Source organism: Streptomyces sp. DI166 (assembly GCF_900091315.1).
Lineage (GTDB): Bacteria > Actinomycetota > Actinomycetes > Streptomycetales > Streptomycetaceae > Streptomyces > Streptomyces fuscus.
The window spans coordinates 1-57,671 of record NZ_FLSP01000023.1 but is presented as its reverse complement, the minus strand read 5'-3'; the positions used below and the strand labels follow the sequence as shown (position 1 = coordinate 57,671).

Genomic DNA, 57,671 nt, shown 5'->3' with positions numbered 1-57,671 from the left:
GGCCAGAACGTCAACGCCTACGGCTCCGACATCGGCGACCGCGAGGCGTTCAGCAAGCTGCTGCGCGCCTGCGGGAAGATCGAGGGCCTGGAGCGCGTCCGCTTCACCTCCCCGCACCCGCGTGACTTCACCGACGACGTGATCGCGGCCATGGCCGAGACGCCGAACGTGATGCCGCAGCTGCACATGCCGCTCCAGTCCGGCTCGGACACGGTCCTGAAGGCGATGCGCCGCTCCTACCGCCAGGAGCGCTACCTGGGGATCATCGAGAAGGTCCGCGCCGCCATCCCGCACGCTGCCATCACGACCGACATCATCGTCGGCTTCCCCGGCGAGACCGAGGAGGACTTCGAGCAGACCCTGCACGTGGTCCGCGAGGCCCGGTTCGCGCAGGCGTTCACCTTCCAGTACTCCAAGCGCCCCGGCACCCCGGCCGCGACCATGGAGAACCAGATCCCCAAGGAGGTCGTGCAGGCGCGCTACGAGCGTCTCGTCGCCCTCCAGGAGGAGATCTCCTGGGAGGAGAACAAGAAGCAGGTCGGCCGCACCCTGGAGCTGATGGTCGCCGAGGGCGAGGGCCGCAAGGACGGCGCCACGCACCGCCTCTCCGGCCGCGCCCCCGACAACCGTCTGGTCCACTTCACCAAGCCCGACCAGGAGGTCCGCCCCGGCGACGTGGTCACCGTCGAGATCACCTACGCCGCGCCGCACCACCTGCTGGCCGAGGGTGAGGTCCTCTCGATCCGCCGCACGCGCGCGGGCGACGCCTGGGAGAAGCGCAACGCCGCCGAGGCGGCCAAGCCCGCCGGCGTCATGCTCGGCCTGCCGAGGATCGGCGCCCCGGAGCCGCTTCCGGTGGCCTCGGGCAGCGGCTGCGGCTGCGACTGACGCCCCCGTGACCCCGCGCTGATCCCGCGCGGGGTTACGCTGCCGATCATGCTTGTCGCCGCCGCCGTGTGCCCCTGTCCGCCGCTGCTCGTGCCCGAGGTCGCCGCAGGGGCCGCGCCCGAGCTGGATACCGCGCGCGCCGCGTGCGCCGACGCGCTCGGCGTGCTCGCCGCCGCGCGCCCCGACCGCCTCGTGGTCGTCGGCCCCGCCGCCCCGGAGGGACACGGGGCCTACCCGGAGGGCGCGCGCGGCTCCTTCCGGGGCTTCGGCGTCGAGGGCGACGTACGGCTCGGCACCGGGCAGGCCCCGGAGAACGCGCGTGAGCTGCCGGCCTCGCTCGCCGTCGCGGCCTGGCTGCTGGAGCGGACCGATTGGGCCGATGCCCCGATCGAGGGACTCGGCGTGGGGGAACCTCTGGACGCCGAGCGGTGTATCGAAACCGGAAGGGAGATCGCCGCGGGCCCCGACCGCGTGGCGATGCTGGTGATGGGCGACGCCAGCGCCTGCCGCACGCTCAAGGCACCCGGCTACCTCGACGAGCGTGCGGAGCCCTTCGACGCGGCTGTCGCGCGGGCCCTCGGCGAGGCGGACGTGACCGCGCTCAAGGAGCTGGACACCGAGCTGGCGCGCCAGCTCAAGGCGTCCGGCCGGGCACCCTGGCAGGTGCTCGCGGGCGCCGCGCAGGACGCCGGGCTGTCCGGCGCACTGCTGCACGAGAGCGCGCCGTACGGCGTGGGGTACCTGGTCGCGACCTGGTCGTAGTGGCCGCAGCGGCGGTTCCGGCGCATGCAGGGGCTGCCGTTCGGGCGAAACGGCGGACGGCCGGGAGCGGGATGCTCCGCGGCCGTCCGCCGATGTTTCCGTGCCCAGGTGCTGCGTGCCGCCGTGATCAGGAAGCGGGAGGCGGGGGGCTGTTCGGCGGGGTGGTGTCACCGCCCGTGCCGCGGCTCGGCCCCTCGTCCTTGTGCGCGAGCCGGTCCATGGCGCCCTTGGCCTTGCCCGTGCCCGACTGGATCTTCTCGCTGTACTTGCCCTTGGTCTTCTCGTCGACGACCTTGGCGGCCTTGTCCAGACCGTGCTGGACCTTGGGCCCGTGCTGATGGGCGAGGTCGGAGACCTTGCCCTTGGCCGGGCCGAGCTTGGCCTTCAAATTGTCCAGGAGACCCATCGTTCGCCTTCCCACGCGGGATCGTCAGGTGCGGGCGCCCTCGCCGGCCTCTCGGTCGGCCGCCTCCTCGGCGGACTGCTGCCTGGGGATCACGCCTTCGGCGGCTGCCGCCGTCTCCGTGCCCTCGGCCCCGGCCGAGTCCTTCGCCTCGGTGGCCTCTTCCGCCGAATCCGTCTTCTCCGTCCCGGACTCGGTGGCCGCGGTGCCGGCCTCGGTCACGGCGGTCGACGCCTCCTCCGCCGTCCTAGACCTCCGGAACAGTCGTGCCAAAACGCCCATATCAACTCCATACGGTACTCGTGCGGGCGAATTCCCGCGTCGTCCGGTGCGTCCCTTTGCGTCGCCCGGGTCGCCGCCCCTCGGGACCGGCTCGCATCTGGCAACGACGTCGGTCCGGGGCCGTCACGTAACTCGTTCGAGGTCACCCTCCGAGGTTTGCGAGACTGTTTCCGTGAGCAGCGCACCCCCGCCCCCCGCGTCATCGCCGTCGTCGGTCCCACCGCGGCCGGAAAGTCCGATCTGGGCGTCTTCCTGGCCCGAGAGCTCGGCGGCGAGGTCGTCAACGCCGACTCCATGCAGCTCTACCGAGGGATGGACATCGGCACCGCCAAGCTGACGCCCGAGGAGCGGCACGGCGTCCCGCACCACCTGCTGGACGTCTGGGACGTCACCGTCACCGCCTCCGTCGCCGAGTACCAGCGCCTCGCGCGGGAGCGGATCGACGCACTGCTCGCCGAGGGGCGCTGGCCGATCCTGGTCGGCGGCTCCGGCCTGTACGTCCGCGGCGCCGTCGACAACCTGGAGTTCCCCGGCACCGACCCCGAGGTCCGCGCCCGCCTGGAGGAGGAGCTCACCTTGCGCGGCTCCGGCGCCCTGCACGCCCGCCTCGCCGCCGCCGACCCGGAGGCCGCGCAGGCGATCCTGCCCAGCAACGGCCGCCGTATCGTCCGCGCCCTCGAAGTGATCGAGATCACCGGGCAGCCCTTCACGGCCAACCTGCCGGGCCACGACTCGGTCTACGACACCGTGCAGATCGGTGTCGACGTCGCCCGCCCCGAACTCGACGAGCGCATCGCCCGGCGCGTCGACCGGATGTGGGACGCCGGACTCGTCGAGGAAGTGCGCGCACTGGAGGCGCGAGGGTTGCGCGAGGGGCGTACGGCCTCGCGCGCGCTCGGCTACCAGCAGGTGCTCGCGGCGCTCTCCGGGGAGTGCACCATGGCCGAGGCCCGGACCGAGACCGTCCGCGCCACCAAGCGCTTCGCGCGCCGTCAGGATTCATGGTTCAGACGCGATCCGCGGGTGCATTGGCTCAGTGGGGCCGCGGAGGACCTGACCAAACTTCCGCAGCTCGCGCTGGCGTTGGTCGAACGACCGGTTACAGCCTGATCACGTCATGGCATCGGGACGCTCCGGCCGTCATCGTGGCCTCCGGCGCCATGCCATCATCGAGCTTCGATCGACCAAGTGGAGTCCGAGTTGGGAGGGCGCGTGGCGATGGAGGCCGGCCCTCGCGACACCGCACAAGGTACCGAAGCCGTCACCGGTGACCGGGGCGAACCGGAGCGGAACGACGACCGTCTCAGCCCGGACGGTCCCGACGACGACATCCAGGGCGGCGTGACCGCCGACGGCCCGGAACCGGAGGAGATGTTCCCCGACGGCCCCGAGGTCGAGGTCGAGCTCCGCCCGCAGCGCAGACTGCGTATCTGGCAGCTGGCCCCCATCGTGGCCCTGGCCGCGGTCGGCTCCCTGATGTTCGCCTTCCCGCTGGCCTTCGACTTCGGCGACAGCGGCGCCGTGATCGCCATGCTGGGCCTGCTGATCTGCTCCTGCGCGGCCGGCTGGGGAATGATGGCGGCGCGCCGCGTGGGTTACACGTGGCCCGGCCTGCCCCAGCGCGGCTCCGGCAGACGTGCGGACTGGCGCATGGTGCTGCTGTACGTCGTGGTCGTGGCCGCCGTGGTGATGCTCGCCGTGCTGCGCGTGGCCCGGCTGCGCTGAGCCGCCGGTTGCAGTTTCCGTGCCTGTCGGTGCGGCACCGTACGATCGAGGCATGAGCACGCGGATCGCCTTCCTCAAGGGGCACGGGACCGAGAACGACTTCGTGATCGTCCCGGACCCGGAGAACGCCATCGACCTGCCCCCGTCCGCCGTCGCCGCGCTGTGCGACCGGCGCGCGGGCATCGGCGGTGACGGGCTGCTGCACGTAGTGCGGTCCGCCGCGCACCCCGAGGCCAAGGAAATGGCGGCCGAGGCGGAGTGGTTCATGGACTACCGCAACGGCGACGGCTCGATCGCCGAGATGTGCGGCAACGGCGTCCGCGTCTTCGCCCGCTACCTCCAGCGCGCCGAACACGTCGGCGAAGGTGACCTCGCGGTCGCCACGCGCGGGGGCGTCAAGCGCGTGCACCTCGCCAAGGACGGCGACGTCACCGTCGGCATGGGCAAGGCCCGCCTGCCCGAGGGCGAGGTCACGGTGAGCGTCGGCGAGCGCAGCTGGCCCGCGCGGAACGTGAACATGGGCAACCCGCACGCGGTCGCGTTCGTCGAGGACCTCGCCCACGCGGGGGACCTGCTCGCGCCGCCGCCGTTCAGCCCGGCCTCGGCCTATCCGGACGGGGTGAACGTCGAGTTCGTCGTCGACCGCGGCCCCCGGCACGTCGCCCTGCGCGTGCACGAGCGCGGCGCCGGGGAGACCCGCTCCTGCGGCACGGGCGCGTGCGCCGTCGCCGTCGCCACGGCCCGCCGGGACGGCGCCGACCCCGCGGTCACCGGCACGCCCGCGACGTACACCGTCGACGTGCCCGGCGGCACTCTGGTGATCACCGAACTGCCCGACGGCGAGATCGAGATGACCGGTCCCGCGGTGATCGTCGCCGAGGGCGAGATCGACGCCGACTGGCTGGCCTCGCTCGCCGGTTGAGTCCGTTTCAGCGCCTCAACGGCCCGCTGAAACCCGTCGTACCGCAACGACTTGATATCGGTTCTGCCGGGTGCTCGGCCCGCGGAGGGGCGTCCTCCGCGGGTACCCGGTCGACGATCGAAACCCCGGTCGGCCGCAGGTCGCGGGGTTCGAAACCGTAAACCTGCGAACCTTCGCTCGAATGGGTGATCCGTTTCACGCTCGGCGAGAGGCGGTCAGCCGCGCGTGATGGGCTCGGTAGCATCAAGCACCGGCCCGGACGGGGGACCGTTGCCAGTCCCCGGAGCCGTGTCCGCCATGGGGCACCCCGTCCGCCGGTCCACGCAGCCGGAGGTGCCCATGAGTGCGGAGGCCACGAACCCCGCGACGCCCGGTCCGGTGACCGGGCCCGCAGCACGCTGGCGGGCCCGTATCGACCTGCGGCGCCTCGGGCGTGCCGCACTGCTCGGCCCGACCGCCCGCGACCGCCTGCCCGACGCCATCAGCCATGTCGTCGAGGCCCACCGCGCCCACCACCCCGACGCCGACCTCGAACCGCTGCGCCGCGCCTATGTGCTGGCCGAGTCCTCGCACCGCGGCCAGATGCGCAAGAGCGGCGAGCCGTACATCACGCACCCCCTCGCCGTGACCCTCATCCTCGCCGAACTCGGCGCCGAGACCACGACATTGACCGCCTCCCTGCTCCACGACACCGTCGAGGACACCGAGGTGACGCTCGATCAGGTCGGCGAGCAGTTCGGCGCGGAGGTGCGCTATCTCGTCGACGGCGTCACCAAGCTGGAGAAGGTCGACTACGGCGCCGCCGCCGAGCCGGAGACCTTCCGCAAGATGCTCGTGGCCACCGGCAACGACGTCCGGGTGATGTCGATCAAACTCGCCGACCGCCTGCACAACATGCGCACCCTCGGCGTGATGCGCCCCGAGAAGCAGGAACGCATCGCCAAGGTGACCCGGGACGTCCTCATCCCGCTCGCCGAACGGCTCGGCGTCCAGGCACTGAAGACGGAGCTGGAGGACCTGGTCTTCGCGATCCTGCACCCCGAGGAGTACGAGCACACGCGGGAGTTGATCGTCGAGAACGCCTCCCGCGCGGACGACCCGCTCGCCGAGGTCGCGGACGAGATGCGCACGGTGCTCAGGGACGCGGACATCCAGGCCGAAGTCCTCATCCGGCCACGGCACTTCGTCTCCGTGCACCGGGTGGCCCGCAAACGCGGCCGACTGCGCGGCGCCGACTTCGGACGGCTGCTGGTCCTGGTCGCCGAGGACGCGGACTGCTACGGCGTCCTCGGCGAACTGCACACCTGTATGACCCCGGTGGTCTCGGAGTTCAAGGACTTCATCGCCGTACCGAAGTTCAACCTGTACCAGTCCCTGCACACCGCGGTCGCCCGCCCGGACGGACAGGTCGTCGAGGTCCTCATCCGCACCCACCAGATGCACAAGGTCGCCGAGGCCGGCGTGGTCGCCCTCGGCAACCCCTACGCCCCCTCCTCCGACGAACCCGCCGACGGCGAGCGCGCCGACCCCACCCGCCCCGGCTGGCTCTCCCGCCTCCTCGACTGGCAGCAGGCCGCCCCGGACCCCGACACCTTCTGGTCCACCCTGCGCGAGGACCTCGCCCAGAACCGCGAGATCACCGTCTTCCGCGCCGACGGCGGCACCCTCGGTCTGCCCGAGGGCGCGAGCTGCGTGGACGCCGCCTACGCGCAGTACGGCGAGGACGCCCACGCCTGCATCGGCGCCCGTGTGAACGGCCGCCTGGCGACCCTCAGCACCGTCCTGAAGGACGGCGACACCGTCGAGCTCCTCATGGGCCAGGACCCCGCCTCCGAGCCCTCCAGGGAGTGGCTGGAGCACGCCCACACCCCCGCCGCCCGCATCGCCATCCAGCGCTGGCTGGCCGCGCACCCGGCCACCGGGGAGGAGGGCGAGCGCCCCGCCGAGAGCGCCCCAGCGCCCCGCCCCACCACCGAGGCGCTGTCCACGGAGGGCTCCTCGACCGCCCGTCCGGCCGCCAATGTCGTGGTCGACCAGCCGGACGCGACGGTACGGCTGGCGGGCTGCTGCACCCCGGTACCGCCCGACGAGATCACCGGCTTCGCGGTACGCGGGGGAGCGGTGACCGTGCACCGCGTGCTGTGCACGGCGGTCGCGCGTATGAAGAGCACAGGCCGTCCGGAGATCGCCGTGCACTGGCGCGGCACGAGCGAATGCCGGGTGACGCTGGTCGCCGAATCGTTCGTCCGCCCGCATCTGCTGGCCGACCTCACCGAGGCGATGGCCACGGAGGGCGCGGAGATCGTGTCGGCGACGGTGGAACCGCCCACCCAGCAGCGGGTCCGGCACACCTACACCGTCCAGCTCCCGGACGCCGCCGACCTGCCCGCCCTCATGCGGGCCATGCGGAACGTGGCGGGCGTGTACGACGTCAGCCGGACGCAGACCCAGCCGGGCATGTCGTAGGGGCCGAGCCGACCCCGTTCGGGTGGGCCGGGCGCGCGTCGCCGCCGCCTTGGCCGTTCCCGCTGGTAGCGGTGGTCCATGCCGCACACGTCCCGCAAGGCCAGCGCCCTCCTCGCCTCGGCCGTGACCGTCTGCCTGGTCGCCGCCGCCGCCCCCGCCGAACCCCTGGGCGTCGGCGACCGTCTCTTCCCGCACCTCGGCAACCCGGGCTACGACGTCGCCTCGTACGACCTGTCCTTCACCTACGCGGGCAGCAACAGCGAGCCCCTCCAGGCCGTCACCACCATCGACGCCTGGACCACGACGACCCTCGACCGCGTCAACCTCGACTTCGCCCACGGCAAGGTCCACTCCGTGGAGCTGGACGGCGAGCCCGCCGCCTTCACCACCGCGGGCGACGACCTGGTCGTCACCCCGGAGGACCCCCTCACGCGGGGCAGCTGGATGCGTATCACCGTCCGGCACACCAGCGACCCGAGGCCCGCCGAGGACCGCGAGGGCGGCTGGGTGCGCACCGCGGACGGCCTGGCCATGGCCAACCAGGCCGACGCCGCCCACCTGGTCTTCCCCGGCAACGACCACCCCTCGGACAAGGCGATGTTCACCATCAGGGTGTCCGCCCCGAACGGATACACCGCCGTCGCCAACGGCGTCCCCACCGACGTGGACCGCACCCGCGCGGCGACGACCTGGACCTACCGCACCCAGCACCCCATGGCCACCGAACTCGCCCAGGTCTCCATCGGCCGCTCCACCATCCTGCGCCGCACCGGCCCGCACGCCCTCCCCGTCCGTGACGTCGTCCCCACCGCACACCGGGAGAAGCTGGAGCCCTGGCTGAAGAAGACCCCCGACCAGATCTCCTGGATGGAGAGCAAGGTCGGCCGCTACCCCTTCGAGACGTACGGCGTGCTCATGGCGGACGTGGACACCGGATTCGAACTGGAGACCCAGACCCTCTCCCTCTTCGAGAAGGGCCTGTTCACCGACCGTTCCTACCCCGCCTGGTACGTGGAAGCGATCATGGTGCACGAGCTGGCCCACCAGTGGTTCGGCAACAGCGTCAGCCCCCGTACCTGGTCCGATCTGTGGCTCAACGAGGGGCACGCCACCTGGTACGAGGCCCTGTACGCGGAGGAGAAGGCCGACCGCCCCCTTCAGGCCCGTATGAAGGCCGCCTACAGCGTCTCCGACCGCTGGCGCGCCGCGGGCGGGCCCCCCGCCGCGCCCAAGGCCCCCGACCCCGGTCGCAAGATCAGCATCTTCCGGCCCAACGTCTACGACGGCGCCGCGCTCGTGCTCTACGCCCTGCGCCAGGAGATCGGCCGCCCCGCCTTCGAGCGACTGGAACGCACCTGGGTGGTCCGCCACCGGGACGGCAACGCCTCCACCGCCGACTTCGTCGCCCTCGCCTCGACCATCGCCGGACGCGACCTGACCGGCTTCCTCCACCCCTGGCTGTACGGCGAGAAGACCCCGCCCATGCCCGGCCACCCGGACTGGAAGCCGGTCGCACAGGCGCGGCCCGCAGTCGCGCCCGCCGCGACGGCGGCGCCCCCGGAATAAGGCGGTGACGAGACGCCTCGTGCCGTGCGACCATCTTCGGGTCGGCGCGGCACGGGGCCCGAGGGCCCGCACGGGCCCGCAGAGGTTCCGAGGGAATCTCCCGGGGCACTCGTACGTTGTGCACAATGACGCCGAGCACGCATCCTCTACGACGTAAGGATCCAATGACCTCCTCTTCTTCCCCTTCCCAGGACTCGCAGCGCCTCGCGCACAACTACGCCGAAGGTCTTCGGGCCGATGCCCTGATGGAAGAGGACGTCGCCTGGAGCCACGAGATCGACGGAGAGCGGGACGGCGACCAGTTCGACCGCTCCGAGCGCGCGGCCCTGCGCCGCGTGGCGGGCCTCTCCACCGAGCTTGAGGACGTCACCGAGGTCGAGTACCGCCAGCTCCGTCTGGAGAGGGTCGTGCTCGTCGGCGTCTGGACCACCGGCACCGTGCAGGACGCGGAGAACTCCCTCGCGGAGCTCGCCGCCCTCGCCGAGACCGCGGGCGCACTCGTCCTCGACGGCGTCATCCAGCGCCGCGACAAGCCCGACGCCGCCACCTACATCGGTTCCGGCAAGGCCACCGAGCTGCGGGACATCGTTCTCGACACGGGCGCCGACACCGTCATCTGCGACGGTGAGCTCAGCCCCGGCCAGCTCATCCATCTCGAAGACGTCGTCAAGGTCAAGGTCATCGACCGTACGGCCCTGATCCTCGACATCTTCGCCCAGCACGCCAAGTCCCGAGAGGGCAAGGCGCAGGTCGCGCTCGCGCAGATGCAGTACATGCTGCCCAGGCTGCGCGGCTGGGGTCAGTCGCTGTCCCGGCAGATGGGCGGCGGCAAGGGCGGCGGCCTCGCCACCCGTGGTCCCGGTGAGACCAAGATCGAGACGGACCGGCGACGGATCCGCGAGAAGATGGCGAAGATGCGCCGGGAGATCGCGGAGATGAAGACCGGCCGCGAGATCAAGCGCCAGGAGCGCAAGCGCAACAAGGTGCCCTCGGTCGCCATCGCGGGCTACACCAACGCGGGCAAGTCCTCCCTGCTCAACCGGCTCACCGGCGCGGGCGTTTTGGTCGAGAACGCCCTGTTCGCGACCCTGGACCCGACCGTGCGCCGGGCCGAGACCCCGAGCGGCCGGCTCTACACGCTGGCCGACACCGTCGGCTTCGTCCGGCACCTGCCGCACCACCTGGTCGAGGCGTTCCGCTCCACGATGGAGGAGGTCGGCGAGTCCGACCTGATCCTGCACGTGGTCGACGGTTCGCACCCGAACCCGGAGGAGCAGCTGGCCGCCGTGCGCGAGGTGATCAGGGACGTCGGCGCCACCGACGTACCCGAGATCGTCGTGATCAACAAGGCCGACGCGGCCGACCCGCTGACGCTCCAGCGGCTGATGCGGATCGAGAAGCGCTCCATCGCCGTCTCGGCCCGCACCGGCCAGGGCATCACGGAGCTGCTCGCCCTGATCGACAACGAGCTGCCCCGGCCCTCGGTCGAGATCGAGGCGCTGGTGCCGTACACCCTCGGCAAGCTGGTCGCCCGTGCGCACGACGAGGGCGAGGTGATCTCCGAGGAGCACACCCCGGAGGGCACCCTGCTCAAGGTGCGGGTGCACGAGGAGCTGGCGGCGGAACTCATGCCGTACGTCCCGGCTCCGGCTGTGTAGACGGCACACACGGCTACGACAGAAGGCCCGCCTCCCTTTCCCGGGAGGCGGGCCTTCTCACGTCGGGGTCACTGACCGCCGTAGGTCTTGCTCATGTTCTGGTACAGCGCTTCTGCGTTCTTGCCGAGCTGCGGGCCCGCGAGCCAGGTGTTGTCCTGGGGGCCGATCGAGGTGTTCGACACCAGCTTGGTCTCGCCGTCCACCACCCGGAACCAGCCGCCGCCGGACGAGCCACCCGTCATCGTGCAGCCGATCCGGTACATCGTCGGCAACGTCGGGCTCAGCGACAGACGGCCGGGCTGATCCAGGCACTTGAACATCTTCAGACCGTTGTACGGCGGCGCCGCCGGGTAGCCCCAGGCGCCCATGGTGCCGGACTCGGTCGCGGACGGCGCCGAGAAGTCCACGTCCAGCGCGGCGCCGACCGTCTCCTCCAGCGACTTCGCGCCCTGCTCCGGCTTCACATGCAGCACGGCGTAGTCGTACGCCGCACCCGCGCCGCCCGAGGACGAGCCGCCCTGGATCCACTCGTTGGAGGTGGAGGCCCAGTCCGCCCACCAGTTGCCGTAGGGCGCGATCTGCGTGGAGCCGGCGTTGGCCAGATCCGTCTCGGACTTGCCGAGGTCGTTGTAGGCGGGGACGAAGACGATGTTGCGGTACCAGCCGCCGTCACCGCCGGCGTGCACACAGTGCCCCGCCGTCCACACCAGGTTGGACTTGCCCGGGTGGTTGACGTCCTTGACCACCGTGCCGGAACAGACCGCCGGTCCGTCCGGGGAATCGAAGAAGACCTTCCCGACGGGCGCGGCGTTCTCGTGGTACGGCGTCTTCTCGGCCGTCGCCTCCACGGGCGCCGGCTCCGGGTCGCTGACGCCCTGGTCGGCGGAGGCGTCCTTGACCGAGATCGTCTTGTCGGCCGCCTTGGCGGACTGCATCCGGTCGGGCTTCCACAGCCCCTCGATCACCGGGTTGACGAAGTCCTTGGCCTCACTGAGCCACTTGTCCTTGTCCCAGTCCTGCCAGCCGCCGTCGGCCCAGGCGTCGACATCGATGCCGTGTTCCTTCAGCTTGTCGGCGATGCCCTGAGGCACGTCGACCTTGTCCTGACCGGCCTCCTGGGAGGCGCCGGGCCCGCCGCTCGCCTTGTCGCTCGCCTTGTCGTCGGAACCGCCGCACGCGGTCGCGGTCAGTGCCACGGCCGCGAGGAGCGCGGTGGCGGCGAGGCGGGTACGTGTGGAACGCATTGGTGCGATGACCCCCGTAGAACTGCTCTGACTGATGCACGCGTGCCGGGCACGCGACTCCCCACTATGCCCGGGGAGTTGAGGGCGAACGGCGGTGGGACCGTGAAGGTTCCGGTCCCACCGCCGTCCTTGCTCACTGGCCGGCGAACTTCCCGCTGACCTCGTCGAACACGCCCTTGGCCTCCTTGCCGAGCCGCGGCCCGGCAAGCCAGCCCGACTCCACCGGGCCGATGGAGGTGTTGGACACCAGCGCGGGCTTGCCGTCCGACCCCGTCGCGACCCAGCCACCGCCCGACGAACCACCGGTCATCGTGCAGCCGATCCGGTACATCGTCGGGTCCGTCTTGTTCAGCGACAGCCGGCCCGGCTTGTCCTGGCACTGGTACAGCTTCTGCCCGTCGTACGGCGGCGCCGCCGGGTACCCGGTCGCGGTGATGCTGTCCACCTCGGGCACGGCCGGGGCGTTGAAGTCCACCGGGAGGGCCGAACCGACCATCTCCTCCAGCGACTTGCCGCCGCTGCCCTCCTCCGGCGTCACATGGATCACGGCGAAGTCGTACGAGGCACCGTCACCGCCGGTCGCACCGCCCTGCTCGATCCACTGGTCCGAGGTCTGGACCCAGTCGCCCCACCAGACCCCGTACGGCGCGATCTCCTCGCGCGTGGCGCTCTCCAGCTCCGCCGTCTCCATGGAGTCGTTGTTGTACGACGGCACGAAGGCGATGTTCCGGTACCAGCCGCCGCTCTTGCCCGCGTGGACGCAGTGGCCCGCCGTCCACACCAGGTTGGACTTACCGGGGTTGGCCGGGTCGGCCACGACAGTCGCCGAGCAGACCATCGTCCCCTCGGGCGAGTCGAAGAACACCTTGCCCGCGGTCGGCTCGCTCTCGTGGTACGCGGCCGGAACGGCCTTCGCGTCCACCGGAGCCGGCTCCGGGTCGGTCACGCCCTGGTCACCGGAGAGGTCGCTGTCGTCGACACCCTGGTCCGGCTCCTCGGCCTCGCGCATCCGGTCCGGGTCCCACAGGTCCTCGATGATCGGGTTGACGAAGTCCTCGGCCTCGCGCAGCCAGTCGTCCTTGTCCCAGTTCTTCCAGGCGCCGTCCTTCCACTTGTCGAGGTCGATCCCGTGCTCCTGGAGCCGGTCCTTGATGTCGTCCAACGAGATCTTGCCGTCACCCGCGTCGGCGGTGGCCGAGGCGGCGATGTCGGCGGCCTCGTCGTCCGAGTCACAGGCGGTGGCGGTGAGCGCGAGGGCCGCGACGAGGGCGACAGCGGCAGGCAGGGGGGTTCTGCGCCGCGCGCCCCTCCCTCGGCGAGCAATGAAGGACGGGCGTATCGATCGCATGAGTCTGACTCCCCCTGAGGTGAACGAACCGGGCGGCGCTGCCGCTGTCCCGCGCCACGGACGGCGACGGGAACGGCAACACACACTATGCGCTCGCTGTGGGGGACTTCCGACGGAACGGCAACGGTTCCGTCACGGCAAGGATCTTGAAGCAACCCGTAACCCCGTGCGTGCTCCGGGGTTGGTAGCGGTGGGGGTTCTGCTGTCCGGAGGCGACCCCCTGCACCCATTTCCCCGCACCTTCGAGTGAAGGCTCGCGGGGGTGCGTATGTCGGGACGGGCGAGGACACAAGGGACTTGCTCGCCCCAGAACGGCGGGAGGTCGGGGAGCGTTGGGCGTGGACGGGGTACGGGGAGGGGCCGGAGCCGGGGTGACCGGGGCGGGGGTACGCACAGCCGGGGGGCCTGTGGCGGGAGTTGGTGAGGAGGACCCGGAAGAGGGTCACACCGAGGGCCGCGCGGGCGCGTCCGGGGCGCGTGCGCCGGGCGGGCGGAAGCGCGGGGGGAGTGAGGGCAGTACCGGCGCGCGCCTGCCCTGGCACGAAGGGATCCTGCGGCGGCAGGCGGCGCGCGAATCGTCGGCACGCACCTACGCGCGGGCCCTGCCGATCGTGCCGGTACGGGCGCGCGGGATGACGATCGAGGGGGCGGACGGACGCCGGTACCTGGACTGTCTGTCCGGTGCCGGAACACTCGCCCTCGGCCACAACCACCCCGTCGTGCTGGAGGCGATCCGCAAGGTCCTGGACTCCGGCGCCCCGCTGCACGTCCTCGACCTCGCCACCCCGGTGAAGGACGCCTTCATCACGGAACTGTTCCGCACGCTGCCTGCCGGACTCGCCGACCACGCACGCGTGCAGTTCTGCGGACCCGCCGGGACCGACGCCGTGGAGGCGGCGTTCAAGCTCGTCCGCACCGCCACCGGCCGCGACGGACTGCTCGCCTTCACCGGCGCCTACCACGGCATGACCAGCGGCGCCCTCGAAGCCTCCGGCAACGCCCCCGACGTACGTGTCGCCCGACTGCCCTACCCCCAGGACTACCGCTGCCCGTTCGGCGTCGGCGGCGACCGCGGTGCCGAACTGGCCGCCCGCTGGACCGAGTCCGTCCTCACCGACCCCAAGTCCGGCGTGCCGCACCCCGCCGGGATGATCCTCGAACCGGTCCAGGGTGAGGGCGGAGTGATTCCGGCCCCCGACGCCTGGCTGCGCCGGATGCGTCAGCTCACCGCGGACCACTCCGTCCCGCTCATCGTCGACGAGGTCCAGACCGGCGTCGGCCGCACCGGCGCCTTCTGGGCCGTGGAGCACAGCGGCGTCACCCCGGACGTGATGGTCCTCTCCAAGGCCATCGGCGGCAGCCTCCCGTTGGCGGTGGTGGTCTACCACGAGGACCTCGACGTCTGGGAGCCCGGAGCCCACGCGGGCACCTTCCGCGGCAACCAACTCGCCATGGCCGCGGGCACGGCCACCCTCACCCACGTCCGCGAGAACGGCCTCGCCGACCGCGCCCACCGCCTCGGCGACCGCATGCTGACCGAACTCCGCCGCCTGCGAACCGACTTCACCTGCGTCGGCGACGTCCGGGGCCGAGGTCTGATGATCGGCGTCGAGCTGGTCGACCCGTCGGGGGAGCCGACGCCGAAACAGCACCCGCAGCCGACCGAGAACCCGACTCCGGCGGACCGAACCTACGAGCCCCTGCCACCGGCCCCCGAACTCGCCGCCGCCGTCCAGCGGGAGTGCCTGCGCCGAGGCCTGATCGTCGAACTCGGCGGACGCCACAACAGCGTCGTACGGCTCCTGCCGCCGCTCACGATCACCGACGAGCAGGCCACCGCGGTCCTGGACCGTCTGACCGACGCCGTCCAGACAGCCGCCCGCACCCACACGCAGACCAGGCTCCGCCCCTGACGGCCGCCCTTCCACCACCGGCTTCCCCTCCACGACCGGCTTCCCCTCCACCAGAACCACCTCCCTAGGAACAGAGCAGACGTTGAACACCACCCACACATCCGACGAGCACACCCAGGGGGGCACACCCGCCCGCCCCCCTTCCGGCCCCTCCCAGCCCCGGCCCTCACTGCCGACGGACCCTTCGGTCCCCCGGAAACAGGACCCCGCGGTTCCCCGGCAACAAGGCGCCAGCCCGGAGCTGAGCGGCCCATCGGGGGGCGGGGGCGGCTCGGAGGGAGCGGGCGGGGACGACGGGACGGGGCGGGGGAGCGGCGGGGCCGGGAGCAGGGGCGGGGAGGGTGGTGGAGGCGGCCGGGGAGGGCGTCCTGAGCCCCAGGGCGTACGGAACCCGGAGGCGGTCGCTGCAGGGCCGGGCGACGCCCTCACCGCCAAGCACCGACTCCGCCCAACAGCCGACCTCCTCCAGCACCCCGACCCCCGCACAGCGGCTGACGCCGCCGCCGTCGAGAATCTGCTCCGCTGCTGGGTACGGGAAGCAGGCCTCGCCGCCCCCACCACCGGGACCCTCCATATCCCGCTCCCCGCCAGCGGCACGGCCCTGATCGCACCGGTCCACTACTGGTCCCCGACAGGCTGGCACCGTTTCGGACTCCCCCGCTTGGAGGGCGCCCCCGAGCAGTCGCCACCCGCCGACGCGGTCACCGTGGCCGCACTGCTCGCCCGGGAGACCCCCGGCGCTGGGCCACGGCCCCCAGCAGCACATGCCCTCGACGGCGCAGACCTCGTCGCCCGGGTCGCCGACTCGGTTCGCCGGACCGCCCTCTTCATCAGCGACCGCCGCAAACGCCCCGCCGACGGCCCCGACCTCTTCCTCAGCGCAGAGCAGGCACTCGTCCTGGGCCACCCCCTCCACCCGGCCCCGAAGAGCCGCGAGGGCGTATCGGACTCCGAAGCCCGGCTGTACTCACCCGAGACACGTGGCTCCTTCCCCCTTCACTGGATCGCGATCGCTCCTTCCGTACTCGCCACCGACTCGGCGTGGACCGAACGCGGCCGACCCGTCCCCGCGCCCCACCTCACCGCCCGCCTCGCGGGCCCCGGCCTGCGGTTGCCCGACACCTACGCGGCCCTTCCCCTGCACCCCTGGCAGTTCCGCGACATCCGTAACCGCCCCGAGACCGCAGCCCTCTTCGACGCCGGACTCCTCCGGGACCTGGGCCCTCACGGCGCTCCTTGGCACCCCACCTCCTCCGTACGCACCGTCCACCGCTCCGGCGCCGCCGCCATGCTCAAGCTCTCGCTGGGCCTGCGCATCACCAACTCCCGTCGTGAGAACCTCCGCAAAGAACTGCACCGCGGCGTCGAGGTTCACCGCCTGCTGCGCACCGGGCTGGCCAGCAAGTGGCAGACCGCCCACCCGGGCTTCGACATCGTCCGGGACCCCGCCTGGATCGCCGTCGACGGCCCGGACGGCGCGCCCCTGTCCGGCCTGGACGTGGTGATCAGGCACAACCCCTTCCACCCCGCCGCCGACGTGTCCTGCGTCGCCGGACTCGTCTCCCCGCGACCGCAGACCGCTCTGCCCAGTGCCGTCGGCTGCCACCCGCAGACCGGACCGGTCTGGCGGTCCCGCCTGGCCGATGTCGTCACGCGCCTGGCCGCCCGCTCCGGCCGGCCCCGGGGTGCCGTGTCCGTCGAGTGGTTCCTGCGCTATCTCGAACACGTGGTGCGCCCGGTGCTCTGGCTGGACGCCGAGGCCGGCGTCGCCCTGGAGGCGCACCAGCAGAACACCCTGCTCCTGCTGGACCCGGACGGCTGGCCCACCGGCGGCCGCTACCGCGACAACCAGGGCTACTACTTCCGCGAGTCCCGACGCGAGGAACTCGACGCCCGGCTGCCAGGCATCGGGCAGCACAGCGACACCTTCGTCACCGACGACGTGACCGAAGAACGCTTCACCTACTACCTCGCCATCAACAACGTCTTCGGCCTGATCGGCGCCTTCGGGTCACAGGGCCTGGCCGACGAGCGGCTTCTGCTGGCCGCATTCCGCCGATTCCTCGGCGACGTTTCCCGAGGGTCCGCCCCTCTGCGCACCTCACTCCCGGCCCACCTCCTCGACTCGCCCACCTTGCGCTGCAAGGCCAACCTCCTGACACGTCTGCACGGGCTGGACGAACTCGTCGGCCCGGTCGACACCCAGTCCGTCTACGTCACCATCGCCAACCCCCTTCACTGCTGAGCTTCACATCCCGGACTTCCAGCCTCTGACCTTGCTGACCACCTCCGCCCCCGCATCACCGAGGACCATGACCCACCCCGTTTCCTGAGAGAGGAGCGTCGCCGTGGCTCCCAACGACGCGAGCACCGACGCCGGTATCGACCCCGCCGCACCCGTGAGTACCGACCCCGATCCCGGTGCCCTCGGCGGGGACAGCGAGGACACCCTGGACCTGCGCCTGCCCCCCGAACTCCTCGCGCTGATCGCGGCGACGGAGGGGGCGACGGAGACGGCGGCGAATACCGATCCGGGGGCTGGTTCCGCCCCGGGCGACGGTGGCGGCGGCCCGGGCGACGGGGGCGGTGGCCCAGGCGCGCCGGCGCCCATCCAGTCCGCCCCGTCAGCACCGCTAGGTGACGACCTCCTCGACCGCGTCGTGGACTGGGGGCCGATCACCACGTCCGCGGGCGTGCTCCAACTCGTTCCCGTCTGCCTTGAACGCGACCTTCCTCTCATCTCCCGCTGGATGAACGACCCCGCTGTTGCCGCCTTCTGGGAGCTGGCCGGGCCCCTGGGCGTGGTCGAGCAGCACGTACGGTCCCAGTCCGCCGGGGACGGGCGCAGTGTGCCATGCGTGGGCGTGCTGGACGGCACGCCGATGAGTTACTGGGAGATCTACCGAGCGGACCTCGACCCCTTGGCCCGCCACTATCCCGCCCGTCCTCATGACACCGGAATCCACCTCCTCATCGGTGATGTCGTCGACCGCGGACGAGGGCTCGGCTCCACGCTCCTGCGTGCCGTTGCCGATCGGGCGCTCGACCGGCGGCCCGCCTGTGCGCGCGTCATCGCCGAGCCCGACCTTCGAAACACCCCCTCCGTCGCCGCTTTCCTGAGCGCTGGGTTCCGGTTCTGCGCAGAGGTCGACCTGCCGGACAAGCGGGCCGCTCTCATGGTCAGGGACCGGGCCTTGCGCGATGTGTTGTGACGGCGCGTCGTGATGTCGTCACGTTGTGTCGTCACTTTGAGTACACCGGTCGGGCGGCTGGGGTTCCCACTCTTCGTGGATGGATTTCGCAGCGGGCCGGAAGGCGAGTGCGTCGGCTCCGACGACACCAGCCTCGGTCACCACCTCCCGCCGCGGCATCCGCCCCACCGCGGCACCCACCCCACACCCCTTCACGCCCACGCCCCTTCACCGCCCCACTCACACCTCAAGGACCCCCGGTCTTGATCCAACCCCCCGCCGTGATCCAGTTACCTGCCGTGATCCAGCCCCCTGTCATGATCGAGCCCCCCACCCCCTCAGCGATCACCCGTTTGTCAGTGCCGGGCCGTAGGGTGGACGCGCTATGACGAAGCCCTCACTCCCCGAACTCCTGCACGCTGCCGTCACTGCTGTCGGCGGTACGGAGCGCCCCGGCCAGGTGACCATGGCCGAGTCCGTCGCGGAGGCGATCGACGACGGTTCGCATCTGCTGGTTCAGGCCGGCACCGGCACCGGAAAGTCGCTCGGCTATCTGGTCCCCGCCCTCGCGCACGGGGAGCGCGTCGTCGTGGCGACGGCCACGCTGGCCCTGCAGCGCCAGCTGGTGGAGCGGGACCTGCCGCGCACCGTCGACGCCCTGCATCCGCTGCTGCGTCGCCGCCCGGAGTTCGCGATGCTCAAGGGTCGTTCGAACTACCTCTGCCTGCACCGTCTGCACGAGGGTGTTCCGCAGGACGAGGAGGAGGGCCTCTTCGACCAGTTCGAGGCGGCGGCGCCGACCAGCAAGCTGGGCCAGGACCTGCTGCGGCTGCGCGACTGGTCCGACGACACCGAGACGGGCGACCGCGACGACCTCACCCCCGGTGTCTCGGACCGGGCCTGGGCGCAGGTGTCCGTCTCATCGCGCGAATGCCTCGGCGCCTCGAAGTGTGCGTACGGCGCCGAGTGCTTCGCCGAGATGGCCCGTGAGCGCGCCAAGCTCGCCGAGGTTGTCGTCACCAATCACGCCCTGCTCGCAATCGACGCCATCGAGGGCGCCCCGGTGCTGCCGCAGCACGAGGTGCTGATCGTCGACGAGGCGCACGAACTTGTCTCCCGGGTCACCGGTGTCGCCACCGGCGAGCTCACCCCGGGCCAGGTCAACCGGGCTGTCCGGCGCGCCGCCAAGCTGGTCAACGAGAAGGCCGCAGACCAGCTCCAGACCGCGGCCGAGGGCTTCGAGCGCCTGATGGAGCTGGCGCTGCCGAGCCGCTTGGAGGAGATTCCCGAGGATCTCGGCTATGCGCTGATGGCGCTGCGGGACGCCTGCCGCACGGTGATCTCCGCGATCGGCGCGACCCGTGACAAGTCCGTCCAGGACGAGGACGCGGTCCGCAAGCAGGCGCTGGCCTCCGTGGAGTCCGTGCACGATGTCGCGGAACGGATCACGAACGGCTCCGAGTGGGACGTCGTCTGGTACGAGCGCCACGACCGCTTCGGCGCGTCCCTGCGCGTGGCGCCCATGTCGGTCTCCGGCCTGCTCCGCGAGAAGCTCTTCACCGACCGCTCGGTGGTCCTTACCTCGGCGACCCTGAAGCTGGGCGGCGACTTCAACGGCGTCGGCGCGTCGCTGGGCCTCGCCCCCGAGGGCACGGAGGGAGACGACCTGCCGCAGTGGAAGGGCGTCGACGTCGGCTCGCCCTTCGACTACCGCAAGCAGGGCATCCTCTACGTCGCCAAGCATCTGTCCCGCCCTGCGCGGGACGGAGACCGCGCGGACATGCTGGACGAGCTGACGGAACTGATCCAGGCGGCCGGTGGCCGCACGCTGGGTCTGTTCTCCTCGATGCGGGCTGCGCAACTCGCGGCGGAGGAACTGCGCTCGCGCATTCCGGAGTTCCCGATCCTCCTCCAGGGCGAGGAGACCCTCGGCGAGCTGATCAAGAACTTCGCGGCCGACCCGAAGACCTGTCTGTTCGGCACGCTCTCGCTGTGGCAGGGCGTCGACGTGCCCGGCCCGAGCTGTCAGCTCGTCGTCATGGACAAGATCCCGTTCCCGCGCCCCGACGACCCTTTGATGAGCGCCCGCCAGAAGGCGGTGGAGGACGCGGGCGGCAACGGTTTCATGGCGGTGGCCGCCACCCACGCGGCGCTGCTCATGGCGCAGGGCGCCGGCCGCCTCGTACGGGCGTCGGGGGATCGGGGCGTGGTCGCCGTACTGGATCAGCGGCTGGCGACGGCGCGGTACGGGAGCTATCTGAAGGCGTCGCTTCCGGACTTCTGGTACACAACGGACCGTAATCAGGTGCGCAGGTCGCTGTCCGCGATCGACGCGGCGGCCAAGCAGGCAGAGGCGCAGGCCGGAGCGTAGGGCGGGGGTGGTTGGTCGTCCCGCAGCCGGGACAGGCCAACCACCCGTGTGTCACCGGATTTCACCGGGACCGGACAGAACAGGGCCCCGGAACCGGCGCAGGGGTTCCGGGGCCCGGTCAGAACGGCGACCGCGCGGTGCTCACACGCGCCGCAGCACCGCCACGACCTTGCCGAGGATGGTCGCGTCGTCGCCGGGGATCGGCTCGTACGCGGAGTTGTGCGGGAGAAGCCAGACGTGGCCGTCCTCGCGCTTGAAGCGCTTGACGGTGGCCTCGCCGTCGAGCATCGCGGCCACGATGTCGCCGTTCTCGGCGACCGGCTGGCGGCGGACCGTGACCCAGTCGCCGTCGCAGATCGCGGCCTCGATCATCGAGTCACCGACGACCTTGAGGACGAACAGCTCACCGTCACCGACCAGCTGCCGGGGGAGAGGGAAGACGTCCTCGACGGATTCCTCCGCGAGGATGGGGCCACCGGCGGCGATCCGGCCGACCAGCGGGACATAGGACGCGGCGGGCTTGCCGGCGGTGTCCGTGGGCTGCACGGAGGCGGCCTGGTCGGAGCCGCGCACCTCGTACGCGCGCGGGCGGTGCGGGTCGCGCCGCAGGAAGCCCTTGCGCTCCAGTGCCATCAATTGGTGCGCGACCGAGGAGGTGCTGGAGAGGCCCACGGCCTGCCCGATCTCCCTCATCGACGGCGGGTAGCCGCGGCGCTGCACGGAGTCCCTGATGACCTCGATCACCCGGCGCTGCCGGTCGGTGAGTCCGGAGCTGTCGGCCCGGATGCCTGGAGGTCGGCCCGGCAGGGAGCGCTTGTGTCCGTCGGGATTCGCGGCTTCGTTCATCGCATGCACCGGCTCAAGTCGGCCCTGGGAGCGGTCCTGGGCAGTGATGGTGGCACTGTCTGCGGTGGTGGTCACGTCGGCCCCTCTCGATGGTCTCCCTGCTGGACAACGGTAGTTGCTTTCGAAAGGTTGCGCCAAACACACGTTCGAGTGAAAAATCGTGCTTCGCCTGACGTGATCATGTGTCTGGGTGTATGGCTAACGCGGCGCCCGACGGACAAAAGGGTTCATTGCTGTACCCTTCACCGCCGGGGCAACGGCCTCGCGGTTGCCGTCCCAGTCTGCCATCCGTTGCGGTGCCGACCGGGGCCTGGCTCCGTTCTCTGCCGGAGCCCCACGACGCCTCCCTGTCGCGCACACCGTATCTCCGCATGTGCCGCAGCGGTACGGCTGTGCATGCCCGTGTTGCCGCGGGCCTCCGCGTGTTGGTGCGGCTGGAGAAGCCGACTCCGTAGAGGAGCGACACGCGCGCGTGGCGTGTATGTATGAGCCAATCCCCACATCTAGTGGTTGGATTGCAGCAGCAGCCCAGAAGTTGTGGTCCCCCGGGTCTTCGGGCCCTCGATCATCGCCTATGCTTGGGGCTGCTTCGAGGGGTCCATGAGGCCCAGCGAGGCTATTGAGTCTGCTGTGAGGAGGGTTGGAGTTCATGCACTGCCCCTTCTGCAGGCACCCCGACAGCCGTGTGGTCGACAGTCGTACGACCGACGACGGCACGTCGATCCGCAGGCGCCGCCAGTGCCCTGACTGCTCCCGTCGTTTCACGACCGTGGAGACGTGCTCGCTCATGGTGGTGAAGCGGTCCGGAGTCACCGAGCCGTTCAGCCGTACCAAGGTCATCAACGGTGTGCGCAAGGCATGCCAGGGACGGCCTGTCACCGAGGACGCGCTCGCCCAGCTCGGCCAGCGGGTCGAGGAGGCGGTGCGGGCCACCGGGAGCGCCGAGCTGACCACCCACGACGTGGGGCTGGCCATACTCGGCCCGTTGCAGGAGCTCGACCTCGTCGCCTATCTGCGATTCGCCTCCGTCTACCGGGCGTTCGACTCGCTTGAGGACTTCGAGGCCGCCATCGCGGAACTCAGGCAGACGGGACACCCCGCCGCGGACGACGAAGACCGCGAGGACACGGGTGCGGGGAGCCAGGAAGACGAACGCGGGTCCGGAGGGGCTGCCCAGGTCCCCCTGCCCGCCACCGCCGCCGACTGATTGGCGGACCGGGTCCGGGGAACCAGGCTCCGGGTCCGGCCGCGCGGCGGCGACCGAAGACCTGTTGCGGGCGGCGGCGAGAGATGCCCGCAACACCAGACAGAACACCGTGCCACGGGAACAACGGGGCACTTCAGGGCGTTTCAGCCCGTACAGGGAGGCGGCATGACAGAGACGGCGAGCGGTCCGGCACGAGGTTCCCGATCCAAGGGCACCAAGGCGACCAAGGGCCTGCGTATCGAGCGCATCCACACCACCCCCGGCGTGCACCCGTACGACGAGGTCCAGTGGGAGCGCCGTGACGTCGTCATGACCAACTGGCGCGACGGCTCTGTGAACTTCGAGCAGCGCGGCGTCGAGTTCCCCGACTTCTGGTCGGTGAACGCGGTCAACATCGTCACCAGCAAGTACTTCCGCGGTGCCGTCGGCACCCCGCAGCGCGAGACCAGCCTCAAGCAGCTGATCGACCGCATCGTGAAGACGTACCGGAAGGCCGGCGAGGACTACAAGTACTTCGCCTCGCCCGCCGATGCCGAGATCTTCGAGCACGAGCTGGCCTACGCCCTCCTGCACCAGATCTTCAGCTTCAACAGCCCCGTCTGGTTCAACGTCGGCACGCCCCAGCCCCAGCAGGTCTCCGCCTGCTTCATCCTGTCCGTCGACGACTCCATGGAGTCGATCCTCGACTGGTACAAGGAAGAGGGCATGATCTTCAAGGGCGGCTCCGGCGCCGGCCTGAACCTCTCCCGCATCCGCTCCTCCAAGGAGCTGCTGTCCTCCGGCGGCAACGCCTCCGGCCCGGTCTCCTTCATGCGCGGCGCCGACGCCTCGGCCGGCACCATCAAGTCCGGCGGTGCCACCCGTCGCGCCGCCAAGATGGTCATCCTCGACGTCGACCACCCCGACATCGAGGACTTCATCGAGACCAAGGTGAAGGAGGAGGAGAAGATCCGCGCGCTGCGCGACGCGGGCTTCGACATGGACCTGGGCGGCGAGGACATCACGTCCGTCCAGTACCAGAACGCCAACAACTCCGTCCGCGTGAACGACGAGTTCATGAAGGCGGTCGAGACCGGCGGCAAGTTCGGCCTCCGCGCGCGGATGACCGGCGAGGTCATCGAAGAGGTCGACGCCAAGGCACTGTTCCGCAAGATGGCCGAGGCCGCCTGGGCCTGCGCCGACCCGGGCATCCAGTACGACGACACCATCAACCACTGGCACACGTGCCCGGAGTCCGGCCGTATCAACGGCTCGAACCCGTGCAGCGAGTACATGCACCTGGACAACACGTCCTGCAACCTCGCCTCGCTGAACCTGATGAAGTTCCTCAAGGACGACGGCAAGGGCAACCAGTCCTTCGACGTCGAGCGCTTCGCCAAGGTCGTCGAGCTCGTCATCACCGCGATGGACATCTCCATCTGCTTCGCGGACTTCCCGACCCAGAAGATCGGCGAGAACACGCGCGCGTTCCGCCAGCTCGGCATCGGCTACGCCAACCTCGGCGCCCTGCTGATGGCGACCGGCCACGCCTACGACTCCGACGGCGGCCGTGCCCTCGCCGGTGCCATCACCTCCCTGATGACCGGCACCTCGTACAGGCGCTCGGCCGAACTCGCCGCGGTCGTCGGCCCGTACGACGGCTACGCCCGCAACGCGCAGCCGCACCTGCGGGTCATGAAGCAGCACGCCGACGCCAACACCGAGGCCGTCCGCATGGACGACCTGGACACGCCGATCTGGGCTGCCGCCACGGAGGCCTGGCAGGACGTGCTCCGCCTCGGTGAGAAGAACGGTTTCCGTAACTCCCAGGCGTCCGTCATCGCCCCGACCGGCACCATCGGTCTGGCGATGTCCTGCGACACCACCGGTCTTGAGCCCGACCTCGCGCTGGTCAAGTTCAAGAAGCTGGTCGGTGGCGGCTCGATGCAGATCGTCAACGGCACCGTCCCGCAGGCCCTGCGCCGCCTGGGCTACCAGGAGGAGCAGATCGAGGCGATCGTCGCCCACATCGCCGAGCACGGCAATGTGATCGACGCCCCGGGCCTCAAGCACGAGCACTACGAGGTGTTCGACTGCGCCATGGGCGAGCGCGCCATCTCCCCGATGGGCCACGTCCGCATGATGGCCGCGATCCAGCCCTGGATCTCCGGCGCCCTGTCCAAGACGGTCAACATGCCGGAGTCGGCGACCGTCGAGGAGGTCGAGGAGATCTACTTCGAGGCGTGGAAGATGGGCGTCAAGGCGCTCGCCATCTACCGCGACAACTGCAAGGTCGGCCAGCCCCTCTCCGCCAAGACCAAGGAGAAGGAGAAGGCGGAGATCACGGAGAAGGCCGAGGCCACCATCCGTGAGACCGTCGAGAAGGTCGTCGAGTACCGCCCGGTCCGCAAGCGTCTGCCCAAGGGCCGTCCCGGCATCACGACGTCCTTCACCGTCGGCGGCGCCGAGGGCTACATGACCGCCAACTCCTACCCGGACGACGGTCTCGGCGAGGTCTTCCTGAAGATGTCCAAGCAGGGCTCCACCCTCGCGGGCATGATGGACGCCTTCTCCATCGCAGTCTCGGTCGGCCTCCAGTACGGCGTGCCGCTGGAGACGTACGTCTCGAAGTTCACCAACATGCGCTTCGAGCCGGCCGGTATGACCGACGACCCGGACGTGCGGATGGCGCAGTCGATCGTCGACTACATCTTCCGCCGCCTGGCGCTGGACTTCCTGCCCTTCGAGACGCGCTCCGCACTCGGTATCCACTCCGCCGAGGAGCGTCAGCGCCACCTGGAGACCGGCTCCTACGAGCCGGCCGACGACGAGGTGGACGTCGAGGGCCTGGCCCAGTCGGCTCCGCGCACCCAGGAGCTGAAGGCCGTCGCCGCGCCGAAGACCGAGGTCGAGGCGGTCAAGCCCGCCCCGAAGCAGGCGCACACCAGCGCCGAGCTGGTGGAGATGCAGCTGGGCATCCAGGCCGACGCCCCGCTCTGCTTCTCCTGCGGCACCAAGATGCAGCGGGCCGGTTCCTGCTACATCTGCGAGGGCTGCGGCTCGACCAGCGGCTGCAGCTGATCATCGGCCCTTGACGAGGAGGGGCGTCGGCATTCCGCCGGCGCCCCTCCTTCGTCTTCGGCCCTCGGTCAGGGCTGGTGGGTCCTGCCCATCACGCGCGTGAAGGTGGCCGGGTCGCCGTCGAAGCCGTGGATGCCGGGGTGGAAGTCCCAGCTGCCGTCCTCCTGTCGGGCGAACTCCGCCACGGTGGCCGCCGTGGCGCCGAGGACACCGCCGAAGTCGTCCGTGGCCAGGTCGGTGTAGCCCTCGCGGATCCGCAGCCCCGGGTTGGCCACATTGACGAAGGTGCGCTCCACGGACCGCTGCTGTATGACCACTCCGGCCACCACGCGCGCGTAGCGGGCGTCGAGCCGGTACAGCTCCACTGTCATGACCTCGTCCCAGCCGAAGCCCTTGCCGTCGTGGCTGTCGCGGTTCAGATAGATCGTGCCGTCGGGGGAGCGGCTGTCGAAGTGCACGACGAAGGCCGGATCGCCGTAAGGGTCACTGGCGGGATAGGTCGCGGCGACGATGTCCAGGTCGGTGTCCGGCTCCCCGGCCGGACTCGGGTCCCACTTGAGCGCGATCTCGACCTTACGGATCCCCTTGTTGAGGCCGTTCACCAGACTCCCCTTCCCCGTTCGTCAACCGCGTGCGGCCCGAACTGCCCTGTGGGCAAGGCCGATTGTCCATCCTGCCACGCGTGCGTGGCGGTGCGCGGCGGAGCAGTGGGAGCGAGGGCAGCCGGCGCCGCGCCTCGGGGCCTTACGATGGCGCGGTGCTGGTCAAGTGGATTCGCTGCACCGTGGTGGACCGCCGCGGTTTTGAGCGGGGGCAGCGAAAGTGGGCGGGGCTTCTGGGGGAGCCGGGATTTCGGGGACAGGGCGGGGGCTGGAGTCGTAGCCGTCCTGGGGTTGCGCACATCTTCGCCTTCTGGGAAAGCCGTGCCTTCTACGACTCCTTCATGGCGCGCTCCCACGATCGGCTGGCGGCCTCGCAGTCGGGCACGTTCAAGGACTCCCAGGTCAAGCTCTTCGACTACCGATTCGACGTGAAGACGGGCTTCGAGCCCCGCTTCACGGATGTCGATCTGCTGCGGGTCGCGCACTGCCGGGTGCACGAGGAGCGTGCCGAGCACTTCACGCTCATGCAGGAGAAGGTCTGGAACCCCGCGATGGCGGGCTCGCCAGGTATGGTCCGCGGGATGTACGGCGAGGCGCCCGGCCACGAATTCCTCGTCCTGTCGATGTGGCTGTCGAGTGCGGAGCACGGCAAATACCGGGAGGAAAGGGTGGAGCGGCTGGCCCTGCGGGCCCAGATCGAGGCCGATGTCGCCTCCCTCACCGGCGACATCGTGGATCTTGAACCGAGCTGGACGGTCTGAAAAGGATCTTGAACGCAGTGTGACCTACGCTGTATGGAGCCCGTTCGAGTCCTCGATCGGCCGTCACTCGATCTAGGGTTTTGGCATGGCACGACCACGGCGCATCGTCCTTGTCCGGCACGGCGAGTCAACCGGCAATGTTGATGACACCGTGTACGAGCGCGAACCCGATCACGCGCTCGCCCTCACCGAGCGCGGCTGGCAGCAGGCGGAGGAGACGGGCAAACGGCTGCGCGAGCTGTTCGGCCGCGAGCGGGTCAGCGTCTACGTCTCCCCCTACCGCCGTACGCACGAGACGCTCCGCGCCTTCCACCTGGACCCCGAGCTCATACGCGTGCGTGAGGAGCCCCGGCTGCGCGAGCAGGACTGGGGGAACTGGCAGGACCGCGACGACGTACGCCTCCAGAAGGCCTACCGGGACGCCTACGGGCACTTCTTCTACCGCTTCGCCCAGGGCGAGTCCGGAGCCGATGTGTACGACCGGGTCGGCAACTTCCTGGAGAGCCTGTTCCGCAGCTTCGAGGCCCCTGATCATCCGCCGAACGTCCTGCTCGTCACTCACGGCCTGGCGATGCGCCTGTTCTGCATGCGCTGGTTCCACTGGACCGTGGCGGATTTCGAGTCGCTGTCGAATCCGGGGAACGCGGAGATGCGGATGCTCGTTCTCGGGGACGACGGCAAGTACAGCCTCGACAGGCCATTTGATCGTTGGCGTGAACCGGAACCCTACGGAATCACCGGTTAGAGTGGCAGTGCGATGACCGCTGATTCCTCACCTTACGGACCCCTGGACCGCGCCCTCGCCAGCCTGCGCGGACTCTCGGTCGGTGACGCGCTGGGCTCGCAGTACTTCGTTCCGGCGAACTACCCCCTGCTCAAGCGCCGCGAGCTGCCGCAGGGCACCTGGCAGTGGACGGACGACACGGAGATGGCCTGTTCCGTCGTCGCCGTGCTCGCCGCTCACCGGCGTATCGACCAGGACGCACTGGCCCACTCCTTCGCCCACCACCACGACTTCGACCGGGGCTACGGCCCCGCCGTGAACCGCCTGCTGAGGCTGGTCCGGGAGGGCGGCGACTGGCGTGAGCTGTCCGCCGCGCTCTTCAACGGCCAGGGCTCGTGGGGCAACGGCGCGGCGATGCGGATCGCGCCCCTGGGCGCCTGGTACGCGGACGATCCGGAGCAGGCCACCCACCAGGCCGAGATCTCGGCCTACCCCACGCATCAGCACCGCGAGGCGGTCGTCGGCTCCATGGCCGTCGCCGCGGCCGCGGCACTGGCCGCCGCGCCCGGCGGCCCGCCCAGCCCGGAGGCGCTGCTCGACGGCGTGATTGCCCTGGTCCCGAAGAGCGCGGTGGGCGCCGGGCTGCGCCGGGCGCGCGACATGCTCGACTACGGCGACGCCGCCACCGTCGCGGCCGTGCTGGGCTGCGGTCGGCGGACGAGCGCCCATGACACCGTGCCGTTCGCCCTGTGGTCGGCGGCCCGCTCACTCGGTGACTACGAGCAGGCGTTCTGGACGACCGCGCAGGTCGGCGGGGACGTGGACACCACCTGCGCGATCGTGGGCGGGGTGCTCGCGGCGAGCAAGGCCGGGCTCCCGCCGACGGAGTGGGCGGAGCGGACCGAGGCGTTGCCCGCCTGGGCTTCCGGGGCGGAGAGCTCGGGCGCTGCGTCGGCCTGAGGGCCCTGCCCGGACTCCTGTCGCTGCACCCGGGTCGCAACTCTCCGTGCGTATTGGGAACTCTCCGTGACGACCCGTCCGTTGTCCCGGTACTCGCTGTGTGATCCATGAGGGTACGGAGCGTGGGTGCGACAGGGTCTCGGGGGTGGAGATGTACGTGGTGTGGGTGCAGAGGGTGTCCGTGCCGTTGCTGGCGCTGATCACCGGGTTGCTGGGGGCGTTGGTGCGGATGGCCGGGCCGTCGCCCTCGCCGTCTGCCTTCCGGGCGAGGTCCGGCCGTCCGCTACCCGTCGGCGGCTCGGCCTGCTCAGTGAGCGATGGGGGCGGCTGTGCCGGACAGGGCCTCCAGGTCGCTCTTGCGGACCTTGATCACGAACCAGGCGGTGATGAGGGCGAGTACACCCATCGAGGCGGCCGCCACGAAGCCCATCGAGATGCCCTTGGCGAGCACTTCGTGCCCCCATGGCGCGGGCAGTTGCTGCGTCTCGGCGAACTGCGCCTTCTGTTCGGGCGAGGCCTCCGCCATGAACTGCGCCACCTGCTTCTCCGCCTCGTCCTTGCTGGCGGAGCCGAACACGGTCGTCAGGATGGACAGGCCGAGCGATCCGCCCACCTGCTGCATGGCGTTGAGCAGACCGGAGGCCGCGCCTGCCTCGTGCTGGGCGACCCCGGACACCGCGGTGATCGTCAGCGTCACGAAGTTCAGCCCCATGCCGAAGCCGAACAGCAGCATCGGTCCGAGCACTCCGCCCACGTACGAGCTGTCCGCGCTGAGGAGGGCCTGCCAGCTCAGACCGACCACCACGAGGGCCGAGCCGGTGAGCATGAACGGCTTGGGCCCGAGCACCGGCAGGAACCGCTGCGACAGGCCCGCGCCAAGGGCGATGACCACGGTGACGGGGAGGAAGGCGAGGCCCGCCTCGATCGGGGTGTACTCCAGGACGTTCTGCACGAAGAGCACGATGTAGAAGAACATGCCGAACATCGCCGCCGCCAGGCTCAGCATGATCACATACGTGCCGGAGCGGTTGCGGTCGGCGAACATCCGCAGCGGGGTGATCGGCTCCTTCGCCCGCGACTCGATGAACGCGAAGGCGAGCAGCAGAATCACCGCGGCGACGAAGGAACCGATGGTCAGGTTGTCCCGCCAGCCCTCGTCGGCGGCCCGGATGAACCCGTAGACCAGGGTCGCCATGCCCAGGGTCGACGTCAGCGCGCCGGCGATGTCGAAGCGGCCGGTGTGCCGTTCGGACTCGTTGATGTACAGCGGGGTGAGGACGGCGATCAGGACGCCGATCGGGACGTTGACGAAGAGCACCCACCGCCAGTCGAGCCACTCGGTGAGCATGCCGCCGGCGAGCAGTCCGATGGCGCCACCGCCCGCGGAGACGGCGGCGAAGACACCGAATGCCCGGTTCCGTTCCGGGCCTTCGGGGAACGTCGTGGTGATGAGCGCCAGCGAGGTCGGCGAGGCGATGGCGCCACCGACGCCCTGGAGCACACGCGCGGCGAGCAACTGCCAGGGTTCCTGGGCGAGTCCGCCGAGCAGGGAGGCGAAGGTGAAGAGCAGGATGCCGGTCATGAAGACCCGGCGGCGGCCGAGGATGTCGCCCGCCCGGCCGCCGAGCAGCAGCAGACCGCCGAAGGTGAGTGTGTAGGAGCTGACGACCCAGGTGAGGTCGGTGGTGCTGAACTTGAGCGCGTCTTGAATGTGCGGCAGCGCGATGTTCACAATCGTCGCGTCGAGTACCACCATGAGTTGGCAGGCCGCGATGACGGTGAGCGCGATGCCGGGGTGGCCCTGCCTGCGGGCCGCGCCTGGTTGCTTGTTCTGAATCAACTGAGAGGTTGTCACTATGGGTCCCCCATAAGCGCCTTAGTGAACGCTCGCGTTCACTGTCGCGTCAAAGGTAGTGAGTCCCCAGTAGTGAACGCAAGCGTTCACATAATCCGTTGCCTCATGACGCTCCCCGCCAGCCGCCGCCGTGTGGCTTCCCCATGTCCCCCGCACCCCTCGCCTTTCGCTCGTTGGAGAACACTGATGGTTACCTCGCGCTGGACGGCCGCCCCCGCTCAGGCGGCTTCACTGCGCCGGCGCGGCGCCGTACTGGAACGCGCCATCCTCGACGCCACGTTGGAGCAACTGAGCACGGTCGGCTGGAACGGCCTCACGATGGAAGGTGTCGCCGCCGGTGCCCAGACCGGCAAGGCCGCCGTGTACCGTCGCTGGCCGTCCAAGGAGGACCTCGTCGCCGACGCGCTGAAGGTCGGACTGCCGCGCATCGACGCGGTGCCGGACCTCGGCAGCGTGCGCGAGGACCTGCTCGCGCTATGTCGGCTGGCGCGGGACGCCATGTATTCACGCCCCGGTTTCGCGTTCCGTGCGGTCATTCACGAATGTGACCATCTGCAGGCGGAGCGGTTCCATGGCGTGATCTTCAACGGGATCGTGGAGCCGACCCTCAAACTGATCCGAGAGGTCATCACCCGTGGAATAGAGCGGGGTGAGGTGCGCTCCGACGCGGCCAACGCATGCGTCTTCGACGCCATCCCGGCCATGATGATGTATCGATCCAAGATGTGCGGAAGTGAATGGGAGGACAGGGAGCTGGAGGAGATGATCGACCAGCTGATGCTGCCGCTCCTCCGGCCGCACGCGGGCTGAACTCGGGGCGTCGGGGGGCTTCGGTTACGTTCCGGAAAACCTGGGTGTCGCCGGGTGATCCGGGCGGCGTAGGCTAAGGGCGTCATGCCGTACGAACCGCCTACTCACACCGTCGAGCGCTCACTCCGCGCCACGACCGGAGCGAAGGTCATTGCCGGTGTCGACGAGGTGGGGCGCGGCGCCTGGGCCGGGCCCGTCACCGTCTGCGCGGCCATCACCGGACTGCGTCGGCCCCCGGAAGGGCTCACCGACTCCAAGCTGCTCACCGTCAAGCGGCGCACCGAACTGGCCGGGCAACTGCAGAAGTGGGTGACGTCGTACGCCCTCGGGCATGCCTCGCCGGAGGAGATCGACGAGCTGGGTATGACGGCCGCGCTGCGCCTGGCCGCGGTGCGTGCCCTGGAGGCCCTGCCGGTCCGTCCCGACGCGGTGATCCTCGACGGCAAGCACGACTACCTCGGGGACCCGTGGAAGGTCCGTACGGTGATCAAGGGCGACCGGTCGTGCGTCGCGGTCGCGGCGGCTTCGGTGATCGCCAAGGTTCAGCGCGACAAAATGATGGCCGAACTGGGTATCGACCATGCAGACTTCGGTTTCGCGGACAATGCCGGGTATCCGTCGCCCGTGCACAAGGCCGCACTGGAGGAGCGGGGGCCCACCCCGTACCACCGCCTGTCGTGGGCGTATCTTGATGCGCTGCCCCAGTGGCGGCACCTCAAGAAGGTCCGCAGCTGGGCGGAACGGAGCGTTCCGGAGATCGAAGGGCAGCTCGGCTTCGATTTCTGACCGTTCCGCTCGCACTCGTGTGCCACCCGCCCACGTGAGCCGCACCAATGTTTGATAAATATCAGCCCATGCCTCTCATTCCCGAGGAGCCTCAGATTCACGAGAGTGCCCAGGGTCCCCGCGCCACGCCGGCCAGCGGCCGCACCGCGCCGACCCCCCGCCCCGTACCCGGTCCGCGTCCCGCGGCTCCGTCGCGTCCCGGCCGTCCCGGGGCCCCCCGCGGCCCACGGCGCCGGCGCAACGCACGCCCCGTGATGTGGCCGCGCCCAAGCCGGGAGCTTCCGCTCCGGCTGCCCCCGCCTCCGCGCCGGCCAAGGCGACTCCGCAGATCCAGCTGATCCCGGCCTCGGCCGAGGGTGCGCTCGATGCTGCCGAGGAAGCCGTCGACCTGCTGCTGGAGTCGGGGCGTGCCCCCGGTGACGTGCTGGTGATCACCACCGGCGAACAGCACCCGTGGGCCGCCCACGAGCTGTCCTTCGGCGAGGCTGCCTACTGGAGCCAGCACGACGCCGCCGACGACGTCTTCTATGCGGACGCCGCCGTCGCGAGCCGTGCGGCCGAGCGTCCCGTCGTCGTGGTCGCCGTCAACGGGGGATCCGACTCCGCTGCCGCCACCGCCCTGCCCCTGGCCCTCACCCGGGCCGGCGCTCTGCTGATCGTCTGCGGCGACCCGCAGCAGATCAACTCCGTGCTGGGCGCGGGCGTCTGAACCGCCCCCGGTTCCTTCGGGGGCGGTCGGCGAACCGGTGTTGCCGCAGGAGTACCTGCACGGTGCGGCCTTCGGCGTGCCCGCGGGAAGGTGTGGCGGTTGGTTCGACGACGCCCTGGGGCGCGTCGACCGACGGTTGCGGGGACTTGTCAGTGAACGAGGGTGTGCGGCGCGCTGCCCTGGCCAGGGCAGCGCGGAAACGTTCCGTCGGGAAGTCGGGGGAGACGGAGCCGAGCCGCTCAGCGGGCCGCGGCGCGGCGCAGGATGTCCGAGGCGGCGCCTCCGGTGCGGGGCAGCGGAGGCGGTGACTCGGACGTGGCGAAGGACTCCGGAGCGGAGTTCGCGCTGGGGCGACGCCCACCGCGGCCCTCTCCGAGGACCTGCCAGCCGTCCCGGGTCAGCGTGATGTACGCGCCACAGCGCAGCCCGTGCAGCGTGCAGGCGTCACGCAGCCCCCACATCCACGCCCCGTCCTCCTGCGTCCAACGCGCGTCGCCCTCGCGGCAGTAGAGCAGCACAGCGGTGCGCACGGGGGTGCGGCGGCGCAGGTCGTGCGGAATGACCCGGCGCAACTGGTCGAGCAGCACGTTGCGGAACATCCAGCCGTCGGCCTGAGTTGTACGGCGGGTGAACGAGGCGCTCGCCCGGAGCCGTTCGTCCGGGTCGAGCACGGCCACGATCGCGGTCGCCGGTCTGGGGTGGTGCCGCGCATGCAGTCCACTGACGACCTCGCGGGGGTTGCGCAGCAGGGGGATCCCGGCGGCAGCCCACTCCGCGAGTTCCAGCACGCGGCCCGTCGTAGAGGCGGACAGGTCGGTGGAGGTCGACGTGGATGCCGCGGTGGACGGAGCGAATCCGAAGGTCACGGTCCTCCCTTCGGCTACGCGCCCACACTGAGGGCGGGGTGGATTCGGGGGAGCGCACACCGCAGCAAAGCCCTGCCGGACCACGGGCGAGCCGTGCGGGGAGCGGACTTCAATTCTTCCTGTCGAACTTGGTTGCGGCAACGAGCAATTGGGATGCCCGACCGATATAGGGAGGAGTGAGTGTTATATCCCTACCCCGTGTGCCACCTGCTGACGCGCGGGTGCGTCCGCCGTCGTACGCCTTTTGAATGCGCCCCCCATGTTGATTACGCCGCGTGATCGGACCCTCTCGGTAGTGCACTGTTCCCGTCGCACTGATCCCGCCCCACGCGCGCGTGCCGGGGAGCCAACCGGGCAGCGCTGAGTCTCGTCGATTGGGATCCTGTGCCCCGTGCGCGCGTGCCGGGGTCCCCGAGCCAGCGTCCGTCGCTGCTGCGGTAGAGCTGTGCCCCGCGCGCGCGTGCCGGGGTCCCGCTCGCATCGCGCGCCACTGAAGTGGCCGACTGTCAGTGCCATCGGGTTGCATGGGGGCATGGACGAACTGGAACTCCGTGCCGAAGCCGACACCGTCCTCGGTCAGCTGGTGGGCGACCCGGGAGGTACCGCGCGTCTGCGGGAGGACCAGTGGCAGGCGGTGGCCGCCCTGGTGCGGGAGCGCAGACGCGCCCTGGTGGTGCAGCGCACCGGCTGGGGCAAGTCGGCCGTGTACTTCGTGGCCACCGCGCTGCTCCGGCGACGCGACTCGGGACCCACAGTGATCGTGTCGCCGCTGCTGGCGCTGATGCGCAACCAGGTCGAGGCGGCGGAACGGGCCGGAATCCGGGCGCGCACCATCAACTCCGCCAACCCGGAGGAGTGGGACGCCATCCACGACGAGGTCGAGCGGGGCGAGACCGATGTGCTCCTGGTGAGCCCGGAGCGGCTCAACTCCGTCGACTTCCGCGACCAGATGCTGCCCAAGCTCGCGGCGACGACCGGTCTGCTCGTGGTCGACGAGGCGCATTGCATCTCCGACTGGGGTCACGACTTCCGCCCCGATTACCGGCGGCTGCGGGCAATGCTGGCCGAGCTGGGCCCCGGCGTGCCCGTGCTGGCCACGACAGCGACGGCCAACGCGCGCGTCACGGCGGATGTCGCCGAGCAACTGGGAACGGGCGCCGGTGAGGCCCTGGTGCTGCGCGGCCCGCTGGACCGGGAGAGCCTGCGGCTCGGCGTGGTCCAGCTGCCGGACGCCGCACACCGCCTTGCCTGGCTGGCCGAGCACCTGGACGACCTCCCGGGCTCGGGGATCATCTACGCCCTGACCGTGGCCGCGGCCGAGGAGGCCGCCGCCTTCCTCAGGCAGCGCGGCTTCGCCGTGGCCTCCTACACCGGGCGCACGGAGAACGCGGACCGGCTCCAGGCGGAGGAGGATCTGCTCGCCAACCGGGTCAAGGCGCTGGTCGCCACCTCCGCGCTCGGCATGGGCTTCGACAAACCCGACCTCGGCTTCGTGGTCCACCTCGGCTCACCTTCCTCACCCATCGCCTACTACCAGCAGGTGGGGCGGGCCGGCCGGGGCGTCGCCCACGCCGATGTCCTGCTGCTGCCGGGCAAGGAGGACGAGGCCATCTGGCGCTACTTCGCCGACACGGCCTTCCCGCCCGAGGACCAAGTCCGGCAGACCCTCTCGGCCCTCGCCGGAGCCGGACGCCCGCTGTCCGTGCCCGCCTTGGAGGCGGCCGTGGAACTACGGCGCAGCCGCCTGGAGACGATGCTGAAGGTGCTGGACGTCGACGGCGCGGTGAAGCGCGTCAAGGGCGGCTGGACCGCCACCGGAGCGGAGTGGGTGTACGACGCCGAGCGCTATGCGTGGGTGGCGCGGCAGCGGGCGGCCGAGCAACAGGCCATGCGCGAGTACGCGAGCACCCATGAGTGCCGGATGGAGTTCCTGCGCCGCCAGTTGGACGACGAGGGCGCGGCCCCGTGCGGCCGCTGCGACAACTGTGCGGGCCCGTGGGCCGATCCGGCCGTCACACCGGAGGCGCTGACGGGAGCAGTCAAGGAACTGGACCGGCCCGGCGTCGAGATCGAGCCGCGCCGGATGTGGCCGACGGGCATGCCCGCCCTGGGCATCGAGCTCAAGGGCCGCATTCCGGCCGGCGAACAGTGCTCCACCGGGCGTGCCCTCGGACGCCTCTCGGACATCGGGTGGGGCAACCGCCTGCGTCCGCTCCTGACCGAGAACGCGGCGGACGGACCGGTCCCCGACGACGTCCTGCGAGCAGCCGTGTCGGTTCTCGCCGACTGGGCCCGGTCGCCGGGTGGTTGGGCATCGGGCGGCGAGCAGGCGATGGCGCGGCCGGTGGGTGTGGTCGCGGTGCCGTCCCTGACGCGGCCGCAGCTGGTGGGCACGCTGGCGCGGGGCATCGCGGATGTCGGACGGCTGCCGTTCCTCGGCACGCTGACCCGCACGGGGCCCGAGCACGCGCTGCGCCGGAGCAACTCGGCGCAGCGGCTGAGGGCGCTGTCCGATGCGTTCGGTGTTTCCGGGGAACTGGCCGAGGCGCTGGCGAACTCACGCGGTCCCGTACTGCTCGTCGACGACTACACCGACACCGGGTGGACGCTGGCGGTCGCGGCACGGCTGCTGCGGCGGGCCGGGAGCGGAGAGGTTCTGCCGTTGGTACTGGCCGCGGCGGGGTAAGCCGGCGAGCTCCCGACCGGGCGGTTGGCGCGGGGCGTGGTGAGACCGACGGAACGTGGAATTGCCATGTCCCTGCCCCGAGTTATCCACAGGGCTAAGCGGAAGATTGAATTCCGCGAGATCGTCTAGCCATGACGAACCACGGCGAAACCACAGGAAACTCAGAGAACCACGGCATCGTGGGACACGACCCCCGTCCCGCCAAGCAACTCGACTGCACCGCCTACGAAGGCCACCGCGACCAGCAGGTCACCCTGCGCACTCCGGCCGAACTGGCCGACGCGCTCCCGTATCTGCTGGGCTACCGCCCCGAGGACAGCATCGTGCTGGTCGCCCTGCACGACCGGGACGGCCGCGGCCGCTTCGGTGGGAGGGCGCGGCTCGGCATCCCCACCAACCCGGACGACTGGCCGTCCGCGGCACGCCAGTTGGCCCACGGGCTGGTCACGGGCAGCGAACGCCGAGGCGCACGCCCCGAGCAGATCGTGGCCTTTCTCTGCCAGGAGCCCGCGGCCGGGGAGTCCGGGCGCCAGGTCATGGAGCGGCTGCGCCCGCTCGCCCAGAAACTGCGCATCGAGTGCGGTCACCTCGACGTACCCGTGATCGAGGCGCTGTGCATCTCGGACGGCCGCTTCTGGTCGTACTGCTGTGACAACGCGACCTGTTGCCCGCCCAACGGCACCGCCATGGGCCTCCCGGGCACCTCGGTGCTGGCCGCGGCCGCCACCTACGCCGGGCTCCAGGTGCGAGGCACGCTACGTGAGTTGCGAGCCAGGCTGCTGCCCTGGGAGACCGGAGCCGCGCTGGAACAGGAGATCGCCCTCGACACCGCGAGCATGGCCCTGGTCCCGCGGATCCTGGAGGAGGAAACCCGCGCGGAGGTCGCCGAGGAAACCCTGGAACTGGCGGAGAAGCTGATGCAGCGCCTCGCCGAGGCACCGTCCGTATCCGGCACCCTCACATCCGACCTCCGCGACGACGACCTGATCACCCACGACGAAGCGGCCCGGCTCATCCTCGGCCTCCAGGACCGCACCACCCGCGACCGAGCCGCCGCCTGGATGGAGGGCGACGAGGCCTCACCCGCACTGCGTCTGTGGCGAGCCATGGCCCGCCGCTGCGTCGGCCCCTACAACGAGCACGCCGCGCCGTGCCTCACCCTCGTCGGCTGGGTCGCCTGGTCCACCGGTGACGAACTGGAGGCCCGGGAGGCCCTCGCCATGGCCCTCGGGGCAGACCCCGACTACCTCTTCGCACGCCTCCTGCACCAGGCGTGCAACGAGGGCCTGGACCCGGAAAAGATCCGACGCTGCCTGCGCGCGGAACGCGGACGTACGCCCGCGCCCGCAGCGTCGGACCGGGGCGCCGCGCAGCACGCCGATGCGGCACTTGCGGACCACACCCCCGCGGCCGAGGCGCCGGAAACCATCCCGACCAACGGTGCGCCGGATGTCCACGCGACCAACGGTGCGCCGGACGTCCACGCGACCAACGGTGCGCCGGACGTCCACGCGACCAACGGTGCGCCGGACGTCCACGCGACCAACGGTGCGCCGGTCGCCCACCCGACCCACGACGTGCCCGACCCCCACCCGACCAAGGCCCCGGCACCATCGACCGACGCCCCGCCGTCCCGGTCGGTCACCACCCCCCGACGCCCCTACCGCACCCAGTCCCGCCCCACCACCCCCGCCGCCACGGCCCCCGTCGGCAGGGCAGGACGCCGGCCCAGGACGAGGGTGCCCGGACCCCGCACACCCATGAGCAGCACGCGCACCGGAACGACCCGCAAGCCCCGCACCACACGGATCCCGGGACAGCCCGGCGGCACGTGCCAGGAGGGGACGAACACCGGACCCGAGGGGGAAGCGTGACCACCCGCCCTACGCACCACGGCCGCCACCGCCCGCACAGGTCACCCACTCCCGTGCGTGACCTGGAGGAGCGTCACTCCGTTCACCTGAGTGGCGGAATGTCCGTACGGGCCTTGCCGCCGACCTCCCCAGGCAACCCCGGACCCAACCCCGGACCCCCCACCCGGCGCCGAACCCGCCCCAGGCGCACAGAGCGCAGAGGAAGCCGCCCCATGCACCAGCCGACTCCGCCCTCCACCGCCGACAGCCGCCCGCCCGGCTCCCGGCCGACGCAACCACCCGGACCCGGCAACCAAGGACCACCCCGCACGACAGCGACCGACCCGAATCCCCCCACCACGCACCGAGCACCCACCCCACCACCCCCACGAGCGGCTCCACCCCGACGCCCCTCCGGCCTGCCGCCCACCCACACCGCCCTCATCTGCGTCGCCCTCCCGAGCCTCGCCATCTCCACACCGCAAGCCCAACTGACCGGCGAAGGACTGGAGGGCTTCTACCGGGCAGGCAGGCGCCTGCTCTCCCGCTGCCAACTGCGTGTCGCCGGCCATGAACCACTCCCCGTGCACGCCCGCATCACCACCGCGGACCGGGCCCGCTTCGTAGGAACCCTCCGCGTCTCACCGGACGCGGGCCCGGACCCCGATGTCGTTGTCGAGCGCGCCCGGCAGGCCGAGGGCGCCGAACGCATCACCCTGCACAGCGCGGCCTCCCGCCCCCTGCGCCTGCCCGTCGAAGTCGCCCTCGGCACCGACCTGGCCGACCTCAGCGCCGTCGCCTCCGGCCGGACCGGCCCCGAACTGCCCGCCACCGTCCACGACTCCGGCCTGCGCTGGACCTGCGCCACCGGGACCGCGAGCGTCACCGCGGACCCGCCACCCACCGACGCCCTGGCATCCGCCGGCCTGCTCCGCTGGGACATCACCCTGCCCCCCGGCGGCAGCGCGACGATCGAACTGAGGATCCGGCCGGAAGGAGCGGGCCCCGCCCGCGCCGTGAGCCGGGCCTCCACGGCCGCCCCACTGGCCCAGGCCCGGGCCGACGGCGACCACCCCGGCGCCCAGGCACTCCTGCGCACCTGCGTCGACGACCTCCAGGCCCTCCTGCTGCGCGACCCCACCCACCCCACCGACACCCACCTCGCCGCCGGAGCACCCTGGCGCTGCGGGCTCGCCCCCGCCGACGCCCTCGCCGCCGCCCGGATGACCCTGCCCCTCGGCACCCGCCTCGCCGCGGGCACGCTCCGTACTCTGGCCCGCACCCAGCTCACCGAGGGAACACGCGTCGGCCTGATCCCCGCCCCGCGCCGGGACGCAGGCCCCCACCTTCCACCCAGCTGCACCGCCACGGAAGCCACCCTGCTCTTCCCCGTTCTCCTCGCCGAGGCCCGCCGCTGGGGTCTCCCGGACAGGGAGACCGAGGAACTGCTCCCGGCCGCCGAAAGATGCCTGACCTGGCTGCGCACCACCGTCGGAGACGGCACCTACCTCAGCGACCCGCACCCCGGCGGACCACAGCGGTGCGAGACCCAGGCCCACGCCCACCGCGCGGCCCTGCTTGGCGCCGACCTGCTCGACGCCCTCGGCAGACCGGGAGGCGCCGGACTGCGCCAGTGGGCGGGAGAGCTGCGCACCGCGTTCCAGCGGGACTTCTGGATTGACGACCTCGGCGGCGGCAGACCCGCCGCGGCCCGCACCCCCGACGGGCGCCTCGCACCGCACCTCGGCTCCTCGGCCGTCCACCTTCTCGACACCGGCCTGCTGGGCGGTGGCGAACAGGCACCCGGCCTCCTCGACAAGGTGACCACCGAGCAACTCGCCCGGCTGCTCGGCAGCCCCGCGATGGACTCCGGCTGGGGACTGCGCGGACTGGGCACCAAGGAAGCCGGGTTCAACCCCTTCGGCCACCGCAGCGGCGCCGTACGCACCCACGAGACAGCCGTCGCCGTCGCCGGACTGCTCGCCGCCGGATACGAGAAGGAAGCCACCGGGCTGCTGCGCGGCGCCATGGCCGCCGCCGAGGCGTTCGACCACCGCCTGCCGGAGATGTACGGGGGAGAGCAGCGCACCGACGGCAGCGCACCCATCCCGCACCCGGCCGCCTGCCGCCCCGCCGCCACCGCGGCCGCGGCCGGAGTCCTGCTCCTGACCACGCTCGCCGGAATCCGCCCCGACGCCCCCGCGGGCACCGTCACCCTCCGCCCCGCCGCCAGTGCCCCCCTCGGGGAGATCGTCCTCACCGGACTCCGCGTCGCGGGCGCCCCCTTCTCCCTGCGGGTCGGCCGCCTGGGCCTCGCCATGGTCGAGGAGGCCGCCGACGGACTCCAACTGGGCGTGTGACCTCGCACGACGTACCACTCCGGCACCGAAAGGAGGCCCCTCGCAGTGCGAACTCGATCAACAAAGGCGGTCCTTGACGGTACGAACTCGATCAACAGTCGAAGCGACCGGCGAAGGGAGTGTTTATCGTCAGGCAGACGACTATGATCGCGGCATGCCCTACGACCCGTCAGCCTTTCCGCCCTTTGCCGTCACCGTGGACCTGGTCGTGCTGACCGTGCGCCGCCATGCCCTGTGCGCGCTGGCGGTACGCAGGGGCGAACCACCGTTCCAGGGGCGCTGGGCGCTGCCCGGCGGATTCGTACGGGCCGACGAGGACCTGGCGCAGGCGGCGGCGCGCGAGCTCGCCGAGGAAACCGGCATGCGCGCCCACGACCCGACCGCACCCGTCCAGGACAACGGCGCCCACCTGGAACAGCTCGCCACCTACGGCGACCCCAAGCGGGACCCGCGGATGCGCGTCGTCAGCGTGGCCCACCTCGCCCTCGCCCCCGACATGCCCGCCCCGCGCGCAGGCGGCGACGCCAGCAACGCCCGCTGGGCGCCGGTGGACGAACTGCTCCAGCAGGGCGGCTACGGCCGCGACGGCGAACCCCTCGCCCCGCTCGCCTTCGACCACGCCCAAATCCTGTCCGACGGAGTGGAACGCGCCCGCTCCAAGATCGAGTACTCCTCACTGGCCACTGCCTTCTGCCCGCCCGAGTTCACCGTCGGCGAGCTGCGCCGCGTCTACGAAGCCGTCTGGGGCGTCGCCCTCGACCCCCGCAACTTCCACCGCAAGGTGACCGGCACCCCGGGCTTCCTCGTCCCCACCGGCGGCACCACCACCCGTCAGGGCGGACGTCCGGCACAGCTCTTCCGGGCCGGTGGGGCCACGCTGCTCAACCCCCCGATGCTGCGCCCGGAAGTCTGAGGCGAGCCGCGGGCGCACAGGCCGGACCGGGCCCGCGAGCGAACGGCGAACACGGGTCCGAGCGCGCCGAGTCCCGGCCCGGGAGCGGGCCTAGAGATGCCCGAAAAACCGGACATACCGCGCTATCTTGCTTCGGGTGATCCAGGCCATCGGACTGACCAGCGACCCGCGCAAGGATCTTCCGCCCGCCGTCGACGACGTCTCCTTCGAGGCACACGCCGGCCGAGTCACCACGCTGCTCGGTGCACCCGGAGCGGGCAAGACCACAGCGCTCAGACTCATGCTCGAACTCCAACAGGGCCGCGGACTCACCCACTTCAGAGGCCGCCCCCTGCACCGCATCGCCCACCCCTCCCGCGAGGTCGGCGTCCTCCTCGGCGATGTGCCCGGGCACCCCGCCCGCACCGTCCGCGGCCATCTGCGCATGCTCTGCGCCGCGGCCGGAGTGCCGGTGCGCCGCGCCGACGAAGTCCTCGAAGTCGTCGGCCTCGTCAGCCTGCGCGACGAACGCCTGCGCACCCTCTCCCGCGGCATGGACCGGCGGCTCGGCCTCGCCTGCGCACTCCTCGCCGACCCGCACACCCTCGTCCTCGACAACCCCGCCGACGGACTCTCCACCCGCGAGAGCCGCTGGCTGTACAGCGTCCTGCGCGCCCACGCGGCCCAGGGCGGAACCGTCCTGCTCACCACCTCCGACCCCAAGGAGGCCGCCCGCACCGCCGACCGCGTCATCACCCTCGACCAGGGCAGGCTCGTCGCCGACCAGGACGCCGCTGAGTTCTCCCGGACCCGCCTGCGTCCCCGCGTCGCCGTGCGCACCCCGCACGCCGCCCGCCTCGCGGCGCTGCTCGCCAAGGACGCCCGCACGACCCGGCGCTCCGTCGAGATCGTCCGCGAGGACGGCAACCGCCTCTCCGTGTACGGCAGTACCTGCGCCGACATCGGCGAGATCGCGTTCCGGCACGATGTCCTCGTTCACCAACTCGCCGATGAGATCGGGGACATGGGGCCGAGGGCGGCGGAGAAGGCGCCCGAGGGTGAGCACGGAACCGGGCCGGAGGAGACGGGGCAACAAGGCCCCGTGACAGAGGGCAGCGGCTCTTCGGGGGGCTCCCCCCTGCCCCCCTCCCCCCTCCCCTCCCCTCCCACCCCCCCATCTCCGTCCGCCCCGCCCCCAGCCCTCTCCGCCCCCTCCGCTACGAACTGCGGCGTGCCTTCAGTGTCGGCACCGCCTTTCTCACCGGTGCCACCGTGCTCGTCGTGTCCGCGCTTGCCGCTGTCGTGCTGGCGCGGATCGGGCACACCCCGCAGGAGCGGCTGCTGGCGGCCTGGCCGCGGGAGATGCCGTTGCCGCCCGCGGCGCTGGGTGCGGGGCTGCTCGGTGCGCTGGCCTTCGGGGACGAGTTCCGGCATCCGGCGCTGGCGGCGGACCGCGGCACGGTGCCCCGCCGGCTGGGGCTGCTCGCGGCCAAGCTGCTGGTGTCCGGGGTCACCGCGGTGGCGCTGGCCGTGGTGACGGTGGGGTGCGATGCGGAGGCGCTGTATCTCGTATACGGACGGGAGCTGGCGGAAGTTCCCTCGGAGTGGCTTTCGCTGAGTGCGAGTTGGGTGGGGCTGGTGGTGGGGTGCGCCTGGGCGGGGGTGCTGGCCGCCGGGGTGTTCCGCTCGACGACGGCCGGGCTCGCGGCGGTGGTCGCGGTGCCGGTGGTTGTCGTACCGCTGGTGCAGAAGTTCCTGGAGGGGCCCGGTGTGCGGTCGGCGGCGGGATTCCCGATGCGGGTCAGGGAAGTGCTGCTGATGCAGTGGCCCTTCGGGGGAGAGCGCTATCTCGTGGGAGTCGCGCGCGTACTGGCTCAACCCGTGGGCGGGGCCTTGGCGTTGTCGCTCGCCACGCTGCTGTGCGCATATCTGCTCACAACGATGCGCGGCAGGCTTCGATAGCGACTGTTTCTGTCCATTCAGTGGCTTCGGTGTGCGCAACTCCCCGTGGAATGCCCATTTCTTTCCGATAAGGCGTCAATTGCGACGGGGTAAGCGATCACCCTTTCGTGTGCTTTTCACCAAAGACCTCAAGGGAGTTGGGGAGGGCGCCGACAAAGGATCCGTGAGTACCCTTGCGCACACCATGATGACCGCCGCCCGCGCCGCCGACTCCGGTCTCGTCGGCCCGGGCGAACTCGACCGCTACCCCTACGCCGAGGCCCCGGTGGCCGACCGCGTCGGAGCCCCTTCCTGGGAGAGCGCGGAGCCGGAGCTGGGCCGTGTGGGCCGGCGCGCCGCGGGCAGCCGCGGACGTGGGCTGCACGGCCAACTCGTTCAGCAGCTCGGCCAGATGATCGTCTCCGGCGACCTGGGTGCCGACCGCCCGCTGGTGCCCGAGGAGATCGGCCAGCGCTTCGAGGTCTCCCGCACCGTCGTCCGTGAGTCGCTCCGCGTCCTTGAGGCCAAGGGCCTGGTCAGCGCCCGGCCGAACGTCGGCACGCGCGTGCGTCCCGTCAGCGACTGGAACCTCCTCGACCCGGACATCATCGAGTGGCGGGCCTTCGGGCCGCAGCGCGACGATCAGCGGCGTGAGCTGAGCGAGCTGCGCTGGACGATCGAGCCGCTCGCCGCGCGCCTGGCCGCGGGGCACGGCCGCGAGGACGTCCAGCAGCGGCTGGCCGACATGGTCGAGATCATGGGCCACGCCATGGGGCAGGGCGACGCGCTCACCTTCTCCCGCGCGGACGCCGAGTACCACTCCCTGCTCATCCAGGTCGCCGGCAACCGCATGCTGGAGCACCTCTCCGGGATCGTCTCGGCCGCCCTCCAGGTCTCCGGCGGTCCGGTCACCGGCTGCGAACGCCCGAACGAGTCGTCGCTGGCGCACCACGCCCGCATCGTCGACGCCCTCGCCGCCGGGGACGGCGCGGCGGCCGAGGCGGCGATGCGGCAGCTGCTCACCGTCCATCCGGAGGTGGAGCGCGTGGTGCCCGCCCCGCGCGAGCACTGACCGTGCCCCACGGGCGGCGCGGCCGGGGATGCCTCCCCCCTCCCGTGGCATCGTCCGGCCGGCGGACCGCCCCCCGTCGGACCCCGCAGGATCCGCGCGATCCTGCGGGGTCCGACGGCGCGGCGAGGCGACGGCGCGGGCGGAGTTACCGTTGGCAGTGCCCCCGACCGACACTATCTGTCCGTATCTGACCGTTTTTGATCGCTTACGGGGTGTGACTCGGGCCACGCAGATTGGGCGTAACGCTTGTGGAAACAGCGCGATGACCTAAGAGGTGACAGCCGCGGAGGGAATACGGACGCCGTACACGGCGCTGTGCATCTTCCCGGCCCCCGCCCGCACCGTCGGCCCATCCCCAGGTCGGTGGTCGGCTCCTGTCCGCTGTGGACGGGGCCGGAAGCCGTTTTCCAACGTTCCGAGAGGTTGTTCGTGTCGGCCAGCACATCCCGTACGCTCCCGCCGGAGATCGCCGAGTCCGTCTCTGTCATGGCGCTCATTGAGCGGGGAAAGGCTGAGGGGCAGATCGCCGGCGATGACGTGCGTCGGGCCTTCGAAGCTGACCAGATTCCGGCCACTCAGTGGAAGAACGTACTGCGCAGCCTCAACCAGATTCTTGAGGAAGAGGGTGTGACGCTGATGGTCAGTGCCGCGGAGCCCAAGCGCACCCGAAAGAGCGTCGCAGCGAAGAGTCCGGCCAAGCGCACCGCCACCAAGACGGTCGCGGCGAAGACGGTGACCACCAAGAAGGCCACCGCCACCGCCACGCCTGCGGCACCCGCCGCCGACGCGGCCACCGAGGAGGAAGCGGCTCCCGCGAAGAAGGCTGCCGCCAAGAAGACCACCGCCAAGAAGGCGGCCGCGAAGAAGACCACCGCGAAGAAGACGGCGGCCAAGAAGACCACCGCCAAGAAGGACGACGCCGAGCTGGCCGAGGACGAGGTCCTCGAAGAGGTCAAGCCCGGCGACGAGCCCGAGGGCACCGAGAGCGCCGGGTTCGTGCTCTCCGACGAGGACGAGGACGACGCGCCCGCGCAGCAGGTCGCGGCCGCCGGTGCCACCGCCGACCCGGTCAAGGACTACCTCAAGCAGATCGGCAAGGTCCCGCTGCTCAACGCCGAGCAGGAGGTCGAGCTCGCCAAGCGCATCGAGGCCGGTCTGTTCGCCGAGGACAAGCTGGCCAACGCCGACAAGCTCGCCCCCAAGCTCAAGCGCGAGCTGGAGATCATCGCCGAGGACGGCCGCCGCGCCAAGAACCACCTCCTGGAGGCCAACCTCCGTCTGGTGGTCTCCCTGGCCAAGCGCTACACCGGCCGCGGCATGCTCTTCCTGGACCTCATCCAGGAGGGCAACCTCGGTCTGATCCGCGCGGTGGAGAAGTTCGACTACACCAAGGGCTACAAGTTCTCCACGTACGCCACATGGTGGATCCGTCAGGCGATCACCCGCGCCATGGCCGACCAGGCCCGCACCATCCGTATCCCGGTGCACATGGTCGAGGTCATCAACAAGCTCGCGCGCGTGCAGCGCCAGATGCTCCAGGACCTGGGCCGCGAGCCCACCCCGGAGGAGCTGGCCAAGGAGCTCGACATGACCCCCGAGAAGGTCATCGAGGTCCAGAAGTACGGTCGCGAGCCCATCTCACTGCACACCCCGCTCGGCGAGGACGGCGACAGCGAGTTCGGTGACCTCATCGAGGACTCCGAGGCCGTCGTCCCGGCCGACGCGGTCAGCTTCACGCTGCTGCAGGAGCAGCTGCACTCCGTTCTCGACACCCTGTCCGAGCGTGAGGCGGGCGTCGTCTCGATGCGCTTCGGTCTCACCGACGGTCAGCCGAAGACCCTCGACGAGATCGGCAAGGTGTACGGCGTGACGCGTGAGCGCATCCGCCAGATCGAGTCCAAGACCATGTCGAAGCTGCGCCACCCGTCGCGCTCCCAGGTCCTTCGGGACTACCTCGACTAGGTCGAGTCCTACGACGACGCAGGCCCGGTTCCCCCGCGCGGGGGCCGGGCCTTCGCGCTGCCCGCGCGGGTGCGGGGCGCGCCGGGGTGGATGACGCTGGGTGTCCCACGACCACCCCTGAGTGAGGAGCGCGTATGCGTCGTCCCCTGGCCCGGGCGCTCGCCCGGCCTCTGGCCCTGGCTGCCACCGCGGCCGTCATACCCTTCGCCTCCGCCGCTCCGGCGGCCTCCGACAGCATCATCGTGGGGGGCTTCCCGGTGGATGTCGCCGACAGTCCCTGGACGGTGGCGCTGTCCAGCCGTGACCGGTTCGGGGGTACGCGCTCGGGGCAGTTCTGCGGCGGCGTCGCCGTCGGCCCGACCACCGTGCTCACCGCGGCGCACTGTCTGCGTGAGGACGTCCTCGGGTCGCCGCCGGACGAGGTGCCCGACCTCAGGGTCGTCACGGGACGCACCGACCTGCGGACGGACCGGGGGCAGGAGATCGCCGTACGGCAGAGCTGGGTGAACCCGGAGTACGACGATGCCACCAACGCCGGGGACTTCGCCGTCCTCAGCCTCGCGGAACCGCTGCCGCAGGATTCGGTGATCGGAGCGGCGGCGGCCGGGGATCCGGCGTACGCGGAGGGGACGGCGGCCATGGTCTACGGCTGGGGGGATGTGACCGGGGGAGGGGACTACGCGACGAGCCTGCGGGCCGCGCGCGTGCATGTGCTTGCCGACAGCCGCTGCGAGCGGGCCTATCCCGGCGGTGGCGGCGGCGGTGTGTATCTCGCCGACAGCATGCTGTGCGCCGGTGAGGTGCTCGGGGGCCGGGACGCCTGCCAGGGGGACAGCGGCGGGCCGCTGGTCGCCGAGGGGCGGCTGATCGGGCTGGTGTCCTGGGGGAGCGGCTGCGGCCGCCCAGGGAGCCCCGGGGTGTACGCGCGGGTCTCCGACGTGCTGACGAAGCTGGGCTGGGGCACCGGAGGCGTGGAAGGGGCGCAGGCGGCGCCCTGAGCGGCTCCGGGTACGCGTAGGGCGGCTGCCCCGGGAAATCGGGGACAGCCGCCCTACGCCGGCCTAATGCCTGTATCTGGCTCGTCGTGGACGCGAGGGTGTCAGCGCTCTTCCTCGGAAGCGGTGGCGGGAACGGCCGTCAGCCGCTCCGTCTCGTCCTGTATCTCAGCGGCGATCTTCTTGAGTCCCGGCTCGAACTTGCGGCCGTGGTGGGCGCAGAAGAGCAGTTCTCCGCCGCTTACCAGGACGACGCGCAGGTATGCCTGGGCGCCGCAACGGTCGCAGCGATCGGCGGCCGTCAGCGGGCTCGCGGGGGTCAGAACAGTAGTCACGTCGCCTCTTCTCTAGCTCGACGAGCTGTCGTACCAGGGTCAACATCCAACCAGCCCGAAAACGTTCCCGCTCGTGGCTTTTCCTTGAAAAAATCTTTCCGGGCGGCTGGCTGCTGCCGGTTGGCGGCGAATGTGCCGTATCGCGTGTCTGTGAGTCGTACGGGTTCGCGCTGTCGGTCGGTGTCGGGTCCCTCCGGCTGGATTGCCGGTTTGTTCATGAGGACGTGCCCGGAGCCTAAATGGTTCATGCCTGGAAGGGAACGTGATATGTACTTCACTCCATCGAGGGATCGAACATGTATGCGACTCTGGACTAGTCTGCCGACAGACGAGGGTGGCGTTACATCGGCTCTACCAGGCCTCGGTACCCTCTGAGCGGCGACCGAAGCCGCGCCCTTACCCATCAGGGCGCCACCTGAAATTCAGCGAGGAGCGAACCGCGTGACCGCCGAGACGTCCGTGCCGTCCACAGCGCTGCTGGCAGGAGCAGACCGGGACGGTTCCAACTACACCGCGCGGCACCTGCTCGTCCTTGAGGGCCTCGAAGCCGTGCGCAAGCGCCCGGGCATGTACATCGGCTCGACCGACAGCCGCGGCCTGATGCACTGCCTCTGGGAGATCATCGACAACTCCGTGGACGAGGCCCTCGGGGGCTACTGCGACCACATCGAGGTCGTCCTGCACGACGACGGCTCGGTCGAGGTCCGCGACAACGGCCGGGGCATCCCGGTCGACGTCGAGCCCAAGACCGGCCTGTCCGGCGTCGAGGTCGTGATGACCAAGCTGCACGCCGGCGGCAAGTTCGGCGGCGGCTCCTACGCGGCCTCCGGCGGTCTGCACGGTGTGGGCGCCTCCGTGGTGAACGCCCTGTCCGCGCGACTGGACGTCGAGGTGGACCGCGGCGGCCACACCCACGCCATCAGCTTCCGGCGCGGGGTGCCCGGCGCCTTCACGGCCACCGGGCCGGAGGCGAAGTTCGAGGCGAGCAGCGGGCTGCGCAAGACCAAGAAGATCCCCAAGAACCGCACCGGCACGCGCGTGCGCTACTGGGCCGACCGCCAGATCTTCCTCAAGGACGCCAGGCTCTCCCTGGAGAACCTCCACCAGCGCGCCCGCCAGACCGCCTTCCTGGTGCCCGGCCTGACCATCGTCGTCCGTGACGAGTTCGGCCTCGGCGAGGGCGGCAGCAAGGGCGAGGAGTCCTTCCGCTTCGACGGCGGCATCAGCGAGTTCTGCGAGTACCTCGCCACCGACAAGGCCATCTGCGACGTCCTGCGGCTGTCCGGCCAGGGCACCTTCCGGGAGACCGTCCCCGTCCTGGACGAGCACGGCCAGATGACGCCCACCCAGGTCACCCGCGAACTCGACGTCGACGTGGCGCTGCGCTGGGGCACGGGCTACGACACGACCGTGAAGTCGTTCGTGAACATCATCGCCACTCCCAAGGGCGGCACCCATGTCGCGGGCTTCGAGGCGGCCGTCACGAGCACCCTCAACGAGGTCCTGCGGGCCAAGAAGCTGCTGCGCGTGGCCGAGGACGACATCGTCAAGGACGACGCCCTCGAAGGCCTCACCGCCGTCGTCACCGTCCGCCTGGCCGAGCCCCAGTTCGAGGGGCAGACCAAGGAGGTGCTCGGCACCTCCGCGGCCCGCCGCATCGTGAACTCCGTGATCAGCAAGGAACTCAAGGCGTTCCTGACCTCCACCAAGCGCGACGCGGCCGCCCAGGCCCGCGTGGTCATGGAGAAGACCGTCGCCGCGGCACGCACGCGTATCGCCGCGCGCCAGCACAAGGACGCGCAGCGCCGCAAGACGGCCCTGGAGTCCTCCTCGCTGCCCGCCAAGCTCGCCGACTGCCGCAGTGACGACGTCGAGCGCAGCGAGCTGTTCATCGTCGAGGGGGACTCCGCGCTCGGCACCGCCAAGCTCGCCCGGAACTCCGAGTTCCAGGCGCTGCTGCCGATCCGCGGCAAGATCCTCAACGTCCAGAAGTCGTCCGTCACGGACATGCTGAAGAATGCCGAGTGCGGCGCGATCATCCAGGTCATAGGAGCCGGCTCGGGCCGGACCTTCGACATCGACGCGGCCCGCTACGGCAAGATCATCATGATGACCGACGCCGATGTGGACGGCTCCCACATCCGCTGTCTGCTGCTGACGCTGTTCCAGCGTTACATGCGGCCCATGGTGGAGGCCGGGCGCGTCTTCGCGGCCGTGCCGCCGCTGCACCGCATCGAGCTGATCCAGCCCAAGAAGGGCCAGGACAAGTACGTCTACACGTATTCCGACCGCGAACTGCGCGACAAGCTCATGGAGTTCCAGTCCAAGGGCATCCGCTACAAGGACTCCATCCAGCGCTACAAGGGTCTCGGCGAGATGGACGCCGACCAGCTGGCCGAGACGACCATGGACCCGCGCCACCGCACCCTGCGCCGGATCAACCTCTCCGACCTGGAGGCGGCGGAGCAGGTCTTCGACCTGCTGATGGGCAACGACGTGGCGCCGCGCAAGGAGTTCATCTCCTCCTCGGCGGCGACGCTGGACCGCTCCCGCATCGACGCGTAGGAACCTTCAGGCCGGGGCGGGCCGTCGGCGGGTGAATCCGCCTTCGGCCCGCCCCGGCCTACGCGTTTGCGAAGCGAACCGCACCGTACATGCGGGACAAATCACCTGATGGGGTGAAGGGGTAGGGGAACAAGAGTCGGGGATCTTCCCGTTCTGTCCATCCTTGGGCATGCACTCAAGCAACGGTCACTCCCGCGTGCGCGAGGGTGGTCCCGGCGGACCCGACGCGGTCGGGTCAACCGGGAGCGTGCGGTACGACGATCCCTGGTACGACGCTCTCGCCTCCGGCTGGGGCGAGTCGGACCCCGCCCCCGCTCCCGCTGCCGCACCGGCGGCCCGCGCGGAGGGGGTCACGGCCGCGGAGGTCTACCTGGAGGTGCAGCGCAGCGCCGCCTTCCAGGAAGTACGCAGCCAGTACCGCAGGTTCGTCGTCCCGGCCGTCGTGGGCTTCCTGGCCTGGTACATCGGGTACGTCGTCACCGCCACCACCGCGCCCGCACTGATGGCCCGCCCCGTGGCCGGCGCGGTGAACGTGGCGATGGTCGCCGGGCTCGCGCAGTTCTTCACCACCTTCCTGCTCACCTGGGCCTACACCCGCCACGCGCGCCTGCGCCGGGACCGGGCCGCGCTCGAACTGCGCTGGGACACCCAGGAAATGACCCGCGGCACGAGGAGCGGCACGTCGTGACGGGCGATCATCAGACCCTGGCCCTCCTGCTGTTCAGCGCGTTCGTCGCCGTCACCCTGGCGATCACCACCTGGGTGAGCCGCCACCGGCACGGCTCCGCCGAGGAGTTCTACGCGGGAGGCCGGCTCTTCTCGCCGATGGAGAATGGTTTTGCCATCGCGGGCGACTACATGTCGGCCGCGTCCTTCCTCGGCATCTCCGGACTCATCGCCCTCTACGGATACGACGGCCTGCTCTACTCGGTGGGCTTCCTGGTGGCCTGGCTGGTTGTGCTCTTCCTGGTCGCCGAACTGGTCCGCAACTGCGGCCGGTTCACCCTCGCCGACGTGGTCGCCGCCCGGATGAGCGAACGGCCCGTGCGCATCGCCGCGGGAACTTCCTCGGTCACCGTGTCCGTTCTGTATCTGGTGGCGCAGATGGTGGGTGCGGGCAGCCTGGTCGCGCTGCTGCTCGGCGGACAGGGCGAGGCGGCGCAGACCTGGACCGTCATCGGCGTCGGCGCGCTCATGGTGATCTACGTGTCGTTGGGAGGGATGCGGGCCACCACCTGGATCCAGATCGTGAAGGCGGTCCTGCTGCTCGGCGGCACCATCGCGCTGACCGTGCTGGTCCTGGTGCGTTTCCACGGCGACTTCGACCACCTGCTGACCAGCGCCGCCGAACGCAGCGGCCACGGCGAATCGTTCCTGGCCCCGGGTCTGAAGTACGGCGCCGACTGGACCGCCCGCTTCGACTTCATCAGCCTCGGACTCGCCCTGGTGCTGGGCACCGCCGGACTGCCGCACATCCTGTCCCGCTTCTACACCGTGCCCACCGCGCGGGCGGCCCGCCGGTCGGTGGTCTGGTCGATCGGGCTGATCGGCGGCTTCTACCTGATGACGATCGTCCTCGGGTTCGGCGCCGCCGCCATCGTCGGCTCCGACGCCGTGCGTGCCTCCAACGCCGCAGGCAACACCGCCGTACCGCTGCTGGCCCTCGACCTGGGCGGCGGGGCCGACTCCACCGGTGGAACGGTTCTGTTCGCCGTTGTCGCCGCCGTCGCCTTCGCCACGATCCTCGCCGTGGTCGCCGGAATCACCCTCGCCTCCTCGGCGTCCGTCGCCCACGACCTGTACGCGTCACTGCGGCGCCGACGGGCCAAGCAGCGCAGTGAGGTCGCCGTCGCCCGGGTCGCAGCGGTCGGCATCGGTGTCGTCGCCATCGCCCTCGGCCTGCTCGCCCGCGACCTCAACGTCGCGTTCCTGGTCGGCCTGGCCTTCGCCGTCGCCGCGTCCGCCAATCTGCCCGTGCTGCTCTACTCGCTGTTCTGGCGAGGGTTCACCACACGCGGTGCGGTCTGGGCCGTCTACGGGGGCCTGATCCCCGCTCTGACGCTCGTCCTGCTCTCCCCGGTGGTCTCCGGAAGCCCCGAATCCCTCTTCCCCGGCGTGGACTTCCACCTGTTCCCGCTCCAGAACCCCGGCATCGTCTCCATCCCGCTCGGCTTCCTGGCCGGCTGGCTTGGCACCGTCACCTCCGCCGAACTCCCCGACGAGGCCAAGCACGCGGAGACCGAGGTGCGGTCACTGACCGGGGCGGGAGCGGCCTGATCCAGGCGAGCCCGGGCGGCCGGAGACAATCGGCCGTGAAATCCGTATCCCAGGGTGGGGGCACGGCCGCTTCCCCCGCCCCCACGAACGGCCGTGCCCTCAGGCGCGGGTCGCCCATACGTATCGGTGCTCAGGGCGGCCCGCGTCGCCGTACTTGAGGGTGAGCCGTGCGCGGCCTGTGCGCTCCAGGAGTTTGAGATAGCGCTGCGCGGTCTGGCGGCTGACTCCGGTGCGGTCCGCGATGTCCTGGGCGGACAGCGGACCGTCCGCGTTGATCAGGCAGCGCCGCACCAGTTCGGCCGTGGTGGGGGAGTGGCCCTTGGGCAGCCCCGGCTCCGACGGCGCGGACAGGGCGCCGAAGATCCGGTCCACCTCGGCCTGTTCGGCCTCGCCGCCGCCGTCCAGCGTGCGGCGCAGCTCCGCGTACGCCTCCAGCTTGGCGCGCAGCCCCGCGAAGGCGAACGGCTTGACCAGGTACTGCAGCGCCCCGTGCCGCATCGCCTCCTGGACGGTGGAGACGTCCCGTGCGGCCGTCACCATGATCACGTCGGTCTGGTGGCCGCGCCGCCGCATCTCCCGTACGACCGACAGGCCCGTGTCGTCGGGGAGGTAGTGGTCCATCAGCACCAGGTCCACCCGGGGCAGCTCCTCGACCTGCCGCAGCGCCTGGGCCGCGCTGTGCGCCTCCCCGGCCACGTGGAAGCCCGGCACCTTCTCCACGTAGGCGGCGTTGACGTGGGCGACACGGGTGTCGTCGTCCACGACCAGGACCTCGATCATCGCGACTCCTCCTCGGCGGTCCGGCGGGCGGCGGTCCGGTGGGCGGTGGGTGCGGTCAGGGCGGGTTCGGCGGCCGGCTCGGTCAGTGCGTCCGGCAGGACCACGGTGAACTCCGCGCCGCCGCCGGGCGCCTCGCCCACGGTGGCGCTGCCACCCTGCCGTTCGGCGAGCCTGCGCACCAGGGAGAGCCCGATCCCGCGTTCGCGGTGGGCCGGTGCCTCCTTCGTGGACCAGCCCTTGGTGAAGATCAACTCGCGTCGCTCGGCCGGGATTCCGGGCCCGGTGTCGCGTACGACCAGGACGGCCGTGTCCCCCTCGGTGCGCAGTTCGACCTCCACGCGTGCGTGCGCGGTGCCCGCGACCGCGTCCAGGGCGTTGTCCACCAGGTTGCCGACGACCGTCACGATGCCTCTGGGGTCGACCAGCCGGTCCGGCAGCCGCGTCCGGTCCGACACCAGCAGCGCCACCCCGCGCTCCGCTGCCACGGTGGCCTTGCCGACCAGCAACGCCGCCAGCAGCGGGTCCTGGATCCGCTCCGTGACCTGTTCCGCGGTCGCCCGGTGCTCGCCCACCACCTCGCCGACGAACTCCACGGCGTCGTCGTACATCTCCAGCTCCAGCAGCCCGAGCAGGGTGTGCATACGGTTGGCGTGCTCGTGGTCCTGGGCGCGCAGGGCGTCGATCAGCCCGCGCGTGGAGTCCAGTTCCCGGCCCAGCTGCTCCAGCTCGGTGCGGTCGCGCAGGGTGGCCACGGCGCCGCCGTCGTCGGTGGGCATACGGTTGGCGACCAGGACGCGCTGCCCGCGCACGGTGAGCAGATCCGTGCCCGTCACCCGCCCGGCCAGTACGTCGGTCGTACGGCCCTCCCCGAGCGCCTCGTCCAGGGAGCGCCCGAGCGCCTCGTCGCCGATGCCGAGCAGCCGCCGCGCCTCGTCGTTGAGCAGGCGCACCCGGCCCTCGCGGTCGAGCGCGACCACACCCTCGCGGATGCCGTGCAGCATCGCCTCGCGCTCCGCCAGCAGCGCCGAGATGTCGGAGAAGGCCAGGTCGCGGGTCTGCCGCTGGACCCGCCGGGAGATCAGCCAGGCGGCCAGCGCGCCCACCGCCAGAGCGCCGCCCGCGTACGCCAGCAGCTCCGGGATCGCGTGGATGAGCCGGGCCCGGACACTGTCGTAGGCGATGCCGACGGAGACCGCGCCGACGATGTCGCCGTCGCTGTCGCGCAGGGGCACCTTGCCGCGCGCGGTGCGGCCCAGGGTGCCGGCGTCGATCTCCATGACCTCGTCGCCGGCCAGGGCGTCGCCCGGGTCGGTGGACACGGTTCTGCCGACCTCGTCGGGCGTGGGATGCGACCAGCGCACGCCCCGCCAGTCCATCACGACCACGTACTCGGCCCGGGTGGCCTCGCGGATCCGCTCGGCCTCCTGCTGGACGGGCCCGTCGGCCGTCGGGGGCGTGTTCACGACACCGTGGGCGATCTGCGGATCGACGGCGGTGGTCTGGGCGATGGACAGGGCCCGGCGCATGGCCTGGTCGTCGAGCTGGTTGCCGAGCGGCGCGAGGAACAGGCCCGTCGCGAGCACCGCTACCCCCGCGGCGATCGCCACCTGCATCAGCAGCACCTGCGAGAACATCCGCCGCGGCAGGCCGAGGCGCAGGCGGCGCGCGGGGGGAGTGGGGCTCATACCCACGACGGTACGTGGGCCCGCCGCGGACGCGTCAGCGGGCCGGTGCCGCCGTGTTCGTCAGCAGCCCGGTGCGGTCGCTTTCGGCCGACCGGGTGCGGTCATGGACGTCAGCCGGCCAGTGCCGTCGTGGTGGCCAGCTCGCGTACCGCGACCACGTCCATCCGCGCGGGCGAGCCCAGTACCGACGTACCGCAGCTCTCCGCGCGGGGCGGCAGCGCCTCGCCCTGGGCGACGACCACATGCCACAGGCGGCCGTCGGTGTGGCCGACTGTCACCGTCCAGCGCGGCGCGGCGCCCTCGGTGCGGATGACGCTCAGGGCGTCCGCCGCGTACTCGCCCACCGCCGAGCGCACGGCCAGCTCGGCCGTCTGTCCGGGCCGCTCCCACGCGGAGTTCCCGCGGCAGCCCTCGACGACGATCCGCCCCTCCCGCGCGTGAAGGAGGACCTCCTTGACGGCGGGCGCCTGTGCGCGGCCGTAGGCGTAGCCGTACGGCAGGACCAGCAGGGTAGGGGAGAAACGGTGCCCACCCAGATGGGTGACCTCCCAGACGCCCTCCAGGCCCGAGGCGTCGAGTTCGGCGGCGAGGGGGCGGCCGAGGAGGGCGCAGCAGCGGTCCCGCTTGCCGTTGGTGCACACGAGCGCGAGCGGGTCGCCGGTGTGCGGGGTGGCCTGGAGCACCGTGTCGAACACACGGTGGTCGCCCCTGCCGAGCGCGGCGAAGTCGAGGTCGAGCAGCCGGCTCGGGTCGGTGACGGTGGCGCCGTGCAGCCAGGCGTTCGCGGGGGTGGTGTGGGCGGCGTACACCTGGCGCGCGGCGGGTGTGCCGCGGTCGGCGTGGCGCCCGGGGCGGCGGATGAGCGCGATCCGCACGCCGGTGCCCTTGGCGGCCGCCTCCAGGGCGCGGCCCAGCGCGGGGTCCAGATGGCTGGACGTGAGCGCCTTGGCGCCCCACGGACCGGGCTGCTCCAGCAGCAGCCAGGTCTTCGCGGTGGCCGCGGTGCCCGCGATCGGCTCGTCGAGGTCCCGGGAGACACTTGAGCAGGTACTCACGAAGGTGAGCCTAACCTGACTTGATCCAGAGTGGCTTGCCGGGCCGCTCGTGTCCTACTCCGGCAGTGGTCGGGGCGGCCTCGGGCCGGCGTAGTGACCACTGGGGCGCATCCTCGGGGGCGCTCGCCGTACTCCTCCAGCGCGTGGACGATCCAGCCCGCCGTCCGGGCGACGGCGAAGATCGTCTCGCCCGCGGTGGCGGGCATGCCGCAGGACGCGGTGAACACGGCCAGGGCCAGGTCGACATTGGCGTGCAGCGGCGTGTGCCGGGCGGTCGTGGGGACGATGTCGCGGCCGCCGCCAGGGCGGATTCGGCCCTGGGGGATCCGCCCCAGCAGCTCGAACAGCACGCGCGCGTGGTCCTCGCGGTGGGGCGGACTTGGTCGGCCCAGGTTTCGTATCGAACAGCACGCGCGCGTGGTCCTCGCCGGGGTGGAGCCGGTGCCCGAGGCCGGGGATGCGGCGTCCGGCGCGCAGTTCCTCGGCGATCACCGGGGCCGCGTCACCGCGGTCTAGGACGTCCAGGAGCATCCGGTGGGCGAGCCCGCTGGACGCGCCGTGCAAGGGGCCCTCCAGGACGTCCAGACCCGCGCAGACGGCCGCGTAGGCGTGCGCTCGGGCGGAGGCGGCGACGCGCACGGCCAGCGTGGAGGCGGCGAGGTCGTGGTCGGCGAGCAGGGCGAGCACCGTGTCCAGGACACGCACACAGTCCTCGTCGGCGGGCAGCCCGCTGAGTCGCGCCCACAGGAGGGCGGCGAGGGGGCCGGTGTCGCGGTGGTGGCGCCGTGCCGGGGGCGGGGCGGCGATGAGGGTGGGGATGAGCGTGCGTGCGGTGCCGAGGACGGCGTCCTCGGACAGGTCGAAGCGCAGCGGGTCCGCGGTCGCCGCGGCGACGACCGCGACCCTCAACCAGCCGGTGGGCCCGGTGCATTCGGGCAGCGCGTCGGCGGCTTGGCCAGTCGGAGGACCGAAAGATCATCCGCCCTGCGGCACGGTATGTGGGGCCGGAGCGGCCGTGGCGGTGCCGGAGGTCGCTCGGTCCGGGCGATTTTCAGGCGGGTGATCCGTCACCCGTGGAGGCTTCGCGGATCGCCCGGTCGAAGAGCCGGAAGAAGCGCGCCTCCGTACTGTCCTCGGGGAGCGCGGCCTTGGCGTCGCGCGACAGCTGCCAGTAGCGGCGGAACGCCGGACTCCGCACCAGGCTTCGCGCATGGGCGAGGACCTCGGCGTCGGACATGCTTCCCCACTCGTAGATCAGCGCGTAGTGGCTGTACGTGAGGTTGGCGAA

Annotated in this window: 43 protein-coding genes and 2 pseudogenes (1 of these 45 running past the window's edge); 31 read left to right on the top strand and 14 right to left on the bottom strand. The window is 71.1% G+C overall.

The window, feature by feature from the left end; all coding sequences use genetic code 11:
- Positions 1-888, top strand: the 3' portion of a protein-coding gene (gene miaB, locus GA0115233_RS14050; RefSeq protein WP_093720521.1) for a tRNA (N6-isopentenyl adenosine(37)-C2)-methylthiotransferase MiaB. Its footprint begins 633 nt before the window's first position; 888 of the gene's 1,521 nt are visible here — the last part of the coding sequence; its start codon lies beyond the left edge, outside the window; the stop codon is at positions 886-888.
- A 48-nt stretch (positions 889-936) separates the two neighbouring features.
- Positions 937-1,650 carry a class III extradiol dioxygenase subunit B-like domain-containing protein gene (locus GA0115233_RS14045; protein WP_093720520.1) on the top strand — a complete coding sequence of 238 codons (714 nt, stop codon included), beginning with the start codon at positions 937-939 and terminating at the stop codon, positions 1,648-1,650.
- A gap of 127 nt (positions 1,651-1,777) precedes the next feature.
- Here the strand turns inward: GA0115233_RS14045 and GA0115233_RS14040 are convergent, their stop codons facing one another.
- Positions 1,778-2,056 carry an antitoxin gene (locus tag GA0115233_RS14040; RefSeq protein ID WP_093720519.1) on the bottom strand — a complete coding sequence of 93 codons (279 nt, stop codon included), beginning with the start codon at positions 2,054-2,056 and terminating at the stop codon, positions 1,778-1,780.
- Positions 2,057-2,080: 24 nt separating this feature from the next.
- Positions 2,081-2,275, bottom strand: a complete 195-nt coding sequence (locus GA0115233_RS14035; RefSeq protein ID WP_308313530.1) for a gliding motility protein — start codon at positions 2,273-2,275, stop codon at positions 2,081-2,083.
- Between the two features lie 216 nt (positions 2,276-2,491).
- Here GA0115233_RS14035 and miaA point away from each other — a divergent pair, with 216 nt between their 5' ends.
- The 6 genes from miaA to hflX all read left to right on the top strand — a co-directional run bounded on the left by miaA (position 2,492) and on the right by hflX (position 10,672).
- Positions 2,492-3,445 carry a tRNA (adenosine(37)-N6)-dimethylallyltransferase MiaA gene (gene miaA / locus GA0115233_RS14030; RefSeq protein ID WP_093720517.1) on the top strand — a complete coding sequence of 318 codons (954 nt, stop codon included), beginning with the start codon at positions 2,492-2,494 and terminating at the stop codon, positions 3,443-3,445.
- Positions 3,446-3,553: 108 nt separating this feature from the next.
- On the top strand, positions 3,554-4,060 hold the full coding sequence (locus GA0115233_RS14025) for a hypothetical protein (protein ID WP_093720516.1): 507 nt from the start codon (positions 3,554-3,556) through the stop codon (positions 4,058-4,060).
- A 52-nt stretch (positions 4,061-4,112) separates the two neighbouring features.
- A complete protein-coding gene (gene dapF, locus GA0115233_RS14020; RefSeq protein WP_093720515.1) occupies positions 4,113-4,982 on the top strand; it encodes a diaminopimelate epimerase in 870 nt (289 codons plus the stop codon).
- Between the two features lie 339 nt (positions 4,983-5,321).
- Positions 5,322-7,448, top strand: coding sequence for a RelA/SpoT family protein (locus tag GA0115233_RS14010; RefSeq protein ID WP_093720555.1), 2,127 nt, complete (start codon positions 5,322-5,324; stop codon positions 7,446-7,448).
- A gap of 78 nt (positions 7,449-7,526) precedes the next feature.
- Positions 7,527-9,014 (top strand): M1 family metallopeptidase, encoded by a 1,488-nt coding sequence (locus GA0115233_RS14005; RefSeq protein ID WP_093720514.1) that lies wholly within the window; start codon positions 7,527-7,529, stop codon positions 9,012-9,014.
- A 164-nt stretch (positions 9,015-9,178) separates the two neighbouring features.
- Positions 9,179-10,672, top strand: coding sequence for a GTPase HflX (gene hflX, locus GA0115233_RS14000; protein WP_093720513.1), 1,494 nt, complete (start codon positions 9,179-9,181; stop codon positions 10,670-10,672).
- Between the two features lie 68 nt (positions 10,673-10,740).
- Here the strand turns inward: hflX and GA0115233_RS13995 are convergent, their stop codons facing one another.
- Both GA0115233_RS13995 and GA0115233_RS13990 read right to left on the bottom strand, forming a co-directional pair.
- The gene (locus tag GA0115233_RS13995) at positions 10,741-11,916 is read right to left on the bottom strand and encodes a trypsin-like serine peptidase (RefSeq protein ID WP_093720512.1); all 1,176 of its coding nucleotides are present in this window, start codon (positions 11,914-11,916) and stop codon (positions 10,741-10,743) included.
- Between the two features lie 133 nt (positions 11,917-12,049).
- Positions 12,050-13,264 (bottom strand): trypsin-like serine peptidase, encoded by a 1,215-nt coding sequence (locus GA0115233_RS13990; RefSeq protein ID WP_093720511.1) that lies wholly within the window; start codon positions 13,262-13,264, stop codon positions 12,050-12,052.
- A 530-nt stretch (positions 13,265-13,794) separates the two neighbouring features.
- On the opposite strand from GA0115233_RS13990, the gene GA0115233_RS13985 reads away from it, so the two are divergent.
- The 4 genes from GA0115233_RS13985 to GA0115233_RS13970 all read left to right on the top strand — a co-directional run bounded on the left by GA0115233_RS13985 (position 13,795) and on the right by GA0115233_RS13970 (position 20,739).
- The gene (locus GA0115233_RS13985) at positions 13,795-15,177 is read left to right on the top strand and encodes a diaminobutyrate--2-oxoglutarate transaminase family protein (protein ID WP_093720554.1); all 1,383 of its coding nucleotides are present in this window, start codon (positions 13,795-13,797) and stop codon (positions 15,175-15,177) included.
- Positions 15,178-15,691: 514 nt separating this feature from the next.
- Positions 15,692-17,422 (top strand): IucA/IucC family protein, encoded by a 1,731-nt coding sequence (locus GA0115233_RS13980; RefSeq protein WP_093720553.1) that lies wholly within the window; start codon positions 15,692-15,694, stop codon positions 17,420-17,422.
- Between the two features lie 103 nt (positions 17,423-17,525).
- Positions 17,526-18,389, top strand: coding sequence for a GNAT family N-acetyltransferase (locus tag GA0115233_RS13975; RefSeq protein ID WP_176711770.1), 864 nt, complete (start codon positions 17,526-17,528; stop codon positions 18,387-18,389).
- Between the two features lie 364 nt (positions 18,390-18,753).
- Complete coding sequence (locus GA0115233_RS13970; RefSeq protein WP_093720510.1) at positions 18,754-20,739, top strand: ATP-dependent DNA helicase; 1,986 nt, start codon at positions 18,754-18,756, stop codon at positions 20,737-20,739.
- 141 nt (positions 20,740-20,880) lie between these two features.
- On the opposite strand, the gene lexA is transcribed toward GA0115233_RS13970, so the two are convergent.
- Positions 20,881-21,660 (bottom strand): transcriptional repressor LexA, encoded by a 780-nt coding sequence (lexA, locus tag GA0115233_RS13965; RefSeq protein ID WP_093720509.1) that lies wholly within the window; start codon positions 21,658-21,660, stop codon positions 20,881-20,883.
- A 574-nt stretch (positions 21,661-22,234) separates the two neighbouring features.
- Between lexA and nrdR the strand changes: the two genes are divergently transcribed.
- Complete coding sequence (gene nrdR, locus GA0115233_RS13960; protein ID WP_093720508.1) at positions 22,235-22,792, top strand: transcriptional regulator NrdR; 558 nt, start codon at positions 22,235-22,237, stop codon at positions 22,790-22,792.
- A 165-nt stretch (positions 22,793-22,957) separates the two neighbouring features.
- Positions 22,958-25,852 (top strand): vitamin B12-dependent ribonucleotide reductase, encoded by a 2,895-nt coding sequence (locus GA0115233_RS13955; protein ID WP_093720507.1) that lies wholly within the window; start codon positions 22,958-22,960, stop codon positions 25,850-25,852.
- A 68-nt stretch (positions 25,853-25,920) separates the two neighbouring features.
- Here GA0115233_RS13955 and GA0115233_RS13950 read toward each other — a convergent pair whose 3' ends face one another.
- The gene (locus GA0115233_RS13950) at positions 25,921-26,454 is read right to left on the bottom strand and encodes a TerD family protein (RefSeq protein WP_093720506.1); all 534 of its coding nucleotides are present in this window, start codon (positions 26,452-26,454) and stop codon (positions 25,921-25,923) included.
- Positions 26,455-26,609: 155 nt separating this feature from the next.
- Between GA0115233_RS13950 and GA0115233_RS13945 the strand changes: the two genes are divergently transcribed.
- The 3 genes from GA0115233_RS13945 to GA0115233_RS13935 all read left to right on the top strand — a co-directional run bounded on the left by GA0115233_RS13945 (position 26,610) and on the right by GA0115233_RS13935 (position 28,899).
- On the top strand, positions 26,610-27,215 hold the full coding sequence (locus GA0115233_RS13945) for a YdbC family protein (RefSeq protein ID WP_093720505.1): 606 nt from the start codon (positions 26,610-26,612) through the stop codon (positions 27,213-27,215).
- 85 nt (positions 27,216-27,300) lie between these two features.
- Positions 27,301-27,960 (top strand): histidine phosphatase family protein, encoded by a 660-nt coding sequence (locus tag GA0115233_RS13940; protein WP_093720504.1) that lies wholly within the window; start codon positions 27,301-27,303, stop codon positions 27,958-27,960.
- A gap of 12 nt (positions 27,961-27,972) precedes the next feature.
- A complete protein-coding gene (locus GA0115233_RS13935; RefSeq protein WP_093720503.1) occupies positions 27,973-28,899 on the top strand; it encodes an ADP-ribosylglycohydrolase family protein in 927 nt (308 codons plus the stop codon).
- Positions 28,900-29,206: 307 nt separating this feature from the next.
- On the opposite strand, the gene GA0115233_RS13930 is transcribed toward GA0115233_RS13935, so the two are convergent.
- Positions 29,207-30,754 (bottom strand): MFS transporter, encoded by a 1,548-nt coding sequence (locus tag GA0115233_RS13930; RefSeq protein ID WP_093720502.1) that lies wholly within the window; start codon positions 30,752-30,754, stop codon positions 29,207-29,209.
- Between the two features lie 186 nt (positions 30,755-30,940).
- On the opposite strand from GA0115233_RS13930, the gene GA0115233_RS13925 reads away from it, so the two are divergent.
- The 3 genes from GA0115233_RS13925 to GA0115233_RS13915 all read left to right on the top strand — a co-directional run bounded on the left by GA0115233_RS13925 (position 30,941) and on the right by GA0115233_RS13915 (position 33,059).
- On the top strand, positions 30,941-31,564 hold the full coding sequence (locus tag GA0115233_RS13925) for a TetR/AcrR family transcriptional regulator (protein WP_093720501.1): 624 nt from the start codon (positions 30,941-30,943) through the stop codon (positions 31,562-31,564).
- A gap of 84 nt (positions 31,565-31,648) precedes the next feature.
- Positions 31,649-32,350 carry a ribonuclease HII gene (locus tag GA0115233_RS13920; RefSeq protein WP_093720500.1) on the top strand — a complete coding sequence of 234 codons (702 nt, stop codon included), beginning with the start codon at positions 31,649-31,651 and terminating at the stop codon, positions 32,348-32,350.
- A 256-nt stretch (positions 32,351-32,606) separates the two neighbouring features.
- Positions 32,607-33,059 carry a hypothetical protein gene (locus tag GA0115233_RS13915; RefSeq protein WP_093720499.1) on the top strand — a complete coding sequence of 151 codons (453 nt, stop codon included), beginning with the start codon at positions 32,607-32,609 and terminating at the stop codon, positions 33,057-33,059.
- Positions 33,060-33,298: 239 nt separating this feature from the next.
- Here GA0115233_RS13915 and GA0115233_RS13910 read toward each other — a convergent pair whose 3' ends face one another.
- Positions 33,299-33,925: a hypothetical protein gene (locus GA0115233_RS13910; protein WP_093720498.1), complete on the bottom strand. Its 627-nt coding sequence runs from the start codon at positions 33,923-33,925 to the stop codon at positions 33,299-33,301.
- 532 nt (positions 33,926-34,457) lie between these two features.
- On the opposite strand from GA0115233_RS13910, the gene GA0115233_RS13905 reads away from it, so the two are divergent.
- From GA0115233_RS13905 to GA0115233_RS13870, 8 genes and pseudogenes are all read left to right on the top strand, one after another.
- Complete coding sequence (locus GA0115233_RS13905) at positions 34,458-36,611, top strand: RecQ family ATP-dependent DNA helicase (RefSeq protein WP_093720497.1); 2,154 nt, start codon at positions 34,458-34,460, stop codon at positions 36,609-36,611.
- 131 nt (positions 36,612-36,742) lie between these two features.
- Positions 36,743-38,485 (top strand): DUF4192 domain-containing protein, encoded by a 1,743-nt coding sequence (locus GA0115233_RS13900; protein WP_093720496.1) that lies wholly within the window; start codon positions 36,743-36,745, stop codon positions 38,483-38,485.
- Between the two features lie 212 nt (positions 38,486-38,697).
- Entirely contained in the window at positions 38,698-40,824 is a 2,127-nt protein-coding gene (locus GA0115233_RS13895; RefSeq protein WP_255310177.1) for a glycogen debranching N-terminal domain-containing protein, read from the top strand.
- A gap of 154 nt (positions 40,825-40,978) precedes the next feature.
- Positions 40,979-41,737 (top strand): NUDIX hydrolase, encoded by a 759-nt coding sequence (locus GA0115233_RS13890; RefSeq protein WP_093720495.1) that lies wholly within the window; start codon positions 40,979-40,981, stop codon positions 41,735-41,737.
- 136 nt (positions 41,738-41,873) lie between these two features.
- Positions 41,874-43,678 (top strand): annotated as a pseudogene (locus GA0115233_RS13885) (ATP-binding cassette domain-containing protein).
- A gap of 163 nt (positions 43,679-43,841) precedes the next feature.
- Entirely contained in the window at positions 43,842-44,729 is an 888-nt protein-coding gene (locus GA0115233_RS13880; RefSeq protein ID WP_093720494.1) for a FadR/GntR family transcriptional regulator, read from the top strand.
- 429 nt (positions 44,730-45,158) lie between these two features.
- A complete protein-coding gene (locus GA0115233_RS13875; protein ID WP_093720550.1) occupies positions 45,159-46,691 on the top strand; it encodes an RNA polymerase sigma factor in 1,533 nt (510 codons plus the stop codon).
- 134 nt (positions 46,692-46,825) lie between these two features.
- Positions 46,826-47,689 (top strand): serine protease, encoded by an 864-nt coding sequence (locus GA0115233_RS13870; protein WP_093720493.1) that lies wholly within the window; start codon positions 46,826-46,828, stop codon positions 47,687-47,689.
- 101 nt (positions 47,690-47,790) lie between these two features.
- Here GA0115233_RS13870 and GA0115233_RS13865 read toward each other — a convergent pair whose 3' ends face one another.
- A complete protein-coding gene (locus GA0115233_RS13865; RefSeq protein WP_093720492.1) occupies positions 47,791-48,021 on the bottom strand; it encodes a DUF7455 domain-containing protein in 231 nt (76 codons plus the stop codon).
- Positions 48,022-48,462: 441 nt separating this feature from the next.
- Between GA0115233_RS13865 and GA0115233_RS13860 the strand changes: the two genes are divergently transcribed.
- The 3 genes from GA0115233_RS13860 to GA0115233_RS13850 all read left to right on the top strand — a co-directional run bounded on the left by GA0115233_RS13860 (position 48,463) and on the right by GA0115233_RS13850 (position 52,863).
- On the top strand, positions 48,463-50,586 hold the full coding sequence (locus GA0115233_RS13860; RefSeq protein WP_093720491.1) for a DNA gyrase/topoisomerase IV subunit B: 2,124 nt from the start codon (positions 48,463-48,465) through the stop codon (positions 50,584-50,586).
- Between the two features lie 169 nt (positions 50,587-50,755).
- Positions 50,756-51,274, top strand: a complete 519-nt coding sequence (locus GA0115233_RS13855) for a DUF485 domain-containing protein (RefSeq protein ID WP_093720490.1) — start codon at positions 50,756-50,758, stop codon at positions 51,272-51,274.
- Positions 51,271-52,863 carry a solute symporter family protein gene (locus tag GA0115233_RS13850; protein ID WP_093720489.1) on the top strand — a complete coding sequence of 531 codons (1,593 nt, stop codon included), beginning with the start codon at positions 51,271-51,273 and terminating at the stop codon, positions 52,861-52,863. Before GA0115233_RS13855 ends, GA0115233_RS13850 begins: the two co-directional genes overlap by 4 nt.
- A gap of 99 nt (positions 52,864-52,962) precedes the next feature.
- Here the strand turns inward: GA0115233_RS13850 and GA0115233_RS13845 are convergent, their stop codons facing one another.
- From GA0115233_RS13845 to GA0115233_RS41000, 5 genes and pseudogenes are all read right to left on the bottom strand, one after another.
- Positions 52,963-53,643 carry a response regulator gene (locus GA0115233_RS13845; protein WP_093720488.1) on the bottom strand — a complete coding sequence of 227 codons (681 nt, stop codon included), beginning with the start codon at positions 53,641-53,643 and terminating at the stop codon, positions 52,963-52,965.
- A complete protein-coding gene (locus GA0115233_RS13840; protein WP_093720487.1) occupies positions 53,640-55,328 on the bottom strand; it encodes a sensor histidine kinase in 1,689 nt (562 codons plus the stop codon). The genes GA0115233_RS13845 and GA0115233_RS13840 overlap by 4 nt, the downstream gene beginning before the upstream one ends.
- Positions 55,329-55,438: 110 nt before the next feature.
- Positions 55,439-56,383, bottom strand: coding sequence for a sucrase ferredoxin (locus GA0115233_RS13835; RefSeq protein ID WP_093720486.1), 945 nt, complete (start codon positions 56,381-56,383; stop codon positions 55,439-55,441).
- Between the two features lie 54 nt (positions 56,384-56,437).
- Positions 56,438-57,337, bottom strand: a pseudogene (locus tag GA0115233_RS13830) (citrate/2-methylcitrate synthase); the annotation flags it as partial.
- Between the two features lie 97 nt (positions 57,338-57,434).
- Positions 57,435-57,671 (bottom strand): DUF6082 family protein (locus GA0115233_RS41000; protein ID WP_255310175.1); only part of this gene is annotated, 237 nt, incomplete at its 5' end.

What these genes read in the sequence shown, in the direction of transcription:
- GA0115233_RS14045 (WP_093720520.1), top strand. Translation starts at nt 937, where the DNA reads ATGCTTGTCGCCGCCGCCGTGTGCCCCTGTCCGCCGCTGCTCGTGCCC.
- GA0115233_RS14040 (WP_093720519.1), bottom strand. Translation starts at nt 2,056, where the DNA reads ATGGGTCTCCTGGACAATTTGAAGGCCAAGCTCGGCCCGGCCAAGGGC.
- GA0115233_RS14025 (WP_093720516.1), top strand. Translation starts at nt 3,554, where the DNA reads ATGGAGGCCGGCCCTCGCGACACCGCACAAGGTACCGAAGCCGTCACC.
- dapF (WP_093720515.1), top strand. Translation starts at nt 4,113, where the DNA reads ATGAGCACGCGGATCGCCTTCCTCAAGGGGCACGGGACCGAGAACGAC.
- GA0115233_RS14010 (WP_093720555.1), top strand. Translation starts at nt 5,322, where the DNA reads ATGAGTGCGGAGGCCACGAACCCCGCGACGCCCGGTCCGGTGACCGGG.
- GA0115233_RS14005 (WP_093720514.1), top strand. Translation starts at nt 7,527, where the DNA reads ATGCCGCACACGTCCCGCAAGGCCAGCGCCCTCCTCGCCTCGGCCGTG.
- hflX (WP_093720513.1), top strand. Translation starts at nt 9,179, where the DNA reads ATGACCTCCTCTTCTTCCCCTTCCCAGGACTCGCAGCGCCTCGCGCAC.
- GA0115233_RS13995 (WP_093720512.1), bottom strand. Translation starts at nt 11,916, where the DNA reads ATGCGTTCCACACGTACCCGCCTCGCCGCCACCGCGCTCCTCGCGGCC.
- GA0115233_RS13990 (WP_093720511.1), bottom strand. Translation starts at nt 13,264, where the DNA reads ATGCGATCGATACGCCCGTCCTTCATTGCTCGCCGAGGGAGGGGCGCG.
- GA0115233_RS13970 (WP_093720510.1), top strand. Translation starts at nt 18,754, where the DNA reads ATGACGAAGCCCTCACTCCCCGAACTCCTGCACGCTGCCGTCACTGCT.
- nrdR (WP_093720508.1), top strand. Translation starts at nt 22,235, where the DNA reads ATGCACTGCCCCTTCTGCAGGCACCCCGACAGCCGTGTGGTCGACAGT.
- GA0115233_RS13955 (WP_093720507.1), top strand. Translation starts at nt 22,958, where the DNA reads ATGACAGAGACGGCGAGCGGTCCGGCACGAGGTTCCCGATCCAAGGGC.
- GA0115233_RS13940 (WP_093720504.1), top strand. Translation starts at nt 27,301, where the DNA reads ATGGCACGACCACGGCGCATCGTCCTTGTCCGGCACGGCGAGTCAACC.
- GA0115233_RS13935 (WP_093720503.1), top strand. Translation starts at nt 27,973, where the DNA reads ATGACCGCTGATTCCTCACCTTACGGACCCCTGGACCGCGCCCTCGCC.
- GA0115233_RS13925 (WP_093720501.1), top strand. Translation starts at nt 30,941, where the DNA reads ATGGTTACCTCGCGCTGGACGGCCGCCCCCGCTCAGGCGGCTTCACTG.
- GA0115233_RS13920 (WP_093720500.1), top strand. Translation starts at nt 31,649, where the DNA reads ATGCCGTACGAACCGCCTACTCACACCGTCGAGCGCTCACTCCGCGCC.
- GA0115233_RS13905 (WP_093720497.1), top strand. Translation starts at nt 34,458, where the DNA reads ATGGACGAACTGGAACTCCGTGCCGAAGCCGACACCGTCCTCGGTCAG.
- GA0115233_RS13900 (WP_093720496.1), top strand. Translation starts at nt 36,743, where the DNA reads ATGACGAACCACGGCGAAACCACAGGAAACTCAGAGAACCACGGCATC.
- GA0115233_RS13895 (WP_255310177.1), top strand. Translation starts at nt 38,698, where the DNA reads ATGCACCAGCCGACTCCGCCCTCCACCGCCGACAGCCGCCCGCCCGGC.
- GA0115233_RS13890 (WP_093720495.1), top strand. Translation starts at nt 40,979, where the DNA reads ATGCCCTACGACCCGTCAGCCTTTCCGCCCTTTGCCGTCACCGTGGAC.
- GA0115233_RS13870 (WP_093720493.1), top strand. Translation starts at nt 46,826, where the DNA reads ATGCGTCGTCCCCTGGCCCGGGCGCTCGCCCGGCCTCTGGCCCTGGCT.
- GA0115233_RS13855 (WP_093720490.1), top strand. Translation starts at nt 50,756, where the DNA reads ATGCACTCAAGCAACGGTCACTCCCGCGTGCGCGAGGGTGGTCCCGGC.
- GA0115233_RS13845 (WP_093720488.1), bottom strand. Translation starts at nt 53,643, where the DNA reads ATGATCGAGGTCCTGGTCGTGGACGACGACACCCGTGTCGCCCACGTC.
- GA0115233_RS13840 (WP_093720487.1), bottom strand. Translation starts at nt 55,328, where the DNA reads ATGAGCCCCACTCCCCCCGCGCGCCGCCTGCGCCTCGGCCTGCCGCGG.